The sequence below is a fragment of the Nocardiopsis sp. KDC1DS13DA1 genome, from assembly GCF_055632325.1.
In genome coordinates, this window is sequence record NZ_JBVMUY010000039.1 from 1 (window position 1) to 57,671 (window position 57,671).

Sequence of the window (57,671 nt, forward strand, 5' to 3'; positions counted from 1 at the left end):
AGGGTGGGAGGGGGATGTTCTCGGGTGGTGTCGTGGGGTCGGGTGTGTGGGGTCGCGACGGCGGGAGCGGGACGTCCTCGGGATCAGGCGGGGTGTCGGCGCGGTCGTGGGTGCTCGTGCCGTCGTTCTCCGCCTGGGTGGGGACCGGGGACGGAGTGCGGGGCCGTGACGGCGGGAGCGGGACGTCCTGGGGGAGCGGGCCGGCGGGCGCCTCGTCCGTGTCCGGGGTGTCCGCGGGTCCGTGCGCGGCGGCGGTGTCGTCCCGGTTCGGTTCTCCCCGCTCGGGTTGCGGTCCGGTCCGTGGGGGCGGGTTGGTGGCGCCCTGGCGCTGACCGGAGCCGTCACCGCTCCGGGGGGACGGTGCCGTCTCCCCGGGCACGGGTGTGGCGGGGCGTGAGGGCGGGAGCGGGATGTCCCGCGGGAGCGGATCGGTCCCGACGGAGCCGGAGCTCCCGGTGGGCGCGGGTAGGGACCCGTCCCGGGCCGTGCGACTGTCGGTTCGCGGGGGTGGCGGGGCGCCGTCACCGGGCCCCGCGCCGGTGTCGCCGTCGACGGTCGTGGCGGCGTGGGTGGCCGACGAGGGCGTGTCCTCGGACACGGGCGTGCCGGGACGCGACGTCGGCAGCGGCACGTCCTCGGGGGCTGTGCTGGCGGACGGTTGACTCCTGTCGGCGCCGACGGAGTGTGTGTCCGGCACGTTCACCGCAACCGGCGGAGGGACCGGTGTCGCCGTCGGCGGTGCCGTCCTCGGTACGTCGGCCGTTGCCGGGGAACCGGTCCCCGTCCGCAGTTCGGCGTGGAACAGGTCCGTGAGGCCGCGGACGCCGGTCCCGTTCGGGGCCCTCCCCTCCGCACCGGCGGCACCGCCGCCCCGCACGGGGGGCGGCCCGTCGCCGGTCGAGGCGGGGCGTGGGTCCGGTGCACCGTCAGGTGTCGGCGTTCGCGGGGTGCCGTTTCCGGAAGCGGTCTCCGACGGTGCGGAGCCATCGTCCGGTGCGGGACCGCCCTCGGTGCGGGTGGGACCGCCCTCGGCCGCCGGAGCGGGGCCGGCTGCGGGGGCGTCGGTGTCCGGTGGCGCGATGTCCAGGTCGCGCAGGCCGTCGATCGCGCCGACCAGTCCCATGGTGGACAGCTGCTGCACCACCGATGTCGTCGCGCCGGCGACGGCGGACATTCCCGACGCCTTCCACTCGCCCTCCGGGGAGAACAGGAGGTTGGTGAGCCCTTCGCCGACGTACCCCTCCACGGCTCCCGAGGCGGCGCCCAGGCCGAGGTCGAGGAGGCGGTCGCGCCATCCGGTGCCGAACTCGCGCACGGTTCTGGCCAGGGCGGCGGGCACGTCGTGGGCGAGGTGGTCGCGGGTGGCCCGCGGCAGCGGCAGGGGAGAGAGCAGGTCGTCGAGCGCGGAGTCCAGGCCGGGCGTGTCCCACCTCCTGAGGAGGGTGTCCGCGTAGTCGCGCCCGAGGTCACGTGCGGCCCTCCCACCCAGTACCGAACCGAGGTGCCGCTCGAAGGTCGTGGCCGCCTCGTCGAGGAACCTCAGCCCGGCCCCGGAGGATCTCCACCCGCCCCCGGGGATCTGGGCGGGTGTCAGGAAGGCGGAGGAGTTGCGGCTGAACAGGTGGGACAGGTCCCGGCCGAACCGGGGCGTCATGTCGCCGTCGCCGGGTGGGTCGACACTGCCCGGCCGGTCCGTGGAGGGCGGGTCGTCCGCGCGTGGGGGAGGGGACGCGGGCGGGTCGGGAACGTCGCGCGGCGGCGTCGACGGGTCCGGCGGCGGATCCCGGGTGAGTGACCGCGGAGGCGGTGCGGCGGTGTCGGCGGACGCGTCCCCGATACTGTCTCCGAGGCTTTTGGAGAGCCGACCAGCCAGGAGGAGGTCGGTGCCCAGGGACAGCCCGGCGCTGAGCAGTCCCTCCACGAACGCCCCGGCGGCGGCCATGCGGGTGAGCTCCTTGTCCCACTCGTCCCGGTTCCCCTGGTCCATCTGGATCCGCTGGATGAGCAGGTCCATCGTCACCCCGAACAGCTGGGCGATGAACAGGTGGCTCAGCAGGTTGCGCACCAGCCAGTCGAGGATGTTGCGGATCATCGTCTGGCGGATGAATCTGAAGACGGAGATCCAGGACAGGGAGGCGCCGAACGTCCAGTAGGACATCGCCACGGCCCAGGCGATCTCCAGGGCCAGCTGGATGAGCTGGCCGATGATCATCCACTTGGCGTACTCGACCTGGTTGGCGGCCTGGCGCGCGTACACACGGATCTCCTCCGCGAGCCGTGCGGCCTCGCCCAGGTAGTCGCGCCCGCCCGCGGTGAACTGGGCCAGGGACCTCTCGAAGTAGGCGGTGGTCCGGCTGTCGAAGGTCGAACCGACCTTGCGCCGCAGCACGATCACCAGCTCGGGCAGTTCGGTGTCGAGGATGTGCTGGACGGTCTCGTACATGTCGGACAGGTCGCGCAGCCGGTCCTCGTCCACGTCCGGCCACCGGGTCCCGGTGAGGCCGTGGAAGAGATTGACGAGTTCGTTGGGAATCTGCATCCCCATCGGACGGTCCCACCTCAATCCCACACAGAACCACGGACTCGCAGGCCTGAAACAACATATCCGCAATTTTCGGCGTGTCAGTGAGAGGGGTTCGTGTTCATGGTGTGTTCGGTTTTTCGTCACCGGTGCCTGAGCCATCGATTCCCGTTCCACGGGCTGGTGGGGCTCGATGTTCCGTTTTATTCACCCGGAAAGGGATCATGTGAACGGCGGGGAAATTCTCCGGTGCCGACCCCCGCCCCGGTGGTGCGCGCGGGATGCCCTCACCATGGGTCTTTTCCGTCTGTTCCGCGTCTGTGGAGAAACGGGGGCCGTGCGGTGGTCACGTCAGCGCGTCGGCTTCGGGGCGGGCGGCGCGCACCGGTGCGGTGGCCCACCGGGCCAACACACGACGGCCCCGCCGAGGACTCGGCGGGGCCGTCACGCGTGCCAGGCGGATGCGGCGGTCGCCTCACGGCGCGGGGCACAACGCGGCTCCGGACCGCCCGCGAGGGGCGCGGTGTTCCGCGAAGGCGATGAGTGGAGCCCGGGGGACACTTGCTACCGCATCAGCCTGCGGTGGGTGTAACGGCCCGACCCCTCCGGATATTTCCCGCTCCGCCTCCCCCGTGGCCGGGGTCTCCCGTGGTGCGGCCTCATGAGCCTGACGACCTCTCGAGGATCACGCCCCGGTTCACCGGGGGCCGGGCAGGACGACGATCCGGCAGTGCGGTGCCGGGCACCGGGAGGGGGCTGCTCCGGAGGCGATGCTCTGCGGTCCCGTGCCCCGGGGCGGCCCGTCGGGTGCCATCGCAAAGAGGAGGGGCACCCCAAGCGCACGGTCCGTTCGCCCGCCCGCTCTCAGTCCCGGGACCGGAGGTCCTCCGCACCCGGGCCGCGCAGGCCGTCGAGCGCCGTCCTGCGGCCGGAGAGGGCGAGCAGCAGGTCGAGCGCGCTGCCGGAGACCGCCGGGCCGTCGCCGAGCTCCACACCGTGGTCGGTGGCGTCGAGACGCAGCCCGGCCGCCCGCTCCTTCCCGCCGCCGAAGGCCACCGGCGTGCGCGCCTGGAGCAGGAGCGCGCGGACCACCGCCTCCGACGGGTACGCGCGGACGATCCCCAGGGGGCGCCGGATGTCCTCGCCGTGGACGACCTCCTCCACGAGCCGGGTGTCCAGGGGCGCCGGCGGCCTCGTCGTCCTTGACGCGACCTCCCGCAACCGGTCCAGGGTGTCCGTCGGTCCGTCCCCCTGTTCCCGGGCGATGCCGGCCCCGTTGAGCCGGTGGAAGTCCAGCCGCGCCCGCAGCATGCCGAGGACGAAGCCGAGCCGTGTCGTGCGCGCCGAGTCGACCAGGTGCGCAGCCACGTCGTGCACCGTCCAGCCGTCGCAGAGCGAGGGCGTCGCCCACCGGTCCGGCGGCACGTGGGCCAGGTCGTCGATGAGGGCGCGGCGCTCGGCGTGCACGAGCCTCCAGACCTCGTTCACGGAGCCGTCCGTTCCGGCCGGGACCGGGCGTCGCGGTCCGCGGTCACACGGCCGCCCGCGGTCGTCGCGAGGGCGTTCATGAGGACACCGGCCCGATGCTCACCCGCACGCTGTCCCCCGCCTGCTTGCCGAGCGTCCTGCGGGTGGCGGCCTTCACCGGCCCGATGTGGCCGCCCTTGGTGGGCATGAGCGTGATCTCCACGGGCATCGCGTCGACGGTCCCGTGGACGCGCACCGGCCGCCGGGTACCGAAGAACTCCGCGGAATCGGGCACGTCGAAGACGGTCCAGGCCGCGTCCCCCGGGATGACGCGCAGCTCGGCCTCGAAGACGAGCGGTGTGTCGGCGGACATGACTCCCTCACTTTCTGGACTGAAGAGTCTTACTTCTCTGACACTAGACTGGCAAGTATGATTTCCACAAGGGCAGAGGGGGAGTGAGCGCGTGCGCCCCAGTTCGATCCACAAGCGGGAGGCCGCGCTCGCGGCGGCCGAGCGCCAGTTCCTGGCCACCGGGTACGAGTCGGTGACCATGGACTCGATCGCGAGCGAGTCCGGCGTCGCGAAGCAGACGCTGTACAGCCACTTCGGCAGCAAGCGCGCGCTCTTCCTCGAACTGGTCACCTCCAAGACCGTGGCGGCGAGCGGCCACGTGCTCGCCGAGCCGCCGCGGCTCCGACGCGACTCCGATCCGCGCACCGTCCTCGGCGAGGTCCTGCGCGCCCAGCTCGCGACGGTGCTGGATCCGTCGATCCTCGGCCTGCGGAGGCTGGTCATCGGCGAGGCGGCCCGGTCCCCGGAACTGGCCGCCGCGCTGTACGAGCACGGCCCCCGCAGGGCGATCTCCTCGCTCGCCGCGATCCTGCGCGGCTTCTCCGACCTCGGGATCCTGCGCGTACCCGACGCCGAACTCGCCGCGACCCAGCTGAACTGGATCGTCATGGGCGAACCGGTCAACCGGGCCATGCTGCTGGGGGACGGCGCCGCGCACCTGAGTGAGAGCGAGGCCGAACGGCAGGTCGAGGCGGGACTCGACACGTTCCTCCCGAGCGTGCTCGGCCCCGGCGACACGGTTCGGGGGTCTGCCGGGGGCGGCCCAGGACGGACCGAAAGCGACGGCGGGGGCTCCTCCGCGGCGCCTGGACGCGCGTACTCCTAGCCCCGTGAACGGGCGAACCGGAGGTGTGCCGGTGGTCGGCCCGGCCGGGCGCACGGAGCGTTCCTCGGATGCGCGGGTGCGACGGAGCCCGGGCGAGGTGGACCGACCAGGACGCCGACCCCCAAGCCGTGCGGGAGGCGGCCGGGCGGATCGGGCGAGCGCGGGTTCGCGCAGGACCGGTCAGCGGGCTGCCGGGCCGGTGGAGCCGCGGATGACCAGGTGGGAGGGGAGCATCACCCGCCGGTCGGGCGCACGGGCCGTGGAGCGGGACCTGTTCTCCAGGAGCAGTTCCACGGCGCTGCGGCCCGCCTCGTCCTGGGGCCCCGCCAGGGTCGTGAGCGCGGGCACGCAGAAGTCGGCCCCGAAGATGTCGTCGTAGCCCACCACGCTGATCCGCTCGGGGACCTCCACCCCCCGTTCGGCCAGGCGGCGCAGCACGCCGATGGCCAGCAGGTCGTTGTGCGCGACCACGGCCGTCGCCCCCGTCACCAGGGCGGCGTCGGCCGCCGCTCCGCCGCCGACCACGCGGGGAGGGAACGGCCCCAGGCGCGTCGCCCTCATCCCGAGGTTCCGGGCGCCGTCGAGCAGCCCCCGCCACCGCTCACCGGCCAGCCAGGACTGGTGCGGTCCCGACAGGTAGACCAGCCTCCGGTGGCCGAGCGAGGCCAGGTGCTCCACGATCTGGCGGCTGCCCGCGCGGCTGTCGACCACGGCGCCGGGCAGGCCCCGCACCTCGCGGTTGACCAGGACCAGGTTGTGCTCCTCGGCCAGCTCCAGTATGTCCTCGTCCGACATCCGGCTCGACGCCAGCACGAAGCCGTCCACCGATCGCGCCAGGTGTTCGATCTTCGTGCGCTCGGTGTCGGCCGACTCCTCGGTGTCGCTGAGGATGAAGGTGATCCCGGCCGCGGAGGCGCGGCGCTCGGCGCCTCGGATCGTGCCGAAGAAGTGCGGGTTGGTGATGTCGGGGACCAGCATCGCCACGGTCGCGGTCCGCCCGGACTGCAACGCCGTCGCCAGCGGACTGGGCCGGTAGCCCAGCCGCTCGGCGACGTCGAGGATGTGGTCGCGGGTGGTGGCGTTGACACGGCGGGGGTCGCGCAGGGCCCGGGACACCGTGGAGGCGGCGACGCCCGCCTCCCGGGCCACGTCGTAGATGGTGGTGCGCTTCGGGGAGTTCACAGCGTCCCTTCTACGTGCTTTGACAACTTTTGGCAATCGCTTGCCATGACACGAGCGAGAAACCTAGGGTTCACACCACGTCGCGGGTGATGCCGATCACGCACCCCATGACCTGCACCGACATCGTTCTCGTCCGTTGAGTGGAGTCCGCCCGGATGGCTGACAGACCCCCGCCCCCCGGCAACACACCACGCCCGCCGCGCCCCGCGGCGGTGCGGTGGCTGGAAACCGCAGAACTGGCCACCGGAGTCGCTCTGCTCGCCCTGATCCTCGTGCTCATCCTCACCCAGGCCGTCCAGCGCCACCTGCCCGTCGAGGGTTGGGTCTGGACCGGCGAGCTGGCCCGCCTCGGGCTGGTCTGGCTCACGTTCTCCCTGGTCGCCCACCTGTTGGGCCGGGACGAGCACATCACCCTCAAGGTGCTCGACCTCGTCCTCGGCGACCGCGGGCTGCGGGCGGTGTGGGCGCTGGCCAACCTCGTGGTCGCGGCGGTGGGCGTGCTGCTCACCCTGGAGGCCGTCGAACTCGTCTTCGGCGGCTCCCCGCAGTCCACACCGGCGTTGGGGATCCCCGTGTCCTGGACCTACGCCATCCCGCTGGCGGGCGTCGCGCTCATGTCGCTGCGTGCCCTGGCCAACGCCGTACTGGTGCCGGGACCGCCCCAGCCCGAGCGGCGCGACTCCCAGGAGGCGGCCCGATGAGCGCGCTGCTGGTCGTCCTGGGCATCCTCGTCCTGCTGTCGCTGCGGGTGCCCATCGCCTTCGCGATCCTGGGCCCGTGCCTGACCTACATGGCGGTCGGCGGACAGTCCACGGGGCTGAGCCTGCGCACCGCCGCCCAGGAGGTCAACAGCTTCCCCCTCCTGGCGGTCCCGCTGTTCATCCTCCTCGGCGTCGTCGCCAACCACACCGGGATCGCCGACCGTCTCTTCGACTTCGCCCGCGTCCTGCTCGGCCGTGCGCGCGGCGGCCTCGGCTACGTCAACATCGGTGTGAGCGTCGGCTTCTCCTGGATCAGCGGCACGGCCCTGGCCGACGTCGCCGGCATGGGCAAGATGATGGTTCCGGCCATGACCAAGGCCGGATACCCCAGGCGCTTCACCCTGGGCCTGACCGCCTCCACCAGCCTGATCAGCCCGGTGATGCCGCCCAGCATCCCCGCGATCGTGTACGCGTCGGTCGCGGCGGTCTCCACCGCGGCCCTGTTCGCCGCGGCGGTGGTCCCCGCCCTGCTGATGGCGGGGGGACTGACCCTGGCGGTGTTCCTGTGGGCGCGCACCAAGCCCGAACTCGCCGGAACCCGGGCGTCGCGCGGTGAGCTGGGCGCCGCGGCACGGCGCGCGCTGGGCCCGCTGCTCGCCCCCGTCCTGCTGCTCGGCGGGATCCTCAGCGGACTGTTCACCCCCACCGAGGCCGCGTCGGTCGGTGTCGCCTACGTCCTGCTCCTGGGCCTGGTCTACCGCAGGCTGACCTGGCGGGCCCTGTGGCGCATCGGAGTGGAGACCGCCACCACGGCCGCCTCCATCACGATCATCCTCGCCGCCTCCGGCCTCCTGGGCTGGGTCCTGGCGCGCGAACAGGTCCCCCAGCAGGTCGCGACCTTCCTGCTGGGCCTGACCGACGACCCCACGGTCCTCCTGCTGCTGGTGAGCGCGGTCCTCATCCTCATCGGGACCGTGCTGGAACCCATCGCCGCCCTGGTCATCACCGTGCCGGTCCTGCTGCCCGTCGCCGTCCGGCTCGGCGCCGACCCGGTCCACTTCGGTGTGATCACCATCCTCTGCCTGATGATCGGCCTGCTCACGCCCCCGATCGGCGGTGTGCTCTTCGTCCTGGGCTCGGCCACCCGCACACCCATGCACGAGGTGTTCCGCGGTACCGCGCCCTTCCTGCTCCCCCTGGCGGCGGTCCTGCTGCTCCTGATCCTCATGCCCGACCTGGTCCTGTTCCTGCCCGGACTCCTGGACCTGTGACACCCCTTCCCAAGGAGGAATCCCCCATGCGCACGACGACCCGACTGGCGGCCCTGGTTCCCGCACTGGTACTGGCCGCCACGGCCTGCGGCACCGGCGGCGGATCGGCCGACGGCGAACTCACCCTCACCTTCGCCAACAGCTACACGCCCGACCACCCGCACACCCGCTGCGGGATCGACCTGGTCGCGGAGCGCGTCGCGGAGGCCGACGCCGGGTTCTCCGTCGACACGTTCCCGGGCAGCCAGCTCGGCAACAACACCGAGACCTTCGCCTCGGTCATGTCCGGCGACATCGACCTCGACGTGCAGGGCTCGGCCGCCCTCGGCGCCTCCTACGAGCCGATCGGCGTCCTGGACGCCGCCTACGCCTTCCGGGACGCCGACCACCTGTTCGCCTACTTCGACTCCGAGGCGTCCCAGGGGCTGCGGGACGGCTTCGAGGAGGCCACCGGAGCCAGGATCCTCGACGCCTGGTACTTCGGCGACCGCCACTTCACCGCCAACCAGCCCATCCGCACCCCCGAGGACCTCGAAGGGCTGCGGATGCGCTTCCCCGACTCACCCATCTACCTCGCCAACGCCGAGGCGCTGGGGGCCGAGCCGACCACGGTCGCCTTCGAGGAGGTCTACCTCGCCCTGCAACAGGGGACCGTCGACGGCCAGGAGAACCCCATCCCGACCATCGACGGGGACAACTTCGTCGAGGTCCAGTCGCACATCAGCCTCAGCGGCCACCAGGTCGGCTCGCAGATGATCGTGGTCTCCGGACAGACCTGGGACGCGCTGTCGACCGAGCAGCAGGAGGTGCTCCAGGAGGCGGTCAGCTCGGTCCGCGAGGACAACCGCGCCTGCATCGAGGAGGCCGAGGAACAGATCCTGGAGGAGTGGCGCGCGGACGGCTCCATCGAGGTCGTCGACGACGTGGACGTCGAGGCGTTCCGGACCCGGGTCCGGAACCACTTCGCGGAGAACCTGGAGGGCGAGCAGCGCGAGCTCTACGAGTCCTTCCAGGAGACCGAGTAACCACGGGAAGAGAGAGGAGGGGCACGACGCATGCGGCGTTCCATAGCCACCGTGTCACTCAGCGGAACCCTGGAGGAGAAGCTCGGGGCCGCGGCCCGGGCGGGGTTCGACGGTGTGGAGATCTTCGAGAACGACCTCATCGGCTCGGCGCTCCCGCCCCGCCGGGTCCGGGAGATGGCCGGGTCACTCGGCCTGACCATCGACCTCTACCAGCCCTTCCGTGACTTCGAGGGGGTGGACCAGGCCCAGCTGGAGCGCAACCTCCGGCGCGCCGAGGCCAAGTTCGAGCTCATGGTGGAGCTGGGGACGGACGTGATGCTCGTGTGTTCCAGCGTCGCGCCGGACTCCACGGGCGACGACGCCCGCTCGGCCGCGCAGCTGCACCGACTGGCCGAGGCCGCCGCCCCCTACGGGGTCCGTGTCGCCTACGAGGCGCTGGCGTGGGGACGGTGGGTCGACGACTACCGGCACGCCTGGCGCCTCGTCCGGGAGGCCGACCACCCCGGGCTCGGGGTGTGCCTGGACAGCTTCCACATCCTGTCCCGCGGCCACGACCCCTCCGGGATCCGGGACATCCCCGGGGACAGGATCCTCTACCTCCAACTCGCGGACGCACCCCTCATGCCCATGGACGTCCTGCACTGGAGCCGCCACCACCGCTGCTTCCCCGGACAGGGCGCGTTCGACCTGGCGGAGTTCACCGGACACGTGCTCGCCGCCGGGTACACGGGGCCGCTGTCCCTGGAGGTGTTCAACGACGTCTTCCGGGCCTCCGACCCCGAACGCACGGCCGCCGACGCCCTGCGTTCCCTGGTCGTCCTGGAGGACGAGATCGCCCGGGGCCGGACCCGGGACCGGGAGCCGTCGAACAGCGGTCGCGCGGTCGAACTCACGCGGCTGTCGGCGCCGACCCGGGCCCGCGGATACGCGTTCGTCGAGGTCGCCGCCTCCGACCACGCCATGCCGAAGGTCCGCGGCGCGCTGGCGTCCCTGGGCTTCCGGCACACCCGGGACCACCGCTCCAAACCGGTGCAGCTGTGGGCCAACGGGGACGCGCGCGTGCTGCTCAACGCCACCGACCCCCAGCTCGGACACACCTGGAGCGGCGACGCCGCGGTGACGGCCCTGGGCGTCGACGTCGTGGACGCCGGTGCGGCGATGCGGCGGGCGGAGCGGCTGCTGGCGCCGCCCCTGCCCCGGCGGCGCGACCCCGCCGAGTCGGAACTGAGCGCCGTCGCCGCCCCCGACGGCACCTCGGTCTTCTTCTGCCCGCACGACCCGGAGGCGGGCCAGGACTGGTGCGCCGACTTCACCGTCCCGGCCTCGGACGACGGCCGGGGCAGCACGGGGGCGGGCGGCGACCCAGGTGAGGGCGCCCTCACCGGCATCGACCACGTGGGGCTGTTCCAGCCCTTCGACCACTTCGACGAGGCGTCCCTGTTCTACCGTTCGGTGCTGGGCCTGGAACCCGACGACGGGGTCGAACTGGCCGGACCCGACGGCATGGTGCGCAGCAGGGCGATGAGCCGCGGCGGAGAGGGACCGCGCATCGCCCTGAACGCCTCCCTGCTGGGGCGAGGGCCGTACGGGGACGCACGGGGCGGTCCGCAGCACATCGCCTTCGGGACCGGGGACGTGTTCGCGGTCGCCCGGGCCATGCGGGCCGACGGCGCCGAACCGCTGCGCATACCCGACAACTACTACGCGGACCTGGCCTGCCGCACGGACCTGGAACCGGTGGCCATCGAGCGCATGCGCGAGCACGGCGTCCTCTACGACCGGGTCGGGGACGGCGAGTTCCTCCACTTCTACACGCCGATGCTCGACGGGCGGCTCTTCCTGGAGGTCGTGCAGCGCGCGGGCGGCTACGCGGGCTACGGTTCCGCCAACAGCCCGTTCCGCATGGCCGCGCAGAGAGCGGGGACCGACAGGTGAGCGTGAGGACGCGTGTCGCGACGGCGGACACCACCAGCCGCTCCTACCTCGTGGGACTCATCGGAACGGGGATCGGCCCCTCCCTGACCCCGTCGATGCACGAGCGCGAGGCCGCCGAACACCGCCGTCGCCTCATCTACCGGACCATCGACCTCGCGGAGCTGGGCCTGGAACCGGACTCGGCCGTCGACCTGGTGCGGGCCGCACGCCACCTGGGTTTCGATGGCCTCAACATCACCCACCCCTGCAAGCAGGCGGTCCTGCCCGGACTGGACCGCCTGACGCCCGACGCCGCGGCCCTCGGGGCGGTGAACACGGTGGTGTTCGAATCAGGCCAGGCGATCGGGCACAACACCGACTGGTCGGCGTTCGCCCACTGCCTGGAACGCGGACTGCCCGACGGCGCCCGCGACAGGGTCGTGGTCCTGGGCGCCGGAGGCGCGGGCGCGGCCGTCGCCTACGCGCTGCTCGGATCCGGCGCGGGGCAGGTGACCGTGGTCGACACGTGTGCGGACCGGGCCCGGGCCCTGGCCCAACGCCTCGACGGGCACTTCCCGGGAGCGGACTGCCGGGCGGGCGGGACGGAGGAGGTCGAGGGTCTGCTGTCACGGGCGGACGGCATGGTCAACGCGACACCGATCGGGATGGCGCACCATCCGGGCGTCCCCGTACCCGCCGACCTGCTGCGCCCGCCCATGTGGGTGGCCGACGTCGTCTACCGCCCCCTGCGCACCGAACTGCTGAGCCTGGCGGAGAGCCGGGGATGCCCCACGGTCGCGGGAGGGGAGATGGCCGTGTTCCAGGCCAGTCAGGCGTTCAGCCTCTTCACGGGTCTGGAACCCGACCCCGACCGCATGCTCGCGCACTTTCGCGCACTGATCGCCTGAGGGTTCGGGGCGGTCGCAGGACGGGGCCGCCGCGGGCCCCTCCACCACGGGGGCGGGCAGCCGGGAACTGCCCGCCCCGACCTCCCGCACGGGCCCCCTCAGCCACGCTCGTGGTCCGGCGGTGCGCCCACCACCATCTCCGGGCGCCCGCTGACCAACAGCCACACCGGCAGCACCGCCAGGCACAGCACGGACAACAGGCCCAGGTCGGGTACGACGGTCACTGCGACGAACAGGCTCAGCCAGCCCTGCCGGGTGACCGCGGCGAGGATCCCCAGCACCGCGCACGCCACCGCCAGTGCCACCGGCACGGCCGGGACCAGCTTGGCGACCAGGAGTCCCAGCGCCACCCCGGTGAACAGGGTCGGGAAGATCCGGCCCCCGCGGAACCCGCACGAGGCCGCCGTGAGCAGGGCCGCCATCCGGACCACGATGACCACCGCCAGCGCGGCGACACCGAGGTCGGCGCCGCGGTCGGCCAGCTCCTTCATCTCCTCCAGGCCCTTGAACATGGTCAGCGGCCCGCCCAGCGCCCCCAACAGGCCCAGCACCAGACCGCCCGCGCCGACCATCAGCACCGGGTGGCGCAGCCGCCGGAACCAGCCGTGCACCACAGGGAAGGCGTAGACCAGGACCAGTCCGACCACACCCCCGACCAGGGCGATGACCGAACCGGACAGCACGTCCCCCGGGCTCGGGCCGGGGTAGGCGGGCAGGGCCAGGGACAGCTCGGGTCCGGCGAGCACGTGCGTGGTGACCGCCCCTGCCCCGGCGGCGATGAGCGGAAGCACCAACCGGTCCCACAGCGGCTCCTCCCGTTCGCCCGCTGCCGCCTCGGTCAACAGCAGGGCGGCGGCCACGGGGGTGGAGAACAGCGCCCCGACGGTGGCGGCGGTGGCGAGTCCGACCCAGGCCGCCGCGGGCGCGGCGGGTACCAGCCGGCGGCCCGCCCAGTGGGCGAGGGTGACGGTGGTCGCGATCACGGGGTTCTCCGGTCCCAGGCTGACCCCGCAGGCCAGGGCGAGGACGATGGTGGTCAGCAGGCCGGGCAGGACCCGTGGTTCCAGCGGCTCCTCGACCAGCTCCACGGTGGCCGGGTCGGGTCCGGCGTGGCCGGGCGCCTTCCACACCACCAGTCCCACGGCGAGCCCGGTCAGGGTGAGCACGGCCACCGTCCACGGCCCGCCCCGCCCGTCGACGCCGAACGCGTCGGGCAGCGCGGTCCACACCCACCCCTGGACGAGCGCGGCGACCGCGTCGACGACCAACAGGACCAGGGCCGAGCCGATCCCGACCAGCAGCGCGGGGACCACGAGGGGCGCCAGCCGCCGCGCGACCGGGACCGGAGCGTCCCCCGCTCCTCGTTCAGCGCTCACCCGTGTGCTCCCTCCGCCGCGACGCACGCCGTGGTGCCATCGTGGCGGCCCCCGTCCGGCTCTCCCAGCTGACACGGCGACCGGCTGCCGGAAAGGAGCGGTCCGGGCCGGGTGCGGGGTGGCGCCCAACGCGGGTGCCTGGGCCCAGAGGAGCACGGTGACCTGCTTGAGCAGGGCCTTCCGGTGGTGTTTGACGGTCAGCGCGCAGTCGGCGCACAGGTCTTCGGCCAGGACGGTGACGGTGTCGGTCCGGGTGTGTGGGGTGCGGCGTCGGCCCCCGGCCGATCCCCCGCAGGTGAGGGGTCCAGGCCGCCATCGCGGCAGGCGCGCACGGCAGGAGACGGACCTGGCTGTGGCGACGGCCCCGCCGCGGGCGGGCCTCCACATCGGCGAGCGTGCCGGGAAGGTCGACGGGGGTGGGAGCGGGCATGGCGCACGGGGGTGCGACGGAGCCCCTCGGACGTCAAAGACGCGGAGGTCCCTGATCTTTGGGCGGGCTCCGTCGCTTGTCGGTGCGGGCTTCGACCTGATCGCTGCGAGGCTGTGACCAGCACTGCTGCGTCACGATCGCGACGGTGGAACGGTCCTGCCGTGTCCCGTCCGCGGCCAGGGGCCGATCGAGGGCCTCTTCTCCGATGTTGCGCACTTCGTCCGCCCGCCTAGAGGGCGAACTGAAATACGGTGTCCAGTAAGAGCAGAACAGAAACCGGAACCAGCAGAAGGACACAGCAGCCGGACTGGTTGGCCCTGTTCGAGCGGTCAATGGCCCGTTGGATCCGTGTATTTGTGGCTTGATTCTCGCGATCTCTGTCGCGCGACCAGGATTCGAATTTTCGGTTGGCCCCCACCGAGCAGCTTGCGCACAGAAGGGATTCGCTCGTCCTCGACTGGGTGTACTGGCGCCCACATTTTCCGCAGGTTGGCTTGTATGTCATATGTGCCACTCTCCTGTCTGCGAAGATGCGTTCGGGTCCGGCTGCGACCAGGGAACTCGTTCTGGGCTTCGGGGGTGCTGGTCACGGGTGGCGCCCAGCCCGCATCCGATCCGCGTCTGAGTGGTCGTGTCGGCGGGGGCGGTGTCGCACAGGCGTGGACGCGGGTTGTGTTGCATGTTCCCCCTGGAGGGAGGCTGAATCTCCTCGGGTGTGATGGAGACCCGAATTCTTGGATGGATCGAGTCGGTCGTGTTGAAGTGTTGCCTTCTTGAACTGCGCGAACGCGCCGTGTACCTGGTCTGGTGAGCGCTTTTGGTCCTGTTTCTCGGAGCTGGAGCATGCGGGTGGCGCGGGTGATCCCCCCGGACCTTCGCGGGCAACGGCGCAGCCGACGCGGCACGTCCCGGTTCTCGGGATGGACGACGGCCCGCTCCCGGGCCGCGGTGCTTGGCGTGGTCGGAGTCCTTCTTCTGCTGTGGCCTGCTGTGGCCCCGGAACGGGCGGAAGACCGCCGTCGGCGGGTCCGCCGACCCCCTGCGGCCACAGGGCTGTTCCAAGGTCGGGATCGTGAGGCATCAGTGAGGTTTTCCCACACGGAACCGCTGGAGGGGGCACCGCAGGCGAGGAGGTCGTCTCCGGTCACATGCTTTCCCGGACTCCTTGCCCGGATACCGGGCCCCTGTCATGCGCACCCGCGTCGCCGGAGAGCGGTTACCGAGCGGTAGGGTTCGGGCGTCGGAGACGGACAGGAGATGACTGTGCCCGAGCTCGATCTCAGCGCTTTCACCGAGGACAACGGCGGCTCCCCGAGGTTGCGTGCCTACACGGCCCGACCGGCGGGCCAGGGACCGTGGCCGGGGGTGGTGCTGGCCCACGAGGCCTACGGTGTCGACGCCGAGATGCGTCGCCACGCCGACCACCTCGCCGGACTCGGCTACCTCACCATCGTCCCCGACCTGTACAGCGAGGGCGGCCTCCTGAGGTGCATCGTGCGGGTGATGCGGGCTCTGTCCGCCGGACACGGGCGCGCGTTCGCCGACATCGCCGCCGGGCGCGGGTGGCTGCTGGAACAGCCCGAGTGCACGGGGCGGATCGGGGTCGTCGGCTTCTGCATGGGCGGCGGGTTCGCGATCGCGACGGCTCCCCGGTTCGACGCCGCCGCGCCCCACTACGGCGTCACGCCCTATGACGTGCGCACGGCCGTCCAGGGCGCCTGCCCCACCGTCGCCAGCTACGGGGCCAAGGACAGGATGGTGCCGGGCGGTGCCGTCAAGCTCAAAGCGGCGCTGGACGAGGCGGGTGTGGTCAACGACGTGAAGGAGTACCCGAACGCCGGCCACTCCTTCATGAACGTGGAGCCGAACGGTCCACGGTCGCTGCAACTGGTCCTGCGCGCCTTCGGGGTCAAACGGGATCCCGATTCGGCCGCCGACGCCTGGCGCCGCCTGGACGCCTTCTTCACCGAACACCTGGGCGGCGGGCGCGGCTGACCGGTCGGCCCGGTCCCCGGCACGGGGGACACGCCACCGGCGAGCCGTTCCAGGCAGGGTTCCGCACCGGGCGGGCCCCGCCCCGACCTCCCGCGGCCGTAACGCCGCCCCCGGTTCGGGGCCGGTGGGGGTGGAGCGGGAAGTATGGGGCCATGGCGAACGAACGCGATGCGACCACGACCCAGGCATGGCAGGCGATCGGCGGACCCGCGGACCTGACCGCGCGGGTGTCCTACCGAGGCGCGGGGGAGGTGCTTCCCGCCGTACTGCCGGTGCGGGAGCTCGCACGGGCGACGGTGGGGGCCTGCTCGCTCGCCGCGGCCGAGCTGCTGGCCGCGCGCAACGGGGGAACCGTCCCCCAGGTGGAGGTGGACGAGGCCGCGGTCGCCACCGCGTTCGTCAGTGAACGGCACCTGCTGGTGGACGGCCGCGCGTTGACCCCCTTCGCGCCCCTGTCGGGGTTCTGGCGGACCGCCGACGGGTGGGTGCGCACCCACGCGAACTACCCCCACCACCGTGCCCGCTTGCTGGCCGCTCTGGGGATCGACGGCGGTCAGGTGCACGGCGGCACGGGTGCCGGAGCGGCGGACGACGACGGTGCGGCGCTGGTCGGACGGCTCACCGAGACGCTGGCCGGGCTCACCGCTCGGGAGGTGCAGGAGAGGGTCCACGCGGGCGGTGGCCTGGCGGTGGCCGTGGCACCCGAACCGGGTGGGGGACCGGCCGCGCACGGCCGGCCCCTGGCCGAGGCCGAGGCAGCCGAGGGAACCGGCGGGCGGCGGCTGCCGTCCGCTCCCCTGCCCGCCGCCGGGGTGCGGGTCCTGGACCTGACCCGGGTCATCGCCGGTCCGATCGCCACCCGGACCCTCGCCCTGCTGGGGGCGGACGTGCTGCGCGTGGACCCGCCCGGGATCCCGGAGGACCCCGGCAGTCACATCGACACGGGGTGGGGCAAGCGCTCCACCCTGCTGGACCTGGACTCGGCCGAGGGGCGGAGCGTCTTCCGGGGACTGCTCGACTCGGCCGACGTGGTCGTGACCGGGTACCGGCCCGGTTCCCTGGACCGGCGCGGACTCGCGGCCCGGGAGCTGATGGCCCGCCGTCCCGGCCTGGTCGTCGCCCAGCTGTGCGCCTGGGGGTGGTCGGGCCCGTGGGCCGACCGGCGGGGGTTCGACAGCCTGGTGCAGGCGGCTCTCGGTATCGCGGCGGTCGAGTCGGGCTCCGAGGGCCGTCCGGGCGTACTGCCCGCCCAGGCACTGGACCACGGCACCGGTTATCTGTTGGCCGCGGGGGTGCTGCGGGCGCTGGCCGAACGGCAGGCCGACGGCCGGGGCCGCCTCCTACGGTTCTCCCTGGCGGGGACCGCCGACTGGCTGCTGGACGGTGTCACCCCCGAACCCGTTCGGGAGGGCGGCTACGATGCCGCCGACTGGCTGACGGAGACCGCCTCCCCGTACGGGCCGCTGCGCCACGCGCTCCCTCCGGTCCGCTACGAGGGATCGCCCAGGACCTGGGCCGGTCCGCCCACCCGCTGGGGTACCGACGCTGCCGCCTGGCTGGGGCCCGCGGAACAGGGTGCGTGACGGAAGCCGACGGTGGAGCCGAGCCCCCCGCGCTGCCATACGCGGGGTCGGTGCCCCGCCCGCGCAGGTGCGGGGTGGCCCGGTCGTCCGGCCGGGCTCGGTCGCCCGGCCACGGAACGGCCGCAGAATCGCCCAGGTCGACCGGGGATCCGTCGGAGGGCCCCTGTACATTACGCGGAGCACGCCCCCCGGCTGTCCGCACGAGACGGAGCTGCCTCAGGGGTCGACGGACGTGAGCGACGGAAATGAGGGAGGGCCGGAGATGATTCGCAGGCTTCAGGCGGTCGCGTTGGACTGCCAGGACCCGGTGCGGCTCGCGGAGTTCTACGCGGAACTGCTCGGCGGTCAGGTCGTGGTGGACCCCAAGGACCCGGACTGGGTGGAGGTGCGGGGGTTCGAGGGGACGACACTGGCGTTCCAGGGGGTGCGGGACTACCGCCCGCCGCAGTGGCCCGGGCAGCAGATGCCCCAGCAGGTGCACCTGGACTTCGACGTGGACGACCTCGAAGCGGACGAGAAGCGCGTGCTGGAGCTCGGCGCGACCGTGCTGGAGCGCACCGACCAACTGAACCCGGAGGCCAACTGGCGGGTCTACGCGGATCCGGCGGGTCACCCCTTCTGCCTCTGCCTCCACTGAGACGGCCGTGACCGCTGGGACCACCGTGCCCGTTCGGGAGGCCGTCTCCTCCGTCCGGTGACGCATCGGAACGCGGGCGGCACCGGAACGGGCTCCGCCGCATGTCGGTGCTCCTCGGTCCGCCGAGGACGTGCGCGGAGGCCCGGTCCCAGTGGTCGTGCACCTCTTCGGGCCCCGGCCGGACCGGGGCACCGGTACCGGCGGGAGGGGTGCCCCGGGGACGGGACATCCGAGGGATCGGTCGTCCACCGGCGGGGGCTTCGCCTCGCCCCCGCCACCGGACGGCCCGGGAGGCGCGCGGTCGCGGGTCCCGCTACCAGCCCTGCCCCTGCCCCTGGCCGCTCTGCATCTGGAGCAGGTTCGTGAGGTGGAGGTGCAGTTCGTTGGCGATCGAACGGCCCTCGCCCCAGTCGATGAGGCCGAAGTTCATGGTGGTCGAGACCCGCATGTGCGTCCCCTGCGGGTGGGGATGAAGGTCGACGAACACGCTGAAACCGAAGGTACGCAGGGTCATGCCGGTGGAGAAGGTGTAGCGGTATCCGCCCGGGGCCGGGGCGCCCGTGCCCGAAGCCTTCTTGCTGTGGTGCACGGCGGAGGGCAGCGTGTTCCACACCTGGTCCAGGTGGTAGGGGAGCAGGTAGTCGTGAGTCCCGGTCATGCGCTCCGCTCTCGGTGGGAAAACCGCCCGTGGTGTGCGCTCCGAAACGCAGACTCCACGGCGCTCTTTCGACGCGCCGCATCATACCCGTCTCCGGTTCCACTCCTGGGGGCGGACCTCCCCGGAACTGAGCGGCCTGTGACGCCTCGTACGACACTCCCGGGCACCCCCGTGGTGTCCCCCGGCGCCGTGAACGGCCGGGCGGCCTCGCCGGGACGGCTCCCGTTCGACCCGCCCGACTCCGCCACCGCCGCCCGGGCGCGCTGCGGCCGGGGATCGCCCGCGTAGTATGGGAGCGCTCCCAACCCTGAAGGGCCCACCATGACCGACCCCGTCCTTCCCCCGGAACTGCTCTTCGGCACCGCCACCGCCGCCTACCAGGTCGAGGGCGCCGCCCGCGAGGGCGGGCGCGGCCCCTCCATCTGGGACACCTACTGCCGCACCCCCGGACGCGTCACCCGTGGCGACACCGGCGACGTGGCCTGCGACCACTACCACCGCCACGGCGAGGACGTCGCGCTCATGGCCGACCTGGGGGTGGACCTGTACCGCTTCTCCGTGGCCTGGCCGCGGATCCAGCCCGCCGGAAGGGGGCGCCCCAACCCGGAGGGACTGGCCTTCTACGACCGCCTCGTAGACACCCTCCTGGAGGCCGGGATCGAACCCGCCGTCACCCTCTACCACTGGGACCTGCCCCAGGCGCTGGAGGACGGGGGCGGCTGGCGGGTCCGGGACACCGCCCACCGCTTCGCCGAGTACGCCCGCGTCGTCAGCGACCGCCTGGGCGACCGTGTGCGCCGCTGGATCACCCTCAACGAACCCTTCTGCTCGGCGTTCCTCGGCCACGCCGTCGGCCGCCACGCCCCCGGCACCCGGGAGGGCACGCCCGCCCTGGCCGCGGCCCACCACCTCCTGCTCGCCCACGGCCTGGCCGTCGGCGAACTGCGCGCGGCCGCGTCCGGTCAGGTGGGGATCACCCTCAACCCCGACCACCTGCTGCCCGCCACCGACTCCGAGGCCGACCGGGCGGCGGTGGAGCGGGCCCGCACCCTGCACAACCGGGTCTGGCTCGACCCGATCCTCACCGGCGCCTACCCCGACAACGAGGAGGAGACCTGGGGCCCGCTGGCCGACGGCTCCTACCGGGCCGAGGGCGATCTGGACATCATCGGCCGACCCCTGGACTTCCTGGGGATCAACTACTACCGGCCCATCATGCTGCGCGACGCCCCGCACGCCGAGCCCGACCCCGCGCGGCGCACCGCCGCGGACATCGGCGTCGAGCAGGTCCCCTTCGAGGGCGTGCGGCACACCACCATGGGCTGGCCGGTGCTCCCCGACACCTTCACCGACCTGCTCGTCGACCTCGACCGACGCTATTCGGGACTGCCGCCCGTCCTCATCACCGAGAACGGCTCGGCCGAGGACGACCGGCCCGACGGGAGCGGCCGGGTCCGCGACCGCGACCGCGTCGACTACCTGCGCGCGCACCTGGAAGCCCTGTCCCGGGCCCTGGAGGCGGGCGTGGACGTGCGCGGCTACTTCGTGTGGTCGCTGCTGGACAACTTCGAGTGGGCCCACGGCTACGACCGGCGCTTCGGGCTGGTCCGCGTCGACTACCGGACGCTGGAACGCCGTCCCAAGGACAGCTACCGCTGGTACCGCGACTTCCTGGCCGCGCACCGCGCCCGCCGTGCCGCGGAGCCCACCGCACCGCGGGAGGGATGAACCCCGACATCCGCTGCCGCTCCGGTACCGGAGGCCGGGGTCCGGTACCGGCCGACCCCGCCTCTGGAGAGCGCGGCCAGGCTCGCGACCGGCTCCCGCCGTACGCGGACCGGTGCCCCCTACGAGGGCGACGGGCAGTTCTCCGTCTCCGACGGGGGGAGTGCCCGACCAGAGCTCGCTGGACCAAATCGCCCTCGACTCAGCCGAGCTGACCGGGCATGAGTTTCACGACGCGGTCCCGATAGCGAAGACCGGCGGCACCACGGGTAACACGATGAACAGGCCCCGTATCGCCTCACAGGCGCCCCCGTCCTTCACGTGATGGGCCTTGACGTCCGGTACGTCCATGTCGGCGCGCGGGATCTTGAGTACCTTTCCGGACACCGCGCGGATGGACGCCTCGTGGAGCGCGCGGAAGACCTGTGTCCCACCGCGGGCGGGGCCACGACGCGCTCGCCGAGCCGGACGTTCCGTGCCCGCGCATCGCTACCCCCGTGCCCCGGGCTGTTCCGCGTCTTCTCCTGCTCCACCGCCGCGTCGCTCGTCTGCGTGACACCCTGCCCTGACATGGTCCACGTTGTCGCTCTCGGAGGACGGGTTCGACGGCGGGCATGGACGCGCACTCTCCGACCACCGGGTTGGTGTCCGGGTCCGGGAGCGGTTTCGGCCAGCGCCCGGCCGGTCGTCCGTCCGAGCCTTGGGAGATCATCGTCGCTTCCTGCTCACCACCGCCTGCTTCCGTCATCACGGGGCCGTCGGTCGCATGGTCATCAGGTGAGGGACGTGGTCCACGACTCTCCGTCGGCGGCCACGTAGCAGAAGGCGTTCTGGATTCCGTAGTTCCACGAGTCCTGGTTCGGCGCGATGTAGCCGACGAAGTACGTGTCCGGGGTGAGCGCGGGGTCCAGGGCACGTTCGCTCATCGGATCGCACGTGGCCTCGATGTCGGCGTCGAAGGCCGCCCGTCCGGGCCATTCGCCTCCGGAGGGGGAGTAGGAGCCGATCACCTGGGCGTTGTGCGGCTCGTCGCAGGAGGTGAGTTCGACCTCGTAGAACTCCGTGGTCGGAGGATCGATGAAGCAGTCGCCGGTTCGCAGCGTGCACACCGTGGCGTACCCGGGCGAGGGCTCGCAGAGCTCGGCGGGGGAGGGGGCCCGGCCCTCGCCGGTGGAGACTGAGGGGTCCCCGCCCTGCGGATCGTAGGGGGCGAACGGGTCCGCGCCCTCCGAGGCGTAGGAGTCGGATTCCGCCTGCACGATGATGACGCCCGCGGCCGTCCATCCGAGCCCCCACAAGCAGGCGGCCAGGAGCCCGATCAGGGAGAAGACGATACTGATCGCCTTGGCGGCCGAGAACCCGGTCACGGCGGCCGGCGCGAAGGGGGCCGACGCCCCGGCGGCCGGTGGCGTGACCGGTGGTGTGAACGGCGTACTCGTCGCAGTCGGCCCGGCGACCGGTCTCGGGTACATGCCGGCGGTGGGATCCGCCTGTACCGCGGGTCCGTCCGGTGCGGTCGGCGAGACCGGGTCCGTGCCGAAGATGGAAGGGCCGTCCTGGCCCATGGATCCGTGGGGAGAGGCGGTCGCCGCGTCGGTGGCGGACCCGGTGGGATCGGAGGGTCGGGGCGTGCTGTGCGCCGTGGGTACGGAGTTCGCGCTGGTCGAATCCGCTGGGCCTGCCACCGATCCCCGGGGGCCGGTGGCGGTCGGCGTTCCTCCGGGACCGGCCGCGCCGCCGTCCGCCTGACCGATCCCCGAGGGCTGGGCAGAGGATGGCGCCCGGAGCACGCGGGTGAGGGCGATGAGGCCGAGGACGATGGCGACGGGGATGGGCAGGATGAGGAAGCCCAACAGCCCCAGGACGAGCGCTGCGATGGAAAAGCCGCTGATTCTCCGCTCATGGACGTTGTTGTGCACCGTGTGGTGAACATTGTGGTGCATATTGCTGGTGTTGTCGCCTATGTGGATCGCACCCTGGTGGTTTCCGCCCACACCCACGTTGTGATGGCCCGACACGTTGACCGAGGACATCTGCGTGTTCATGGCGGCCAGACTCCTGGCCAGATCCGGGTCCTCCCGCAGGACCCGCCTGATCTGGTGGCGGAGTTCCTCGGCGGCGTCGGTGTCCTCCGGCGCTCGGCCGAGCCTCCTGACCGCGCTTTCGACCGCCGGTTCGGATTTTCCACGCCTGAGGATGGCGGCCAGCAACCGTTGACCGTGCCGCACGGTGACGCTCGCCGCAGCGTCCTCCGACTTGGACAGCACTGCCTGCCCATAGGTGCTGACCGCGTCTTTCACATATGGAAACACCTCGGAGGTGAGGGTTTCGATATCCGTCAAGGGTGCTCCCGTTCGGCTCTGGGGGAAAGATTCGTGATGCCGTTGGAGTCGCTCTTCAAGAAGGGCTCACTACTATAACGACATGGCGCGCCAGAACAAGGCGGTATTCGATGGCGGCTGTCCGAACTTCGAGGGCGCGGACGGTTTCCGGGTTAGCGGAAGGTTGGGAACATCTCCTGAACTCGAAGAACGCTTCTCTGAGGGTTGGTTTCGCATCCCTGTCCGGAAGCGGCCATGAAGTTTCGAGTTCGCCCGTGCCCTCCCGGGTAACCGTCTTCGCTGCGAAACTGTCGAAGCGTAAGCGTTCATAAGCGTGGGAGTGCGCGTGTGCTGGTCACACCGATGGGGGAACGGGCGGCATCCACAACCGCCCGGTGAACGCCCTGCGCGCCGCTTCGAACGCCGCCGTGCTTGCCTGCCGAGCCGACGCGGGAGCGCATGCGGTCGGGCCTGCGCTTCTCGCTCCGACCGGTGGCCGTAGGGGATCTTCGCCTGGGTCTTGCCCGGCCTGAGCGCCAGGCGCAGCCAGGTTGTTGGTGAACGGCACCGACCGGGACCGGTCAGTGAAGCCCGGCACCTGGTGTACCCGGCTCCGCAACTGCTCCGGCAGGTTCCGGGCCCGGGACACGGCCAGGTTCCTTCCATGCGGTGGTTTTCAGCAGTAAAGGATTATGCATCCTCATATGCGCGTTTTGTTCGTTAGTCGCCCCAGGCGTGGCAGTGCACACCCACCGGCCGAATCCCGGCTCCGTGCACCCGCTGGTGCAGCCCCGACGCGAGGACGGCCCCCGGTGCGCGAACGGTGCTCGCAGGTCAGGGGCCGTCTTCGATGCGGAGCGGATGACGGGAGTCGAACTGGGTTCGGTAAGTGTCCTGACCTGCGAAGATGCGAGAAATCGCGGGTAGGGGTGTCGTGGTTCCCCTGGTTGTCCCCGGTTGCCCCGTGTTCCGCTGGATCCCGTCCACCCTCCGGAGGCACGGGAAATCGCCAACCTGGTGCACCCGCGCGGGTGTATGGGGCCCTGTTGCTGCGAACGGATTAAAAGTCCACGTGAACGAGGGCGACTGGCGGCGATTTGCCCCGGTTTGCTTTGGCCTGTCAGGGCACCGTCGTGCCACCGGAGACCGTGCGATACCACCCCGCACCGTCGTCGCGAGAACGCCGGTTCACGCTCGAAGCGGAACAGCTACGTCCACACCGGAGGCTCCGTCACGCCCGGCACGAAACAACGCCCCGGGACCGATGCCGACCACGGGCGGTAAGGCCGATCCGACGCGTCCGGGGCGAGGACCTTCACCGCCGGACCACCGGACACCGGGTCGGTGGAGCGCGAGCGCCCTCCGTCGACGCGGCTTCCCCCGGCCAGTAGGATTCCCGCGTGATGATCCCCCCTGCCTCCCCGCCCGCGAACGGTTCCGGCAGGATCCTCATCGGGGTGCTGGTCTGCGTCCTCCTGCTGCTGTCCTCCCTCCCCGGGCTCTTCCAGGTCGCGGAGGGCCTCTCCGGCCGGGAGACCCTGGTGAGCGGTCCGGTAGGCACGTTCACCCCCGTGGACAGGTCGTGCAACAACGGCGGCTGCGCCCTGGTGGGGACGTTCACCAGTGGTGACGGCAGCATCACCCGGCAGGACGTGGTCCTCAGCAGGGACGCCGTGCGGCTCAGCCGCAGCGACCCGATGCCGACCGCCATCGGTGACGTGCGCCTTGGTCCCAGCGGGTTCTTCAGGACGTTCGCCTACACGACCGACTACTCATGGCAGTGGGCCGTGGCCAAGGGGAGCCTGATCGCCGTCCTCGTACCGGTGGTGCTGCTCGGTGTGATCATGGGGATACGGCGTCGCCGGGCCCGGCGACGCCTGTGACGATCGCGCTCATCGTGATGGGGGTGACCCCGTTGGCGGGGGCGTGGCCCGCCACCTCGTACCCGCCGAAGCGGTGGCGGGCACCCGGCACGGTGAGCGCGGCCGTCGGGACTGCCAGCAGCCCGTTCTGCGGGTAGACCCGCTTCAGGGCTTGGGAGACCTCGTCGTCCTCTGCGCTCATGTCGAGGACCGCCTCGATGTCACCTTCGGTGCTGTCCATCAGCATGCGCATGACGTAGAACATCTTGCCGGCCAAACTCGCTGCGGTGATGCGCGTCCGCCCGTTCAGTCCGACCACGAGAACCTTGATCAAGGCATGGGTCTCGTCGGGGGGAGCGCCCCGGTGGTGCCGCGTTGCCCCGCGTTCCGCTGCGAGGTGTGCACCCTCCGGGGGCACATCCCTGGTCGGTTCGGTGCGCCCCCAGGAGGCACCGGGATCCTGTCGTTGCCATCGGATGAGAAGTCCGGTTAATGCGTGCCGCCACGTGTCGCTTCGTACCGTTTCATGTCACCCCATCCGATCCGCCGTGTCGTCTGAGACCGTGTGGTGCTGCCCGGTGTCGTGTCAGTACGGAACTGCGGAGCATAAACGGAGCACACACCGCTGGCTGGCGGCGTCCGATGGCACCTCCAAAGATCCCTGCTTTGGGCTCCAAGGTGTGGATGAGGACTCAGTCCGCACTCTCGACGTGAAAGATTCCCGGCATTGCGAGAAAGTCCTTGGCTGTGCCGAACGGGTGACCATGGGGCGGGCGCCTGCCCAGGAGGCGGGAGGCGCGGGTTCCAGCGAGTGGCGCCGTGGCTTGCACTTCTGATGTTTTCGTCATAAGTGACGATACTATTGTTTGCGGAAGAGTATGCAGAGAAGTGGAGCCGACACCATGCCCCAGGACAGGCAAGACCAGAGCAGCCGCTCGGAGCGTCGCAAGGCCCGGACGCGGGCGGCGCTCATCCGCGCGGCCGGCACCTTCATCGCCCAGAACAGGGTGCACGCCCCGGTCCTGGAGATCACCCAGGCGGCGGACGTCGGCATGGGATCGTTCTACAACCACTTCCAAAGCAAGGAGGAGCTCTTCCTGGCCGCCTTCCAGGAGACGCTGGAGATCCACGGCGCGTTCCTCGACGGCCTCACCGACCACCTCGACGATCCGGCCGAGGTTTTCGCCCGGAGTTTCCGGCTCACCGGACGCCTGCACCGCAAGGAACCCGAAATCAGCAGAGTGCTGCTCAGCGACGGGCTCGCCTTGGCGGCGGACCGCTTCGGACTGGCGCCGCGTGCCCGGCGCGACATCACCGCGGCCAAGGAGCGCGGGCGTTTCTCGATCGCAGACCCGGAGCTGGCGATGGTCGTGGTCGCGGGTGCGGCCCTGATCCTGGGTCGTTTCCTGCACGAGAGGCCTGACCGGGACGATGCCGAGGCCACCGATCAGGTCACCGAGGACCTGCTGCGCATGCTGGGCCTGGAGGCGGAGGAGGCCCGGGAACTCGCTCGGAGCCCGCTGCCCGAGCTGGACACGAGCGGCCTCTACCGCCTCGATGAGTGACCCGGACCGGCTCACTCCGAGAGAGTTGTGGGGGTGGTCTCCGCACGGAGACCACCCCCACACCGTCCTCCCGGTCACGGCGCTCCGCGGTCGGCGGCGTGCCGGGGGCCGGGATCGTACTTCATTCGGTGCCCCGCGCCGTCGTTCCGTCGGCGCGCAGTTTCTCGCCCTCGATGTCCACGTTGGGCAGAACCCGGTCCAACCACCGGGGCAGCCACCATGCGGCCTTGCCGAAGAGGGACATCACGGCGGGGACCAGGGTCATCCTGACCAGGAAGGCGTCCACCAGCACACCCACCGCCAGGGCGAAGGCCATGGGCTGGATGGTGGTGTTGTCGCTGAAGACGAACGACGCAAACACCGCGATCATGATGACGGCCGCGCTCACCACCACCCGGGCGCTGGAACGGAAACCGGTGACGATCGCATGACGGGCCCGGCCGCTGTGGACGAAGTCCTCCCGCATCCGGCTGACCAGGAACACCTCGTAGTCCATGGCCAGGCCGAAGAGCGTGCCGATGAGGACGACCGGCAGGAACGACAGGATGGTCTGGCTCGGGGTCACCCCCAGAAGGTCGGCCCCGTACCCCCACTGGAATACCGCCACCGTGGCACCCAGCGCGGCTCCCATACTGAGGACGAACCCCAGCGCCGCCTTGACGGGTACCAGGATCGAGCGGAAGACCAGAGTCAACAGGACCAGCGCCAGGCCCACCACGACCACGAGGAACAGGGGCATGGCGTCGGCGAGGCGGTCGGAGGTGTCGATGCTCATCGCGGTCGCGCCGGTGACGGAGATCGTCGCGCCGGTGTCGCCCTCCCAGCCCGAACGGGCCTCGCGGATGTCATGCAGCAGTTCCTCGGTCGATTCGTCGGAGGGACCGCTCCGGGGCACCGTGAGGACGATGGCCGTGTCCTCGGCGTCGTTGTACACCGGCGGTTGGACGTCCTCGATGCCTTCGAGGCCCTCCAGTTCCGCACGGACCTGTTCGGCGGCGTCGCCGTCCTCGGACTCGACCGTCACCAGCAGGTAGGCGTTGTAGCCCTCTCCGAACTTGTCGGTGATGATGTCGTACGCCTGGTGCTGGGTGCTGTCGGGCGCGCTGGTCTGGGCATTGGGCAGACCCAGACGCATGTCCTGGATCGGCAGCATCGCCGCACCGAGGATCGCCAGGACACCGATCACGGGCAGCAGCGGTCGGCGGGTGATGATCGCGGCCCAGCGCGACCCCATCGTGGTCTCGGAGGTCAGCGCCTTCTCCGCGCGGGCGCCCAGACCGGGTACCCGCCCGGTGCGGATGCGCTCGCCCAGCAGGCCGAGGACCGCGGGCAGCAGTGTGATGGCGATCAGGACGGCGAAGGCCACGGTGACGGACGCGGCCACACCCATGACGGTCAGGAAGGGGATCTGCACGATGGCCAGCCCGAGCAGGGCGATGACCACGGTGGTTCCGGCGAAGACGACCGCGCTTCCGGCGGTGCCGATGGCGCGGCCGGTGGACTCTTGTGGGTCTATCCCCTCCAGGAGTTGTTGGCGGTGGCGGGCCAGGATGAACAGGCTGTAGTCGATGCCCACGGCCAGGCCCAGCATGAGTGCCAGCAGCGGTGCGGTGCTGGACAGTTCCATGACCTGTGAGAGCGCGTAGATCAGGGCCATCCCCGCTCCGGCGCCGACCAGTGCCATGAGGATCGGCATGCCGGCCGCAACCACGGCACCGAAGTTCAGGACCAGGACCGCCAGGGCGATCAGGAGGCCGACACTCTCGCTGCCGTGCAGACCGGAGATCTCGGCCACGGAGATCGACTGGCCGCTGAATCGGACGGTGAGCCCGGCCTGCTCCGCTTCGCCCCCGCTGTCCAGGAGCGCGTCCACGGTCTCGGGGGGAACACTCCCGTCGGGGTCGGTGAACTGGACCTGGAGCAGCGCGGTGGTGCCGTCCTCGGAGAAGAGGGGGATCTGCTCGCGGACCTGCGCGTCGATCTCCTCGCGCGCCTCCTGGGGGAGGTCGTCCTCCTCGATCATCCGATCCACCTCGGCCTCGACCTGGGAGGCCGCCTGGTCCTCGTCGAAGGCCGGGGCCTGGAGGCGCACCTGTTCGCGGGCCTGCTCCTCGGCCTGCTCCAGGGCCTCCTCGCGCCCCGGGGCACCCTCGGACAGCCGGGCCTCGACCAGGGCACGGGCCTGCTCCACCGCCTCGTCCTCGGCTGCCGCGAGCTCGGAGTCGTACTGCTCCCGGGCCTGGACCATGCCCTCCTCGATCAGGGCGGAACGGACCTCGTCGCTGTGCAGCGCGGTCTCGTAGCCCTCCTGCCGGAGTGCGAAGGGATCGGTGACCGACTCGACACCGTTGATGCCCCCAACGAGCTCGGCGGTGTCACGGATCGCGTCCTCGTACTCCGGGGACGCGACGTCGTCCCCGTCCGGTGCCTCCAGGACGACGGTGGCCTGGCCTCCGCTGCGTTCGGGGAAGTCTTCCTGGAGCATGTCGACGGTGTCCTGCGCCTCGGTCCCGGGGACCGAGAAGGAGTCGCTGACCGGTACGCGGAAGACGGAGGCGGCCGTGCCCAGGACCGCGATCAGGGCGATCCAGGCGAGGATGACCGGCCATCGGTGCCTGTAGGAGAACTTTCCCAGGCGGTACAGGAGTGTTGCCATGGTGTCGGCCCCGTGCTCTGTCGTCTCAGGCTGGAAGCACCCGAGAGAATATTTCTGACGATTCCATCAAACATGATGATTTCATCATATTTTTCGCTCCTGTTGTGCGCGCATCGGCGTCCATCTGCGCTTTTGTGTCCAAGATCACCAGACGGGCTCTTTCCGGCGTCGTGAATCCGAGGTAATGCGGGCATGCCGATGGGCGCCCCGGCGGTCTGGTCGGGACGCCCGTCGCGAGGGTTCGGTTACCGTCTCTCGGTACGGGGGGAGCGGTGCCCGCCGTGGTGCGGTCCGGGCGGCTGCATGAGCCGGAAGACCCACTGCGCGGCCTTGCGCTGCGCGCCGTCCCGCACCCGTGAGAGGAGGGCCGCCGGGGCGGGCGGAGCGGGGAGGCGGGACAGCAGGGCCTTGGCGTTGCCGCGGCCGATCGCCACCGCGAGATCCGGGCGTACCGCGCTGTCCAGGGCCGCGGTGAAGTAGCGCCCGGCGGCCAGGGGCGCGAAGGGCCAGTCGCTGCCGAAGAGGACGTGCCCGGGGCGGGCGAAGGCCAGCAGGGTCGGCAGGGTGGCGGGGCTGGAGGACAGCGCGGTGTCGAAGTAGAAGCCGCGGAAGTCCTCCAGGACCTCCAGCGGGGTGCGGCCGGTGTCGTTGGCCAGGGCCACCGCCATGCGGTGCGAGGCGTAGGGCAGGAACCCTCCGGCGTGGCTGAGGATGAAGCGGATGTCGGGGTAGCGGTGCACGACCCCGCTGCGTACCAGCAGGTAGGCGGCGCGGGTGGTGTCCAGCAGGAAGTCGGCCGCGAACGCGGGGATGCCCTCCACCGACGGCCCGGGCAGGTCGGCGGGGTGGACGAACACGGTCGCGCCGCGCTCGTTCAGCCGTTCCCACAGCGGCTCCTGCCCCGGGCTGCCGAGGTAGGTGCCGCAGGAGTTCGCCAGCAGCGTCACACCCTCGGCCCCGAGTTCGTCCAGGGCCCGGACCGCTTCCGCCGCCGCGGCCGCCACATCGGGCATGGGCAGGGTCGCGAAGAACCCGAACCGCTTCTCATGCCCGGCGTGCAGGTCGGCGCAGAAGTCGTTCAGGCGGGACGCCATGGTCCGCGCTTCGCCGGGGTCGGCGATGAAGCCCGTTCCCGGGGTGGAGACCGACAGGATCGCCGTGGCCGTTCCCAGGGTCTTCATGGCCTCCAGAGCGGCCTCGGGACTCCACTCGGGCAGCTCCCGGCCTCCGGCACTGTCGATACCGGTCTTCTCCAGCGCTTCGCGATAGAAGGGCGGGATGACGTGCTGGTGCACGTCCACACGCAGATCGATCATGACCGTCCCCCGTCCGATGCCGCTCGCGCCGGGAGGAGGTCCAGTGCGATGTCGGTGATCATGTCCTCCTGGCCGCCGACCAGCCCCCGTCGGCCGACCTCGACGAGCAGGCTGCGGGCGTCCACCCCGTGGCGTTCGGAGGCCGCCTCGGCATGGCGCAGGAAACTGGAGTACACGCCCGCATAGCCCAGGGTGAGGGTCTCCCGGTCGACCCGGACGGGCCGGTCCTGCAAGGGGCGGACCAGGTCGTCGGCCGCGTCCTGGAGGGCGAACAGGTCGCAGCCGTGCTTCCAGCCGAGCCGGTCGGCGGCGGCGACGAACACCTCCAGGGGCGCGTTCCCGGCACCGGCCCCCATCCCGGCCAGTGAGGCGTCGACGCGCAGGCACCCCGCTTCCACGGCCGCGATGGAGTTGGCCACGCCCAGGGAGAGGTTGTGGTGGGCGTGGACGCCGATTCCGGTGACCGGATCCAGCTCACGGCGCAGGGCGGCGACCCGCCGTGTGACGCCGTCCATGGTCAGGGCCCCGCCCGAGTCGACGACGTAGACGCAGGTGGCGCCGTAGCCCTCCATGAGCTTGGCCTGGTGGGCCAGTTCGTCGGGCTCGGCCATGTGGCTCATCATGAGGAAGCCGACGGTGTCCATCCCCAGTCCACGGGCGGCGTCGATGTGCTGGGCGGAGATGTCGGCCTCGGTGCAGTGGGTGGCCACCCGTACGACGGAGGCACCCGCGGCGTGGGCCCGGCGCAGGTCGTGGACGGTGCCGATCCCGGGAAGGAGCAGGGTGGCGACCCTGGCCCGGGTGACGGTGGCGGCGACGGCCTCGATCCATTCCAGGTCGGTGTGGGCGCCGAACCCGTAGACGCAGGAGGACCCGGCCAGGCCGTCGCCGTGGGCGACCTCGATGGAGTCCACCCCGGCGGCGTCCAGCGCGGCGGCGATGGCGGTGACCTGGGCGATGGTGTACCGGTGCCGGACGGCGTGCATGCCGTCGCGCAGGGTGACGTCGCTGATGTAGAGGTCGGTCATCGTTCCGCTCCCGCGATGGTGGGCGTGGTGAGTGCGATGCGCTCGGCGGTGGCCACCGCCGCCGAGGTCATGATGTCGAGGTTCCCGGCATAGGCGGGCAGGTAGTGCGCGGCGCCGGTGACCTCCAGCAGGACGGTGACCCGTGTCCCGGTGAACACCGGGTTCCACGGGGTGTGCAGCGGGTTCCCACGGCCGAAGGTCTCGAACTGGACGTCCTGTTTGAGCCGGTAGCCGGGTACGTAGGCGCGTACCCGCTCGGCCATGGCCAGGACGGAGGAGGCGATGGCGTCGTGGTCGCAGTCCCCCTCCACCAGGCAGTAGACGGTGTTGCGCATGAGCATGGGCGGCTCGGCCGGGTTGAGGACGATGACGGCCTTGCTGCGTCGCGCGCCCGCGACCGTGCGCAGGGCGGCGGAGGTGGTCTCGGTGAACTCGTCGATGTTGGCGCGAGTTCCCGGCCCGGCCGAGCGCGAGGCGATCGAGGACACGATCTCGGCGTAGGCCACCGGCGCGGCCCGCCCGACGGCGGCGGCGATCGGGACAGTGGCCTGGCCGCCGCAGGTGACCATGTTGAGGTTGGGCTCGGCCAGATGGGTATCCAGGTTGACCACCGGGACGCAGTAAGGGCCCATGGCCGCCGGCGTCAGGTCCAGCATCCGCACCCCGGTCGGGGCCAGCGCCGCCCAGTTGGCGCGGTGGGCGGTCGCCGATGTCGCATCCATGACCAGGCGCACGTCGGAGAACTCCGGCAGGGCCAGGAGCCCGTCCACCCCCTGGGTGGTCGTGGCGACGCCGAACCGCCGGGCACGCGCCAGGCCGTCAGATGCGGGGTCGATGCCGACCAAGGCCGCGACAGTCAGCGGGCCCGGGGAGCGGTGGATCTTGATCATCAGGTCGGTGCCGATGTTGCCCGATCCGATGATGGCGACCGGCATCGGAGAAGGGGGAGTGGTCATCGCGGACTCCTCAGAGGAAGGACACCGAAACCGCGCCCAGGATGTCGAAGCGCGCCTCGACCCTGTGCCCGGCGGTGACGAAGGGTGCGGTGGTCATCGCGCCGGGCAGGACCACCTGTCCGGGGCGCAGGTCGGCTCCGAAGCGCCAGAGGGTGTTGGCCAGCCAGGCGACCGCGTCGGCGGGGTGCCCCAGGACCGCGGCCCCAGATCCCGTGGCGGCGGACGCACCGTCCACGATCAGCTCCACCGACACCTCCGCCAGATCGGGCACCTTCTCCAGGGGGACCCAGGGTCCGTGGACCACCGCGGCCGAGCTGGCGTTGTCGGCCACGGTGTCGGCCAGGGTGATCTTCCAGTCCCGGATGCGGCTGTCCACGATCTCCAGGGCGGGGGCCACCGCCTCGGTCGCCTCCAACACCTTCTCGCGGGTCACGTCCGGGCCGCGGAGCCCACGGGAGAGCAGGAAGCAGATCTCCGGCTCCACCCGGGGGGCGCAGTACCGGGAGGCCCGCACCGCACCGCCGTCCTGGACCACCATGTCGTCGAGCAGGTGGCCGAAGTCGGGTTCGTCGACGCCCAGCAGCTCTTGCATGGCGGCGGAGGTCAGCCCCACCTTGTGGCCGACCAGGCCCGCACCGTCCCCCAGACGGCGGGTCACGTTGCGCAGCTGGATGTCGTAGGCGTCGGCCACCTCCAGCCCCGGGTAGGTGCGGCTCAGGGGTTCCACCGGGCGTACTTCGGCCTCCGCCTGCCACAGTGTGCGAGCCGCTGCGCTCCATGCCGCATCGTCCAGGGTCACTTCGTCTCCTCCTCGGTCATCGCCATGAGTCCTTCGGCCCGGTCCATCACCATGTGGGCGTAGTCCTCGAACACCTCGACGAGGTCCAGTTCGACATCGCTGATCTGGTAATGCACGAACAACCCGTCCGCGCCTGCCAGGGCCAGGATGACGAGGCGCTCGATCCGCTCCTGCTCCAGCGCCGGGTAGAGGGTGCGGGCCATCTCGGCGATCCGGGTGCGGGCGATCCCGCGGACCCGGAGGAACATCTCTCTGGCCCGGGGCTCCTGGGGGCGGCGCTCCATGGCCAGCATCAGTCCCAGCCGCAGGAAGTCCGGCTCGTTGACCAGGGACTTGGCCACGGCTCGCACCATGGCCACGACGCGTTCGCGCGGTGTGCCGGTCTCCTCTCCGGGGAGCCGTACCTGGCCCAGCCAGGCGTCGAAACTGCGCTCGATCACCGCGGCGATCAGGTCGTCCTTGTTCTCGAAGTGCCAGTAGATCGAGCTGGCGGGCAGACCGCACTTGGCGCTGACCGCGGCGATGGACGTCCCCTCGTACCCGCGCTCTCCGGCGATCTCGACGGCGGCGTCGAGGATGCGCTTGCGCGATTCCACGCCGTCGGCACGCCGACGGCGTCCACGTGTGGTTTCACCCACCGGGTCACCTCCTCTTCGTCTGGTCGTCCGTCTGGTCGCTCTTGACCGACCAGGTCATGTCACCTTAACGTATCGATCACTCCAATTGGAATGGTCACTACAACTAGAGTGATCGATACAGCAAGGTGGACCAGTGAGCAGTGAAGAGCCCTATGACGTGGCGGTGATCGGCTACGGCCCCACCGGGGTGACCGCGGCCAACCTGCTGGGCGCGCTCGGGGTGCGCACGGTGGTGATCGAACGCGACGCCTCGGTGTTCTCCCGTGCCCGCGCCATCTCCACCGACGAGGAGGCCATGCGCATCTGGCAGGGCGTCGGCCTGGCCGAACGCCTGAAGGAGGACATGTTGGCGGATCGGCCCATCGACTTCGTCGATGAACGCGGCCGTTCCTTCATCCGCGCCGACCTGGCCCCGCGCGGCCACGGCCACCCGCCGCAGATGTTCATCTACCAGCCCGCCCTGGAGGAGGTGCTCCGCCGGGGTGTGGACCGCTACCCCCACGTGGAGGTCCTGCTCGAACACGAGTGCCTGCGCCTGTCCCAGGACACCGACGGCGTCACCCTGACCCTCGCCGACCTGCGGAAGCAGACCCTGAACCGGCTGCGCGCCCGGTACGTGATCGCCGCCGACGGCGGATCCAGCCTCAGCCGCGCCCAGCTCAACATCGGCTACGAGGGCCGCACCTACGAGGACCGCTGGGTGGTCATCGACACCGAGATGATCCGCCCCTGGGAGGGCCACGACCGCCTGCGGTTCCACTGCGCCCCCGACCGGCCCGCGGTCGACTGCCCCACACCCCTGGGCCACCATCGCTGGGAGTTCCCCGTCCTGCCCGGAGAGGACGAGGCCCGCCTGACTCAGGACGAGACGATCTGGGAACTCCTGGAGGGCTACGGCATCGGTGAGGAGCATGTCAAGATCCTGCGCGCCACCGTCTACAGCCACCACGTCCGCTTCGCCGACCGCTGGCGTTCCGGCCGGATCTTCCTCGCCGGGGACTCCGCCCACGCCATGCCGCCCTGGATCGGCCAGGGTATGGCCGCCGGCGTGCGCGATGCGGCCAACCTGTGCTGGAAGCTCGCCGCGGTCCTGCACGGAGAGCTTCCCGAGACCCTGCTCGACACCTACCAGGACGAACGCAAGCCCCACGTCAAGGGGGTGACCGACCGGGCCGTCTTCGTCGGGCGGATCATCACCGAGCGCTCCCGCGCCCTGGCCCGCGTGCGCAACCCGCTGCTGCGCGGGCTAAGCCGTGTGGACCGCCTCAACCGCACGGCCCAGCGGGCCTGCTGGATCCCCGAGGCCCGCTACCCCAAGGGCTGGAGCTCACCGGTGCGCACCTCGGCCGACCGGCGCCGCATCCCCCAGCCCCGGGTGACCTCCCACGACGGGCAGGGCATCCTGCTCGACGAACTCCTCGGGAACGGCTGGTCCCTGGTGCACGCGGGCGTCCGACGGCCCCAGCCCGCCTGGGACCCCCTGGGCGTCCCGTCGATCACCGTGACCCCCGCCGGCCGCGCACCGGCACCCGGACCCGGCACCGTGGTCGACGAGCAGAACGTGCTGTGGGACTGGATGGCCCGCCACCGCGTCACGACGGTGGCCCTGCGCCCTGACGGCTTCGTCTACGCCGCGGCCCGCGCGGGCGGCCCGCTGCCCGTGCCCCCACCGGGATTCGCCCCGCCCCCCGCCCCCCGCCCCGTACCCGCCGTCAACGAATGAGGAACACCATGACGACCACAACACCGGCCATGCAGGAGCGGCTGCTCGACGTCGCCGGAAAGAAGATCTTCGTGGCCGAGACCGGGGAGGGGGACCCGGTCGTACTTCTGCACGGCGGCGGCCCCGGGGCCTCGGGGCTGTCCAACTACGCGCGCAACATAGCACCCCTGGCCGAACACCACCGGGTCATCATCCCGGACCTGCCCGGCTACGGACGCAGCACCAAGGGAATCGACGGCCGGGACCCCTTCGGGTACCTCGCCGACCACATCCGCGGCACGCTCGACGCCCTGGGCATTGAGAAGGCCCACCTGGTCGGCAACTCCTACGGCGGCGCCTGCGCCCTGCGCCTGGCCCTGGACACCCCCGAACGCGTCGACCGCATGGTCCTCATGGGGCCCGGCGGTGTCGGCACCACCCGCACCCTGCCCACCGCCGGCCTCAAAACACTGCTGGGCTACTACACCGGCACCGGCCCCTCCCGGCGCAAGCTGGAGAAGTTCATCCGCGAGTACCTGGTCTTCAACGCGGCCCTGGTCCCCGACGAGGCCGTTGAAGAGCGCTACCGGGCGAGCATCGACCCCGAGGTCGTCGCCTCGCCACCGTTGCAGCGCCCCTCCGGCCCGGGCGCCCTGCGCACCCTGGTCCGGATGGACTTCACCCGCGACCCGCGCCTGCGTCGGCTCCCGGTCCCCACCCTCGTGCTCTGGGGAGCCGCAGACAAGGTGAACCGGCCCGGCGGGGGCCGCATGCTCGCCGAGCGCATGCCCAACTGCGACCTCTACCTCATCGCCAACACCGGCCACTGGGTGCAGTGGGAACGGCCGCGGCTGTTCAACCGCATCTGCGCCGACTTCCTGGGAGGACACCGATGAACATCCCGGCCGACCTGAGGGGCCCCTCCATTTTCGGGGCCGTCCACCTCGGATACATCGTCATCGAGACGCAGAGGTTCGCCGACTGGCACCGCTTCGGGACCGACGCCATCGGTATGCACGCCGACCGCCTCGACTCCGACCACCTGCGGTTCCGCATGGACGACCAGGAATGCCGCTTCCTGCTCAGGCGCGGCCCAGCCGAGGACGTGGTCGCTGTGGGCTGGCACATCGACGATCACACCGCCTTCGAGCGCATCGAAGCCCGCATCCGGGCCCACGGCGTGCCCCTGGTCCAGGGCACCGAACACGAGGCCGCCCTGCGCGGAGTCGAACGCCTGCTGCGCTTCCGCGGACCCAAGGGCATCACCCAGGAGATCTACACCACCCCGACGCTGTCCTCCGAACCGCTGGACATGCGCTCCGCCGGGTTCGTCACCGGCGAGAGCGGGATGGGCCACATCGCGCTGACCTCTACCAAGCCCGCGCAGATCCGCGGGTACTTCAACAACGTCTTCGACGCCCGGCTCACCGACTACATCGACGAGACCATCAGCGGCGCCAAGCTCAAGATCCGCTTCCTGCGCGTCAACGAGCGCCACCACTCCATCGCCGTCGCCGCCACACAGGGCCTGGCCCTGGACCCCATCCGCACCCGTGTCCAGCACCTCAACATCCAGGTGGCCGAACTCGACGACCTGGCGCACAGCTACGAGCGGGTGTGCGAACTCGGCTTCGACATGGCCCTGGCCGTGGGCCAGCACACCAACGACAAGGAACTCTCCTACTACGCCCAGACCCCCTCGGGGTTCGAGTGGGAGGTGGGCTGGGCCCCCATCGTGATCGACGAGGACACCTGGGAGCCCACCACCCACCAGGGGATCAGCATCTGGGGGCACAAGCCGGTCGGCCAGACCATCACCGACAAGCTCGAACAGTTCCGCCGGGGCGCCCTCTCCCTGGCCCACCGCGAGGACACCGTTCCGCAGCTCAGCGGGACGGGCCTCCCCGACGACTGATCCGGTTCCCTGGGCCCCGGAGCACACATCCGCCCAGGGCCGCCACCGCCCGCCTCCCCTCTGCCATGCCCGTGGGAGGGGGCTTGACGGTGTCCCCCAGCGGTGTGGCTTTTCCCGCCCTCTCCTCATGGATGAGCGTCGTTGGCGTCCGCCGGATGGGCGTCCCGCCGCCACCTTCGGTGGCTTTGGTGCCGGACGCGATAGAGGCCGTTGGCATGTGCTGGGATCGCCTCCCGTCACACCAGTGCCTTCATCACACCCGGCACGAAGGATGTCTCGTAGCGAGTGAGACCGAGACAGTGGTGTGTGCCAGGATCGCCCCCCTCTGTGCCCGGTCTCCCGCCGCCGCCAGGTGTCGGGCGACCGGGCGCCAGGTCGAGGGGCCCGCGGACGGACTGTGCACGAGGGCGAAGGTCGGTCGCATGGTGGCCATCCTGTCGCCCGCGCCCCCGCGGGCGCGACCGTCTCGGCCGACAGTAGAACACCCGGCCTCGCACACGCCCGCGCGCCGTCGCGCTACCGGCGTTCGACCTTTCGCGCGGGAGAGGGCCGCGCCTCGGCACGCCGTGTCCGTGTCAGCCGCGGGTCCGGACGTAGCGTTGGGCGACCTGGCACCGGAACGGGTCACCGTCGAGATAGATCTCGCGCGGCGATCCGGACGGGCGGCGCGCGTGGCGCGTCGCGGCGTCGCGGACCGCGTCGAACGCGCGCAGGATGGTGGGGAACTGGACCTCGCCGTAGGCCACGTCGACGAACAGCTCGGATCCGGCGGGTTCGACGCCGTCCGCGCCCGATCGGTCGGTGACGGGCACGCGCACCTCCACGGGCCCGTCCGACTCCCAGCTCACCTCGCCGTGGTAGACCACGACCAGGGGCCGCGGCCGGTCCGGCGCCGCACCGGCCCGCTGCGAGAGCGCGGCCGCGGCGCGCTCGATGTGCAGGGGCAGGTCCGCGGCGGTCGTACGCACCGTCCGCGAGACGAACGGCTGCTCCGGAACGTCGCGACTCGACACCTCCGGAGTGTCCTGCGCGGATGCCGACCCGTCCTGGAGGAGACCGACGGCGAGGCTGTCGAGCAGCGCGACCGCGCGCTCGTGCGCACGGACCGCGTCGGTGCGGTACGCGTCCAGGAGCTCGCGCCGCTCGTCGGCGGTGGCGTCCAGGATCGCGCCGATGCGCTCCAGCGGCATGCCCACGCGGCGCAGCAACGCGATCGTGCGGGCGCGCTCCGCCTGCGACGGGCGGTAGTGCCGGTATCCCGTGTACGCGTCGACGGCGTCGGGCAGGAGCAGCCCGCGCCGCTCGTACAGGCGCAGCGCCTTGGGGGAGAGCCACGTGAGTCGGCTGAACTCCCCGATCGACAGCCTCGCGTCGGTGTCGCTCATTTCAGCAAGTATGCGACCTCGACGGCCCACCTGCTCCGATCCGGTTCGGACTGCGGGTCGGTGAGGAACTGCTCGGTGCGCGCGTGCCAGTGGATGCTGTCGGCCCGCTCGTCGATCGCCAGTTCCAGACCCTGCACCTGCGCCCACTCCCACATGTCCTGGTGGGTCCGGGCGAGCACGTCCGGGCCGCCCTGCGGGCGCGCGAGAAGGTAGCGGCCGGCCGGGATCGTTCCGGTGGTGAACCCGTCGCCGATCTCCAGGCACGCCGGTACGGGGACGCAGACCGTGATGTCCATCGGGTCCGCGGCCGTCTTCAGGCGGTGGTACTGGTAGATCGGCCCGCCCCGCGGAATCCCGCCCGCCTCGGCCAGGGCGCCGTAGATCCGCGGGACGTGGGCGTTCACCAGGTCCCAGTGCGCGAGTTCGGCGGTCATCGAGACGCCGACCCAGGGGCGCTCGGCCCGCTGCTCGACGGTGAATGCGCTCATCGTCTTCCTCGTGGTCGCCACCCGTGGTTCGGGTGGGTCAGGACCAGCCGACACCTTCCCCCAGGGGCAGGGTCAAGCCGGACCGCCGGGAGACGATCTCGCCGGTCATCACGCCTGGCGCGGGGCGTAGCGGTCCAGCAGCTCCAGGGCGGTGCGCAGCTCCGCGGCCCTGGCGGTCCGACCGGCCGCCTCGTAGCCCTCCAGCGCGCCGCGGAGCTCGTCGCTCTCGGCCCGGACGATCAGGGTGATGTCGGCCTCGGACAGTTCGCGGCGGGGCACGTCCCGGGCGAGGCCGGTGGCGGGCTGTGCCGGGCCGTGGTCGTCGGCCGGGACGGCCTCGGCGTTGTCGATGGCGGCCAGTACGGCCCGCAGGGTCGAGGCGCTGGCCCGGTCCCGGTCCCGCATGGCCTGTCGGAGGTCTCGTCTGAGCATGGCGCGAACTGACATGGCCCCGATGCTAGGGGCGGGTGACACCCGCCTCAACCGATTAATCCGGTGGCCCCGGACCGCCCGCGCCGACGGCCGTGCGGGGTGATCGCTGAGGGCGAACACGTGGATGGGAAGATAATCGGACTCCTTTTTATTGAGTCTGTTTAACTCAACTAGGAGGATTCATGAGTGAGACTCCCGCCAGCGTGACCTTCCCGGTGCTTCCCCTCGACGACGACGTCGTCCTGCCGGGCATGGTCGTACCTGTCGACATGACCGAACCCGAGGTGCGCGCGGCCGTCGACGCCGCGCAGGCCGTCGCGCGGTCGGGCGGTCACCGTGACTCCGCGAAGGGGCCCGAGGTCCTGATCGTGCCGCGGGTGGACGGCTCCTACGCGGCCGTGGGCACCGTCGGCATCGTCGAACAGGTCGGACGCACCCCCGAGGGAACCCCCGCGGCCGTGCTCCGAGGCACGGCCCGGGCCCGCGTCGGCAGCGGAACGACCGGCCCCGGCGCGGCGCTGTGGGTGCTGGCCACCGTGCACACCGAGCCGCAGGGCGAGTACCCGGGCAGGGTGCTGGAGGCGGCCCGCGAGTACAAGTCGCTGCTCACCACCTACCTGCACAAGCGCGGATCCTGGCAGGTCCTGGACGGCGTGCAGCAGATCACCGACCCCAGCTGGCTCGCGGACCGGGGCGGCTACTCGCCGTTCCTGAACGCCGGGCGCAAGCTCGAACTGCTGGAGACCTACGACGTCCTCGACCGCCTGCACCTGCTCACCGAGTGGACCCGTGAGTACCTCGCGGAGCTGGACGTCACCGAGAGCATCGACCGCGACGTCCAGGAGGGCGTCGACAAGCAGCAGCGCGAGTTCCTGCTGCGGCGGCAGCTGGAGGCCATCCGCAAGGAGCTCAACGAGCTCGACGGCCGCCCCGGCAGCGAGGAGGACGACTACCGGGCGCGGGTGGAGGAGGCCGACCTGCCCGACCACGTCCGCAGGGCCGCGCTGGACGAGGTCGACAAGCTGGAGCGGGCCGGAGACTCCTCGCCGGAGTCCGGGTGGATCCGCACCTGGCTGGACACCGTCCTGGACATGCCGTGGAACGAGCGCACCGAGGACGCCTACGACATCGCCGGGGCCCGCGAGGTCCTGGACGCCGACCACACGGGCCTGACGGACGTCAAGGAGCGGATCACCGAGTACCTGGCCGTGCGCAAGCGCCGCGCGGACCGGGGACTGGGCGTCATCGGCGGGCGCCGCAGCGGCGCCGTGCTCGCCCTGGTCGGCCCGCCTGGGGTCGGAAAGACCTCGTTGGGTGAGTCGGTCGCGCGCGCCATGGGACGGAAGTTCACCCGCGTGGCGCTCGGCGGCGTGCGGGACGAGGCCGAGATCCGCGGCCACCGCCGCACCTACGTGGGCGCCCTGCCCGGGCGGATCGTCCGGGCGATCCGGGAGTCCGGTTCGATGAACCCGGTGGTGCTCCTGGACGAGATCGACAAGGTCGGCTCCGACTTCCGCGGCGACCCCACGGCGGCGCTGCTGGAGGTGCTGGACCCGGCGCAGAACCACACGTTCCGCGACCACTACCTGGAGGTCGACCTCGACCTCTCGGACGTGGTGTTCCTGGCCACCGCCAACGCCCTGGACACGATCCCCGGCCCGCTGCTGGACCGGATGGAGCTGGTGGAGCTGGACGGCTACACCGAGGACGAGAAGGTCGCGATCGCCCGCGACCACCTGCTGCGCAGGCAGGTCGAACGCGCCGGGCTGGTCTCCGACGACGGTGTGCCGGAGGTGGAGGTCACCGAGGACGCGCTGCGGTCGCTGGCCGCGGAGTACACCCGCGAGGCCGGTGTGCGCGGCCTGGAACGCACCATCTCCCGCATCCTGCGCAAGGTGGCCTCGGCCGCGGCCCTGGGAGAGCGGGAGGTGCCGGTCCGGGTGGAGGCCGAGGACCTGCGCGGTTACCTGGGACGGCCGAGGCACACGCCGGAGTCGGCGAGCCGGACCTCGGTTCCGGGCGTGGCCACCGGTCTGGCGGTGACCGGGGCCGGGGGAGACGTCCTGTTCGTGGAGGCGTCGCTGGCCGACCCCGAGTCCGGGGCGGGCGGGCTGACGCTGACCGGCCAGCTCGGCGACGTGATGAGCGAGTCGGCGCAGATCGCCCTGTCCTACCTGCGCGCCCGGGGCGCCGAACTGGAGCTGCCGGTGGGCGACCTCAAGGACCGCGGTGTCCACCTGCACGTTCCGGCGGGCGCGGTTCCCAAGGACGGGCCCAGCGCGGGCGTCACCATGACGACCGCCCTGGCCTCGCTGCTGTCGGGGCGGCCCGCGCGCGCGGACGTGGCGATGACCGGTGAGGTCTCGCTGACCGGCCGGGTGCTGCCGATCGGCGGCGTCAAGCAGAAGCTGCTGGCGGCGCACCGGGCGGGGATCACCACGGTCCTGATCCCCGAGCGCAACGAGCCCGACCTGGACGACGTTCCGGAGGAGGTGCTGGAGCAGCTGACCGTGCACGCGGTCGGCGACGTGCGCCGGGTGCTGGAGCTGGCGCTGGAACCCGCTCACCCCTCGCCCGCCGCCACCGGCGGGGACGCGTCGCGTTCGGTCCGGGTCTGACCGGGAGCCGCCGCGGCCCGACCCGTGATCCCGCCGCCCCGCGGGCCCCGAAGCCGGGACCCGCGGGGCGGCTCCTTCCGTGGACGCGCCCGCCGTCCGCGTCACGGTGCCGCCCGCGGCCCGGCGCGGCGGCCGGTGCGCCGGACCGGACCCCTCACCCGGCCGGTGACCGCCCCGGCAGGTCGGGGACGAGTGCGGCCAGGGCCGCCCGGGTGGACCCGGCGCCGGTGTGCGCAACGGCCCGCATGCCGACCGCCCGGGCGCCCAGCACGTTGGGTTCGGCGTCGTCGACGAACACCACGCGGTCGGCGGGCAGACCGAGCCGGTCGAGGGTCAGCTCGTAGATCGGGGCGTGCGGCTTGCGCAGGCCGACCTCCCCGGAGATCACGACCGGGTCGAGGAGCGCGTCGATGCGCTCCCGGGGGTAGGTGTTGCCCCAGCTGTTGGACAGCAGCGCCACCCGGACGCCCAGGTCGCGCAGCTCCTCGGCGAGGGCGTACATCGCCGGGTCGGGGCGCATGCCGGCGAACAGCCGCCCGAGCAGGCCGTTCGGGTCGACCGGCCGCCCGTCGACGGTGCCGAGTCGGGCGGCCAGGAGCGCGTCGAACTCCGCCACGGACAGCTCCCCGGTCTCCAACCGGTGGATCGGGGTGCCCTCCGGGGCGTCGCGCGAGAGCCAGGCCCTCAGGGCGCGGGTGAACGACTCCGGGTCGATCCCGTCGGATGCCATCCAGGCGCCGATCGTGTCCCGGACCGGTCCGGTGAGGACGCCGCCGTAGTCGAACACGACGGCGTCGACTTGGCGCTCGCCGGTCATCGGATCACTCCTCGCCGGGTGTGCGGGCCGGTCGGGTACTCCTCGATGTCCACGTTCTTCCTCTCCTCACCAGGTGTCCACGAACCGGCGTGCGGCGCCGGGGTCCCGTCGCGGTGCGGGCGGTGCGGGCGGCAGCGCCGCCGTGATCCAGCGGCGCGTGTCCGCGGGGTCGATCACGTCGTCGAGCTCGAAGACGGCGGCGGCGTTGACCGCCCTGCCGCGGTCGTGGTGCTCGGCGAGCAGCTCGTCGAAGGCCCGCCGCCGGGCCGCCGGGTCCCCGATCGCCTCCAGCTCGCGCCGGTACCCCAGGCGCACCGCTCCCTCCAGTCCCATGGCGCCGACCTCGCCGGTCGGCCAGGCCACGGTGGCGGCGGGTGTCCGGAAACCGCCGCCGACCATGCCCTGCGCGCCGAGCCCGTAGGCCTTGCGCAGCACGACCGCCAGGACGGGCACCCGGAGGTGGGAGCCGACGACGAACAGCCGCCCGAAGTGCCGGACGGTGGCGGTGCGCTCGGCGTCCGGGCCGACCATGAACCCTGGGGTGTCGCACAGCGAGACCACGGGCAGCCCGTGCGCGTCGCACAGCTGGAGGAACCGCGCCAGCTTGTCCGCCGAGGGCGCGTCGACGGCCCCGCCCAGGTGCGCGGGGTCGTTCGCGACCAGCCCCACCGGGCGGCCCTCGACGCGGACCAGAGCCGTGACCACGCTCCGGCCGAACTCCGGGCGCAGTTCGAGCACCGAGTCGTCGTCGGCCAGCAGCCGGACCGCCTCGCGCACGTCGTAGGCCCGGACCCGGTTCTCCGGGACCACGTGCCGCAGCCGCCGCTGGTCCGCGCAGGTCCAGGTCTCCACCGGCCCCTGGAAGTAGGACAGGTAGCGGCGGGCCGCGTCGACCGCGGCCGCCTCGTCCTCCACCAGGACGTCAACCACGCCGTTGGGGACCTGGACCGAGGTGGGGCCGACCTCCTCGGGCCGGTACCGCCCCAGGCCGCCGCCCTCGATCATCGCCGGGCCGCCCATACCGATCGTCGCGTCCCGGGTGGCGATGATGACGTCGCAGCAGCCGAGCAGCGCCGCGTTGCCCGCGAAGCAGCGGCCCGACGCGATACCGACGGTGGGGACGGCGCCGCTGAGCCGCCCCATGGTGGAGAAGGTGGTGACGTCCAGGCCCGACGCGGTGGTGGTGTCGGTGTCGCCGGGGCGTCCGCCGCCGCCCTCGGCGAACAGCACCACCGGCATCCCCTGCCGTTCGGCGAGGGCGAGCATCCGGTCGGTCTTGCGGTGGTTGGTGTAGCCCTGGGTTCCGGCCAGCACGGTGTAGTCGTAGGACATCACCACGCACCGGGCGGACTCCCCGAACAGGGCCCCGTTGACCCGGCCGACCCCGGTGACCATGCCGTCGGCGGGGGTGTTGGCGACGAGGTCGTCCAGTGCGCGGCGCCGTCGCTGGGCGGCCACGGCCAGCGCGCCGTACTCGGTGAACGAGCCGTCGTCGCACAGGTCGGCGACGTTCTCCCGGGCGGTCCGACGGCCGATACGGCGGCGCCGGGCCACCGCGTCGGGGCGGTTCTGGTCGAGGCCGAACGCGTGCCGCTGCACGACGGCGGCCAGGTCGGGCCGGATCAGGCCGGGGTCGGTCTCCTCCTCGGCCCCGGCGCGCCCGACCGGCGCCCCGTCGGGGTCCAGCCGCACGAGCAGCCGGGCCTCGCCCACCGTGTCGCCGACCTCGGCGCGCACCTCGCGCACGGTGCCGGAACGGCCGGAGGTGACGACGTGCTCCATCTTCATCGACTCCAGCACGACCAGCGGCGTGCCCGCGGCGACCGTGTCACCGGCCCCGACCGGCACGGCCACGACCGTACCGGCCAGGGGGGCGAGCACGTCGGCCGCGTCCGCGGGCCGCGCCGCGGACGCCTCCTCCCCGGAGAGGTCGGGCAGCAGCTCCGCCAGGTGGTCGTCGACGAATCGGGTGGTGGCCGCGCCGGCGCGGAACACCGGGTGGCCCAGGATCGCGCGCAGCAGGGGGATGTTCGTGTCGGGGCCCTCGACGCGGAACTCCGCGAGCGCGGCGCCGACCCGGTCGGCCGCCCGGTCGAGTCCGCCCCGGGGCGCCGACACGACGACCTTGGCCAGCAGCGGGTCGTACCCGCCGTCCGCGACGAGGCCCGCGTGCCCGTGGGTGTCGACCCGCACGCCGGGCCCCGTGGGCACCTCGAAGACCTCCACCGTTCCCGTCGCGGCCCGGGCCGTGCCGTCGCGGTCCGGGCGTTCGAGGTTCACCCGGGCCTGCACGGCCACGCCGCGCGGCTCGGGAACCTCCGGCTGGGTGAGGCCGAGGTCGGCGAGCGTGCGGCCCATGGCCGTCTCCAACTGGGCCACCACGAGGTCGACCCCGGTGACCTCCTCGGTCACGGTGTGCTCGACCTGCACCCGGGGGTTGGCCTCCAGGAAGAACCAGCGCGCGGGGTCGGCGGCGTCGACGAGGAACTCGAACGTGCCCAGACCGCGGTAGCCGACCGCGGACGCCATCCGACAGGCGGCGTCGAGCAGCGGCGCGCGCTCCCGCGGTCGCAGAGAGGTGCACGGCGCCACCTCGACCAGCTTCTGGTGCCGCCGCTGGACGGAGCACTCCCGGTCCCACAGGTGGCTGACCGCGTCGGTGCCGTCGCCGAGCACCTGCACCTCGACGTGCCGCGCGGGGTCGAGCAGCTGTTCCACGTACAGGTCGCCGTCGCCGAACGCCCGCGCGGCCTCGGAGCGGCACCGCTCGAACGCCTCGGCCAGATCCTCCGCACGGCGGACCACGCGCATGCCGCGCCCGCCGCCGCCGGAGGCCGCCTTCACCATGACCGCGGCGCCGGGGCCGAGGCCGTGCAGGAACGTCCCGGCCTCCTCCGGGGTCGTCCCCGCGTCGGTGGCCCGCAGGACCGGCACGTCCTGTGACCGCGCCAGCGAGCGGGCTCGGGCCTTGTCGCCGAGCCGGGCGAGCACCTCGGCGGAGGGGCCGACGAACGTCAGCCCGGCCTCGTGGCACAGTCGCGCGAACCCGGCGTTCTCGCTGAGGAACCCGTAGCCGGGGTGCACCAGCGCGCAGCCGGTGCGTCGGGCGATCGCGACCAGCTGGTCGGCGTCGAGGTAACCGTGTTCGCCGGTCAGCTCGTGCGCGTCGTCGGCCAACCGCGTGTGGAGGGCGGCACGGTCGCTCCGCGGGTGGACTGCGACGGTGCGCAGCCCGAGGGCCCGTGCGGCACGGATGACGCGGACGGCGATCTCGCCGCGGTTGGCGATGAGGACGGCGGTCACGATGGCGACCTTTCGTGTGGTGGACCGGAGGCCGTGAGCGTGTGCTGGGAGGCGGCGCTGACCCCTATGGCATACCGTCTGGTCGGTATGATGATGGGGGTCGCCCGGGGCCGTGTCAAGGGGTGTGACCGTCCCGGGCGGCTCACCCCGTCCCGGCCGCGCCCCGGGAGGACGTGCGCGCGCGCTCCGACCGCCGGCCGTACACGCCGACCGCCCTGCTCACGACCATGAGCACGGCCAGCAGCGCGACGCAGGCGAGGAAGGCCGGGGACAGCGGGTCGGCGGCGTTCTCACCGAGGACCACGAGAGCAGCGGTCGCGGGCAGGCCGCCCAGCGCGGTCCCCACGGCGAACGGGACGGCGCGCAGCCCCGTGACGCCCAGACCGTAGTTGACCGCGGAGAAGGGGACGAGCGGGAACAGGCGCAGCTGGATGACCGCCAGGAGGCCGTACCGGTCGATCGCGCGGTCGAGGCGGGCCCGGAGCACGGGCGGCAGCCGCGCCTCCACGAAGTCGCGGGCGAGGAGGCGGGCGATGCCGAACTGGACCAGAGCGCTGAGGACCCCGCCGGTGAGCGCGGCCGCGATACCCAGCCAGGTGGTGAACACCAGGCCCGCGACGGCGTTCAACAGCGGACGCGGGACCAGCAGGAGCATGGCGACGACGTAGCCGAGGAGGTAGACGGCGGGTCCGGCCGCCCCCGCCGCGTCGATCCAGTCCCTGAGCACGGCGAGGTCGGCGGCGTGGCGACCGGCCACGGCGACGACCGCCAGCCACACGGCGAAGACCGCCACCCGGGTCCACCGCCGCGGTGCCGCCGCCGACCCGCCGCCCGGACCTGCCTCGTCGGGCATCCGCGGCCCAGTCGTCTCCACCGCTTCCAGACCCCTCCCCGGTACCCGGGCCCGGCACGACGGGCGCGCACCGGCGTCCAACCTACGCCACCGTGCGCGGCCCCCGGGGCCGCCGACGGGAGTCCGCGGAGCCGCCCCGCCCGTCACCCTCCCGCCAGGACGACCCCACCAGTCCCAGTTCCGGGGGAGCGGTATCCCCACGGATTCTCGTCGGTGTGTCGGAACCGAGGGTGTCCTCAGGCCCCGACCGGAGCCGGTTCCCCCGCCACGCCGCGGGAGCGACGGGGGAACCGGACGGACCGCAACCGCGACGCCGGCGGCGGGTGGTCGGTCCCAGCGGTCATGATCGTCTCCCGTCCAGGCCATGCGCCCCGAGGGAGAGGACCACCGTTGCTCCGACATCGCCACCTCGCGCCCCTGACCGGCCCGCACACCCCTGGGAGGACCGCCTAGTGCCAACGCCCCCCGAGACCGCCGACCCGCGGGACCCGGCCGACGCCGTCCCCGGCACCTCCCCCGACGGCACCGGCGCGGCGGACGCCGAACTCACCCCCACCCGCTACCTCGCCTACACCCAGGAGGCCGCGAAGGCCACCTGGGTGACGGTGGGCCGCCGGATGCCGACCCTCGTCGCGCACGCCCTCCGACTGGGATGGCGGGCCAACCGCGCCGACCTGCTGGCCACGGTGGCCTGGAACGTCGGGTCCGGGGCGGCCACCGCCTGGGCCCTGGTCATGACCACCCGCGTGCTGGAGCGGCTGTTCACGGCCGCGCCCACCCCCGACCGGATCATGGGCGCCCTGCCGGTGCTCGCCCTCCTGGCGGCGGCGATGGTCGCGCGAGGCCTCTGCTCCACCCTGGCGGGACGCTCCCAGGCCCGGTTGGAGCCCCAGGTGGTCCTGGCCGCCGAGCGCACGTTCAACGAGGCCACCACCAGCGTGTCCCGCGCGGCCTTCGACTCCAGCGCCTTCAACGACCAGGTGTTCCGCTGCTACGCCCGCGGCACCGACGAGTCCGGAGCCCTCGTGCGCTGCACCGTCGACGTGCTCACCGGCCTGGTCAGCATCGTCGCCGCCGCGGGAGTGCTGGCGTCCCTGCACCCGCTCCTGGTGCCTCTGCTGCTGCTGGCGCTGGTGCCCCAGTGGTGGGGGTCGGCGGCCGCGGCCCGGCTGCGGTACCGGGCCATGCTCGCCATGACCGACATGCGCCGCCGCAAGTGGCTGCTGCAACGGATGATGATGGACGACGACAACGCCTCCGAGGTGCGCTCCTACACCATGGAGCACGTGCTGCGCACCGAGTTCGACCGGCTCGGCGAGCGCGAACTGGACGTCCACATGGGCCTGGCCACCCGCACCTCCCTGATCCGGTTGGGCGGGGCCGCCTTCGGCGGGCTGGTCACCCTGGCGGCGTTCGCCGTCCTCGGGGCGCTGATGGTGCGGGGCGTGGTGCCGATCGCGGCCGGCGGCGCCGCGGTGGTCGCGATCCGCGTCGCCCAGGGCTCGCTCAACTCCGCCCTGGGCGCCGTCAGCAGGGTGTACGAGTCGGGGCTGTACTTCGCCGACTTCCTCGACATGGTCGAGACCGCCCGGAGACTGACCCCGCCCGCCTCCCTGCCCCCGGCTCCGGAGGGGTTCGCGCAGATCCAGGTGGAGGGGGTGACGTTCACCTATCCGGGAGACGACGGCTCCGACGACGACGCGCCGCGGCCCCCGGCGCTGGCCGACGTCACCCTCACCCTGGAGCGGGGCAGGACCTACGCGCTGGTGGGGGAGAACGGGTCGGGCAAGTCCACCCTGGCCAAGCTGCTCGCGGGGCTCTACGAACCGGACCGGGGCCGGATCCGGTGGGACGGGGTCGACCTGGCCGACGTGGACGGCGCCAGCCTGCGCCGACGCATCGCGGTCATGGCCCAGGACCACACCCACTGGCCGATGACCGCACGTGAGAACGTCGTCATGGGCACCCCCTTCGGAGCCGGCCGACTGGCCCGCGCCGCGCGTGCCACCCACGCCGACGCCGTGGTGGCCGACCTGCCCCACGGGTGGGAGACGCTGATGGACAAGTCGTTCGCCCAGGGCGTGCAGCCCTCCGGGGGCCAGTGGCAGCGGCTGGCGGCGGCGCGCGCCTTCTACCGCGCCGACGGCGACGACGTCCCGCTGCTCATCGTGGACGAGCCCACCTCGGCCCTGGACGCGCGGGCCGAGTACCGGTTCTTCTCGTCGGTGCACGAGCACGCCGCGCGGACCTCGGCCACGGTCGTGCTGATCACGCACCGGCTGGCGTCGGTGCGCCCGGCCGACGAGATCGTCGTCCTGGACCGGGGGCGGGTGCTGGCTCGGGGGAGCCACGAGCGGCTGCTGGCCACCTGCGACCACTACCGGGAGCTGTGGGAGATGCAGGCCAGCGCCTACCAGGACGTGTGACCGGGTGCCGCTGCGCGCCGCCCACCGGGGCGGGCCGGTCGCGCGTGGCGACCGGCCCGCACCCCGACGCGGCTCCCCTGGCTTCCCACCGCATCCGTGATCCGGCTCCCGCGTCCGGAGAAGGAGGCAACGCCGGATCCGCCGCGGTCGCCAGGACCACAGTGCGTGCGATCGCCGGGTGTAGCTGTGACCGGGGTCGGACACGGCAGGGGGCGAAGACCACAGGCTGCGGCCGGAGGCGTCAGCCGGTGAACGGCGTCATCTCGTCGCCGTGCACGTCGATCGCGCGCACCGTCACGGGCTCGGCGGGCGGCCCGTCTCCGCGCCGCGGTCCGGCCACCGCGAGCACCGGCCCGTCGCCCTCCCCGGCCGCTCCGCCCGACACCGAGAGCTCGGCGACCTCGCGCGAGGCCGCAGCCAGGTAGTGCCACCGTCCTCCGGGGGCGCGCCACCATGTGCCCGCCACCACCTGGCGGTCGAGGTTGCTGCACCCCCACCCGCCGGAGCGCCGCCCGACCGTGGTCGTCTCGGTGCCCTCGTCGGTGCGCACCACCAGGACCGCGCGGGCCAGACCGCCTCCGTCGTGCGTGCCGTAGCGCACGCACACCCACCGCCCCGAGGCCCCGCCGGGCAGCTCCTGCGTGGCGAACTCCCACGCCGTCGCGGTGACCACCGGCTCGCGCGGCGGGCCGCCCGCGCAGCTCACCCGGCCCCAGAGGGAGAACCCGTGCTCGTCGTCCAGCACCTCGTGCGGCCCCAACCGGCGGATCTGCGCCGGTGGCGGCGGCATGTACCCGAGGTGCGCCGTGGCGGGACCGCCGAGGTCCGCCACCGTGTACGGCTGCCCGTGCGCGACGTCCGGGGCCCGCAGGCGCAGCACCGGTCCGGCCCCGCAGTGACCGTCGGCGGACAGCGGCTCGGTCACGCCGTGCTCGTCCAGACCCACCTCGGACCATCCCTCCTCCGGCGCGCCCAGCGAGGCCGACGCCGCCTCGGTCACCCACGGCGGCAGGAGGTAGCGCACGCCGTCGGCGGCCTCCGACAGGCGCAGCGCGGGCCAGTTCGCCACCCCGTTGCCGGGGTCGGGGAACACGTCCAACTCCGTGCCGTCGGCGCCCCGGGCGTACCGGGCGGTCCACGGGGTGTCGTGCAGCACCACCACGCGCCGGCCGTCCACCCGTCCGGCGAACAGCAGCCGCGGGTCCCGCGGCCGCTGTCCCGCGTGCGCGGTCCAGGCGGTCAGCGCCTCGCCCACCAGGTCCGTGTCCTTGATGGAGTCGCCCCGGGCGTGCCAGGCGGTCAGGTCCAGCCGGAAACTCCTCCGCCAGGAGCCCTCGTCGGTGACGACCGTCGCCGCGGGCGGCGGGGAGGGCTCCGATCGCACCGGGCGCGGCGTGGCGGTCGTCAGACCCACCGCTCCCAGGCAGAGGGCGAGCAGGATCGCCGAGGCCAGGACCGCCGAGGCCAGGACGGGCCGTCCGGGGACGGTGCCGCGTCCGCTGACCCGCACCACCGTGGGGTCGGGCGGCCGGAACCCGCCGGGGACGGCCGCCGCTCGGTCGAGCGCGTCCTCGGGGGCGGTCGCCCCGGCGGACCGCAGCAGGCCGGCGGCCTCCGCCCGGGGCAGCGCCTCCACCCGCAGCAGGGCGAAGGCCGCACGGGCGGCCGGGTCGAGCTCCTCCAGGGGCGCCAGGGCCCGGTCGAGGTGGCCGGCGCCGCCCGCGGGGGAGACCCGCAGCCCGGCCGGGCCGCGCGGTCGGCGCGCACGCAGCGCCCGGCGCAGGACCCGGCGGCGCACACGGGGGTACTCGTGTGCGCGCGGGTTGCGCCGTCCCCACGGCAGGGCGTCGGACACCAACCGGTGCGACCAGGCCAGGAGGTCGTGGGCGTGGGATCGTCCGGACAGGGTGAGGAGGGCGAGCAGGACCAGGTTCCGGTAGGGGTCGCGGGGCAGGGGTCGGCCCGCCGGTTCGGTCACGGACATCAGCGCTCCTCGGGATCGTTCCGAACGACCCTAGGGACACCGGTCCGCCGGCATCCGGAGAACGCCGATATCCGTCACCTATGCCCCGAAAGTCCTGTACACAGGTGTTCCGGGGCTCCCGGACCTGCCCGCCACGGACCCGGAGAGAGCCGGTGCCCCCGCACGGGGAGGACTACCGCGACCGGCTTGCGCTCCACCTCCTCCCGCGGGTGGGAGGTTCCACCGAGAGCGCCTCGGAGCGGTCCTGGAAGGTTTCCGTTCGTGCGAAGGTCGTCCGCCGGGGGTGTGGGCGAGAGCCCCGCCGTGCGTCGAACAGCCTCGAACCACCCCGAGCTTCCGCTCCCATCGCGGGAACGGAGCCACCGGTACGAAACACTCCCGGTGGTCATGGACGGTGACCGTCGCGGCCGTTCCGGTGCTCGGGGCATCGCCGCAGTGGTGTCCTGCCGCCACATGTACGAACTCGCCCCGCGCCACGGCGAACCGGGATGGCGCGCCGCCCTCTTCCCGCTGCCGGCGGACGGCATGACCGTCGGCGCCTCCCATGAATCCGCGGGGCGATGCCGGCCACGGCCGTTGGAACGGCCTGGTGTCCTGGCCCCTGCCCCGTCCTCACCGCGGCCGTAGCCGCCAGCGTGGTGGCGGCGGGGGTCCCACGGTGTGGTCGCGGACCGTCCATACCTGGCCGTGCTTGGCGCCGATCGGTACGTACGAGTTGCTCATGTCCGGTTTCCCGCCACGTAAGCAAGTGGCCAGAAGGTTCACCAGGGACCGGAGTCGGACACGTGAGCATCCTCGAGACGCTTACGGAGCAGACAGGGTGCGCTCCGAATCGTGTCGTCTGGAAGCCTCAAGGAGGCTCTGAGCGATTGCCGCCCTTCCAAACCGGAGCATGGCAGTGGGCCGAAGAACAGCAGAGAGCGACAGGGAAGCAGCCGAGCGGGAGGGAGACCGCCGATCGACTCGGCCGTAGGGAGAGCCGGAGAAGGCTGGGCAAGGATCGGGTCCCAAGGACGACGTGCAGTGAGCCTTTTTCATCGTGCTTCGCGGAGTCGAAGCACGAGCTCGGCGCGGGTGATCCTCCCGGTCCGGTGCGGGCAGCACCGCAACCGGCGCAGGACGTCCCAGTTCTTGAGCTGGGCGATGGCCCGCCCACCAGGTGAGCGGAGCTTGGCGTGCTCGGAGTCGGCGTCCTTCTTCCACCGCGGCTTTCCTCGGCCCTTGAACGGGCAGAACACCACCTGCGACAGGCCCACGTACCCCTTGTCACCCAGTCCCAGCAGGCCCGAGGCTTTGACGCGCTCGGCGATCCTCCACACCCGTGCGGCTCTGGCATCGTGCACCGATCCCAGCAGCGACCACGAGGTCCACAGGGGTTCACCGTCCGGGGCCGCGACGACCTGGATGTTCATACCGTGCCGTTGGTGCTTGTCGGAGTAGAACGGGCGGTCGGCCGCGACACGGTCGCAGGCGATCAGGGCGGGAGTCCACGATGACGTAGGTCCACCCTTTCCGGCGTGCGCGGCGCAGCCCCAGTTCCTGGGTGGGCGCCTGCTGTGCGAGCAGGGCCGTGGTCTCGCGCACGCATGCGCCAGGCGGTCGTGGCGTCCACCCCGACCCCTGCCGCGACCCGGGCGAACGGCTCGCCCTTGTGTAGGTGAACCAGCAGGAGCAGGGCCTGCTGCCGGGTCCAGGCGCCGCCATCGGGAGCGGGTGTTCTGGCGGTGGGCGCGGATGGTGCGGGCTGTCAGGTTCAGGGTCCGGCGCGACAACGGCGGCGCGGCAGGACAGAACAGCATCAGAGCCCTCGGTACGGCAGGTTTTCTTGGTCGTTAACCCACCTACCAGGGGCTTCTTACTGTCAGGGACGGTTCCGCACGGTCGGCACACGGCTGTGACCAGCAGCTTCAGGATGAAAAGGGATCAGTGGTCGCGGTGGTGGGCGGGCCGAGCGCGGGTCCCTGACCGGGGCGGTGCCGCGACGACCGGTTGAATCCATCCAGTACGGCTCGGCCGCGTTCGCCGCGGTGTGTGACAGGTTCGGCGTGGTGCGCTCGATGGGCGCGGTGGGAGCGAGCGGGGACAACGCGGCGGGAGTCGTTCAACGCCACGTTGAAGCGGGAGGCGCTGGCTGGGCGGGGTTGAAGGGTGGCCGACCCTTCGCGGCCAGGTCGGCGGTGTTCTCCTGGATCGGCCGGTACAACACCCGGCGGCGGCATTGGGCGAACGGGCGGCCCAGCTCGCTCGTCTGCGAGCAGTGGGCGGTTGGCCTGGGGCTCGCTGCCTGATCAGAGTGTGTCCACCCTTCGGGGGAAGACTCGAACTCAGTCAACAGTGGCGATGGTTTCGGGGTTTGGACGGTGGGGGAGCGGTTCCAGTCGTGGTCGGACACCCGGCCTCGGCTGCGTCGGTGAACCCAAGGCAGCTCTCAGGAGCGCATCGGCCTCTGCCTCAACCCGTATCCGGGTGGTGTGTGGTTGAACGAGTCGACTCCGGGGCGAGCGCTGGAGGCGCTGAACACCGCGGTGCGCGAACGGCCGCTCTCCTCGAATTCCGTGCGGGGCCGCGGTTGGAGTCCGGGGCGGGTGCACGGCCGGTGGTGTGAACCGAGCGGGTCGTGGCCGAGTGGTGCCATAGCGGGACTCGCCCTGCGGTAGCGGTACGGACGGTCGAGCGGGCCCGCCCGTTTCTCGGGCGAGGCCTTCGTCGCCGTCCATGGGAATGACCGGGTCGACACCCGCCTCCGAGAGACCGTTCATCGTGGAGAGGCCGATGTTCCCGGCGCACCCGGATCGGAACGGTTCGGATGGCTTCACGGCCACGGAGCCCCGTCACGCGCGAAATCCACCATCGATCTGTGACGGTGGCGGTCCGGTGTACCGCGTGACTCCTGGCCGCCTCGTCCACATGGCGATGGGGGGCGGTGACCGAGGGGGGCACACCGGCTCGCCGGGGTCCCGTCTCGTTCCTGTCACCTCCTGTTCGGAGCTTGGCTACTACCTATGTGACGTGTTATATATTACACATCACGCCTCAGAGTGGAAGTCTTTGCGTACCGGGTGTCATGTGGAGGGAAGAGCGAGTCCGGGAGCGGGACCGTCGGGCGTGGTAGTCCCCCGAACTGCCAAAATGGGAGTGAGTCTCACATGGCGCTCGACAAGTCCAGAGTGAAGCGAGAGGTTTTCTCCAGTCGCTTCGCGTTCATTGCCGCCGCGATCGGGATGGCGGTGGGTACCGGCAACATCTGGCGGTTCCCGCGCGACGTCGGAGCAGGTGGCGGCGGCACGTTCATCATCGCCCTCGTGCTCGCCAACCTGGTCTGGGCGATCCCGCTGCTGATGTCGGAGTCGCTGCTCGGATCCCGCAGCCGACTCGGAACGATCGGTGCCTTCCGTGACTTCATGGGCCGCAAGTTCGCCTGGATGGGCGGATTCATGGGTGTCGTCACCTTGGGAATCCTGTTCTACTACACCGTGATATGCGGATGGGCGATCCGCTACTTCGTGTACGCGGTGGGCGGCGGGTTCTCCTCTGGCATCGACACGCAGGAGACGCAGGCGCTGTGGGACGGCTTCATCGCCAGTCCGGCCCAGACCATCGGGTTCCACGTGATCGCCGCCCTCCTCGTCGGCTTCGTGGTCATCCGCGGTCTGAGGGGTGGCCTGGAAGCGGTCCTCAAGGTCACCGTCCCGGCGCTGTTCGTGATCCTGGTGCTGCTCGCGATCCGCGCCATGACCCTGCCGGGGGCGGGAGAGGGGTTGCGCTACCTCTTCGTGCCCGAATGGAGCGGGTTCCTCGACGGTCGGATGTGGCTCGGCGCGTTCGTGCAGATGGCCTTCTCCACCGGCGCCGGATGGGGCCTGTACCTGACCTACTCGGTGTACATGCGCAAGAAGGAGGACTTCGCGCTCAACTCGGTGATCGTCGTCACCGGCAACCACCTGGCCTCACTGCTCGCCGGGATCGCGGTCATCTGCACGGTGTTCGCGGTGCAGTCCTCGCAGTACGCGGAGGAGGCGGTCTCCGCCGGCGACCAGGGGCTGATGTTCGTCTACCTCGCCGCGCTGTTCGGCCAGCTGCCGGGCGGCACCTGGTTCTTGGCGCCACTGTTCTTCCTCGTGCTGGTGCTCGCCGGACTGTCCAGCCTGATCTCCATGATGGAGCTGGCCGTGCGCAACGTGATCGACCTCGGGATCGAGCGCGGCAAGGCCGTTGTCGTGATCGTCCTCGTCACCCTCGTCGGCGGCGTGCCCTCCGCGCTCAACATCGATGTGCTGAGCAATCAGGACAACGTCTGGGGCGTCGGGCTGTTGATCAGCGGACTCTTCGCGGCCATCGCCATGATGCGCTACGGCCTGGAGCGTGCGCGCCGCGAACTCGACCTGGCCAGTGACCTCAGGGTCGGCGCGTGGTGGAAGGTCCTGATCGGGCTGTTCCCGCTGATGTTCGCCGTGGTGTTCGGCTGGTTCATGTTCCTGTCCGTCACCGACCCGTCGCAGACCTGGTACGACCCCTTCCAGACGTTCAGCATCGGCACCATGGCGCTCCAGTGGGGACTGCTGTTCGTGGTGATGCTCCTGCTCAACAACCTGTTCGCCCGCAAGATCAAGCGCGGGGCGATGTTCGTCGACGGCGGCGAGACGTCGCTGTCAGACCAGCGGAAGAAGGGCTGACCCGTGGACGCCGAAACCCTGATCTGGACACTGATTCTCTTCGGCGGAACCGTGCTGGCGGTGGTCCTCCTGAGCTACGTCGCGTGGCGCAAGGAACAGGACGGCCGTGCCGACGGCGAGACCAGCACCGAACAGTAGCCGACCGCCGCAACCGAACGCACCCTCGGGTGCGTACCGAGAAGAGGAAGACATGACCACACAGGTTCTGACCGCGGACGAGGTCCGTGCCCTGGTCCCGATGCGAGAGGCCATCGACGCCGTGGGAGAGGCGTTCGTGTCCCTGGCCGCCGGCGAGTTCGAGCAGCCCGTCCGCACCGCCCTGAGGGACGGTGGTTTCCTGGTCATGCCCGTGCACCACCGGCCGACGGCCACCGCGATGGTCAAGACGCTGAGTGTGAACTTCGACCGCCGCCCGGCGATCACCGGCACGGTCATGTGGTCCGACGCCGCACACACGGACCACGTGGTCGCCGACGCGGCCAGCGTGACCGCGCTGCGCACCGGCGCCATCAGCGGGGTGGCCACGGAGGCCCTCGCCCCGGCCGGGGCGAGCCGCCTCGCCCTGATCGGTGCGGGGGCCCAGGCCGCCGACCAGTTCCGCGCGGTGCACGCTGTGCGGCCGCTGACCCGCCTGGTCGTCGTGGACGTCGACCGGGCCCGCGCCGAGAACCTGGTGGAGGCCCTGCGGCCAGAGCTGGACGGAGTGGAGGTGTCGGTGTCCGCCGACCCGGCCGCCGCGGTGGGCGGCGCCGACATCGTGTGCTGCGCGACCTCCTCGAGGACGCCGCTGTTCCCGTTGTCGGCACTGCCCGAGCGGGTGCACGTCAACGCCATCGGTGCCTTCCGCCCGACGATGCGCGAGCTGCCCGACGAACTTATGGGCGAGGCCACCGTCGTCGTCGACGAACTCGACGCCGTCCTGGAGGAGTCGGGCGAGGTCGTGCACGCCCTCGACGCCGGGACCATCTCCAAGGAGGACCTCGTCGAGCTGGCTCACGCCCTGGTCGATCCGCCCCGGCCGAGCGGGCGGACCGTGTTCAAGACGGTCGGCGTCGCCGTCCAGGACTACGCGATCGCCCGCCTGTTGGCGTCGAAGGCGCTGTCCACCAAGGGTTGATCCCCTTCGAGCCGGGCGTGTCGGCCGGTCCCGTGTACGCCACGGGACCGGCCGACACGCAGACGGCCCGCCTGTGGCGCTGCCTCCGCTCCTGATCATGGTGCGCCAACAACAACGAGACCCGACGCCGGTGACAAAGGACGAGGGCTCCGAACTCACGTAAGCCGGGCCTTCGCAGGCGGGGGAGCCCGAGCCCCCGACACGCGAGCCCCCGTTCCGATCGCTGGAACGGGGGCTCGCTCGGGC

At 71.9% G+C, this 57,671-nt stretch carries 41 protein-coding genes and 1 pseudogene; 20 read left to right on the top strand and 22 right to left on the bottom strand.

What is annotated here, in order from left to right:
- From ACTVAJ_RS25215 to ACTVAJ_RS25225, 3 genes are all read right to left on the bottom strand, one after another.
- Positions 1–2,545: WXG100-like domain-containing protein (locus tag ACTVAJ_RS25215; RefSeq protein WP_470390750.1), on the bottom strand; the 2,545-nt coding region annotated here is incomplete at its 3' end.
- Between the two features lie 840 nt (positions 2,546–3,385).
- On the bottom strand, positions 3,386–4,009 hold the full coding sequence (locus ACTVAJ_RS25220; protein ID WP_470390751.1) for a maleylpyruvate isomerase family mycothiol-dependent enzyme: 624 nt from the start codon (positions 4,007–4,009) through the stop codon (positions 3,386–3,388).
- Between the two features lie 76 nt (positions 4,010–4,085).
- A complete protein-coding gene (locus tag ACTVAJ_RS25225) occupies positions 4,086–4,361 on the bottom strand; it encodes a DUF1905 domain-containing protein (protein WP_470390752.1) in 276 nt (91 codons plus the stop codon).
- Positions 4,362–4,452: 91 nt separating this feature from the next.
- On the opposite strand from ACTVAJ_RS25225, the gene ACTVAJ_RS25230 reads away from it, so the two are divergent.
- Positions 4,453–5,166, top strand: coding sequence for a TetR/AcrR family transcriptional regulator (locus tag ACTVAJ_RS25230; RefSeq protein WP_470390753.1), 714 nt, complete (start codon positions 4,453–4,455; stop codon positions 5,164–5,166).
- A 180-nt stretch (positions 5,167–5,346) separates the two neighbouring features.
- Here ACTVAJ_RS25230 and ACTVAJ_RS25235 read toward each other — a convergent pair whose 3' ends face one another.
- Complete coding sequence (locus ACTVAJ_RS25235) at positions 5,347–6,348, bottom strand: LacI family DNA-binding transcriptional regulator (RefSeq protein ID WP_470390754.1); 1,002 nt, start codon at positions 6,346–6,348, stop codon at positions 5,347–5,349.
- Between the two features lie 155 nt (positions 6,349–6,503).
- Here ACTVAJ_RS25235 and ACTVAJ_RS25240 point away from each other — a divergent pair, with 155 nt between their 5' ends.
- Genes ACTVAJ_RS25240 through ACTVAJ_RS25260 form a run of 5 tightly spaced genes read left to right on the top strand, consistent with a single transcriptional unit; the run spans position 6,504 to position 12,167 of the window.
- Positions 6,504–7,049 (top strand): TRAP transporter small permease, encoded by a 546-nt coding sequence (locus tag ACTVAJ_RS25240; RefSeq protein ID WP_470390755.1) that lies wholly within the window; start codon positions 6,504–6,506, stop codon positions 7,047–7,049.
- Positions 7,046–8,320, top strand: coding sequence for a TRAP transporter large permease (locus ACTVAJ_RS25245; protein WP_470390756.1), 1,275 nt, complete (start codon positions 7,046–7,048; stop codon positions 8,318–8,320). Before ACTVAJ_RS25240 ends, ACTVAJ_RS25245 begins: the two co-directional genes overlap by 4 nt.
- Positions 8,321–8,346: 26 nt before the next feature.
- A complete protein-coding gene (locus ACTVAJ_RS25250) occupies positions 8,347–9,345 on the top strand; it encodes a DctP family TRAP transporter solute-binding subunit (RefSeq protein WP_470390757.1) in 999 nt (332 codons plus the stop codon).
- Between the two features lie 30 nt (positions 9,346–9,375).
- Entirely contained in the window at positions 9,376–11,280 is a 1,905-nt protein-coding gene (locus ACTVAJ_RS25255; protein WP_470390758.1) for a bifunctional sugar phosphate isomerase/epimerase/4-hydroxyphenylpyruvate dioxygenase family protein, read from the top strand.
- A 2-nt stretch (positions 11,281–11,282) separates the two neighbouring features.
- Positions 11,283–12,167: a shikimate dehydrogenase gene (locus ACTVAJ_RS25260; RefSeq protein WP_470390759.1), complete on the top strand. Its 885-nt coding sequence runs from the start codon at positions 11,283–11,285 to the stop codon at positions 12,165–12,167.
- A 98-nt stretch (positions 12,168–12,265) separates the two neighbouring features.
- On the opposite strand, the gene ACTVAJ_RS25265 is transcribed toward ACTVAJ_RS25260, so the two are convergent.
- Positions 12,266–13,543 carry an ion channel protein gene (locus tag ACTVAJ_RS25265; protein WP_470390760.1) on the bottom strand — a complete coding sequence of 426 codons (1,278 nt, stop codon included), beginning with the start codon at positions 13,541–13,543 and terminating at the stop codon, positions 12,266–12,268.
- 1,687 nt (positions 13,544–15,230) lie between these two features.
- On the opposite strand from ACTVAJ_RS25265, the gene ACTVAJ_RS25270 reads away from it, so the two are divergent.
- The 3 genes from ACTVAJ_RS25270 to ACTVAJ_RS25280 all read left to right on the top strand — a co-directional run bounded on the left by ACTVAJ_RS25270 (position 15,231) and on the right by ACTVAJ_RS25280 (position 18,188).
- Positions 15,231–15,968, top strand: coding sequence for a dienelactone hydrolase family protein (locus tag ACTVAJ_RS25270; protein ID WP_470390761.1), 738 nt, complete (start codon positions 15,231–15,233; stop codon positions 15,966–15,968).
- 152 nt (positions 15,969–16,120) lie between these two features.
- On the top strand, positions 16,121–17,551 hold the full coding sequence (locus tag ACTVAJ_RS25275; protein ID WP_470390762.1) for a CoA transferase: 1,431 nt from the start codon (positions 16,121–16,123) through the stop codon (positions 17,549–17,551).
- A gap of 262 nt (positions 17,552–17,813) precedes the next feature.
- Positions 17,814–18,188 carry a VOC family protein gene (locus ACTVAJ_RS25280; protein ID WP_470390763.1) on the top strand — a complete coding sequence of 125 codons (375 nt, stop codon included), beginning with the start codon at positions 17,814–17,816 and terminating at the stop codon, positions 18,186–18,188.
- A gap of 313 nt (positions 18,189–18,501) precedes the next feature.
- On the opposite strand, the gene ACTVAJ_RS25285 is transcribed toward ACTVAJ_RS25280, so the two are convergent.
- Positions 18,502–18,846, bottom strand: a complete 345-nt coding sequence (locus ACTVAJ_RS25285) for a hypothetical protein (RefSeq protein ID WP_470390764.1) — start codon at positions 18,844–18,846, stop codon at positions 18,502–18,504.
- 321 nt (positions 18,847–19,167) lie between these two features.
- Between ACTVAJ_RS25285 and ACTVAJ_RS25290 the strand changes: the two genes are divergently transcribed.
- Complete coding sequence (locus ACTVAJ_RS25290; protein WP_470390765.1) at positions 19,168–20,574, top strand: GH1 family beta-glucosidase; 1,407 nt, start codon at positions 19,168–19,170, stop codon at positions 20,572–20,574.
- Between the two features lie 770 nt (positions 20,575–21,344).
- Here the strand turns inward: ACTVAJ_RS25290 and ACTVAJ_RS25295 are convergent.
- Positions 21,345–22,913, bottom strand: coding sequence for a DUF4190 domain-containing protein (locus ACTVAJ_RS25295; protein ID WP_470390766.1), 1,569 nt, complete (start codon positions 22,911–22,913; stop codon positions 21,345–21,347).
- A gap of 1,379 nt (positions 22,914–24,292) precedes the next feature.
- On the opposite strand from ACTVAJ_RS25295, the gene ACTVAJ_RS25300 reads away from it, so the two are divergent.
- Positions 24,293–24,775, top strand: a complete 483-nt coding sequence (locus tag ACTVAJ_RS25300; RefSeq protein ID WP_470390767.1) for a hypothetical protein — start codon at positions 24,293–24,295, stop codon at positions 24,773–24,775.
- Here the strand turns inward: ACTVAJ_RS25300 and ACTVAJ_RS25305 are convergent.
- The gene (locus ACTVAJ_RS25305) at positions 24,735–25,088 is read right to left on the bottom strand and encodes a hypothetical protein (protein WP_470390768.1); all 354 of its coding nucleotides are present in this window, start codon (positions 25,086–25,088) and stop codon (positions 24,735–24,737) included. The two genes, ACTVAJ_RS25300 and ACTVAJ_RS25305, sit on opposite strands and share 41 nt — an antisense overlap.
- 568 nt (positions 25,089–25,656) lie before the next feature.
- Between ACTVAJ_RS25305 and ACTVAJ_RS25310 the strand changes: the two genes are divergently transcribed.
- Positions 25,657–26,319, top strand: coding sequence for a TetR/AcrR family transcriptional regulator (locus ACTVAJ_RS25310; RefSeq protein ID WP_470390769.1), 663 nt, complete (start codon positions 25,657–25,659; stop codon positions 26,317–26,319).
- Between the two features lie 121 nt (positions 26,320–26,440).
- Here the strand turns inward: ACTVAJ_RS25310 and ACTVAJ_RS25315 are convergent, their stop codons facing one another.
- The 6 genes from ACTVAJ_RS25315 to ACTVAJ_RS25340 form a co-directional block, all read right to left on the bottom strand.
- Positions 26,441–28,975 (bottom strand): MMPL family transporter, encoded by a 2,535-nt coding sequence (locus ACTVAJ_RS25315; protein ID WP_470390770.1) that lies wholly within the window; start codon positions 28,973–28,975, stop codon positions 26,441–26,443.
- Positions 28,976–29,220: 245 nt separating this feature from the next.
- On the bottom strand, positions 29,221–30,291 hold the full coding sequence (locus ACTVAJ_RS25320; RefSeq protein ID WP_470390771.1) for an amidohydrolase family protein: 1,071 nt from the start codon (positions 30,289–30,291) through the stop codon (positions 29,221–29,223).
- A complete protein-coding gene (gene dmpG, locus ACTVAJ_RS25325; RefSeq protein ID WP_470390772.1) occupies positions 30,288–31,319 on the bottom strand; it encodes a 4-hydroxy-2-oxovalerate aldolase in 1,032 nt (343 codons plus the stop codon). The genes ACTVAJ_RS25320 and dmpG overlap by 4 nt, the downstream gene beginning before the upstream one ends.
- Positions 31,316–32,275 carry an acetaldehyde dehydrogenase (acetylating) gene (locus tag ACTVAJ_RS25330; RefSeq protein ID WP_470390773.1) on the bottom strand — a complete coding sequence of 320 codons (960 nt, stop codon included), beginning with the start codon at positions 32,273–32,275 and terminating at the stop codon, positions 31,316–31,318. Before ACTVAJ_RS25330 ends, dmpG begins: the two co-directional genes overlap by 4 nt.
- A 10-nt stretch (positions 32,276–32,285) precedes the next feature.
- Complete coding sequence (locus ACTVAJ_RS25335) at positions 32,286–33,074, bottom strand: 2-keto-4-pentenoate hydratase (protein ID WP_470390774.1); 789 nt, start codon at positions 33,072–33,074, stop codon at positions 32,286–32,288.
- Positions 33,071–33,712 carry a TetR/AcrR family transcriptional regulator gene (locus tag ACTVAJ_RS25340; RefSeq protein ID WP_470390775.1) on the bottom strand — a complete coding sequence of 214 codons (642 nt, stop codon included), beginning with the start codon at positions 33,710–33,712 and terminating at the stop codon, positions 33,071–33,073. The genes ACTVAJ_RS25335 and ACTVAJ_RS25340 overlap by 4 nt, the downstream gene beginning before the upstream one ends.
- A gap of 133 nt (positions 33,713–33,845) precedes the next feature.
- On the opposite strand from ACTVAJ_RS25340, the gene mhpA reads away from it, so the two are divergent.
- Genes mhpA through ACTVAJ_RS25355 form a run of 3 tightly spaced genes read left to right on the top strand, consistent with a single transcriptional unit; the run spans position 33,846 to position 37,329 of the window.
- A complete protein-coding gene (gene mhpA / locus ACTVAJ_RS25345; RefSeq protein ID WP_470390776.1) occupies positions 33,846–35,435 on the top strand; it encodes a bifunctional 3-(3-hydroxy-phenyl)propionate/3-hydroxycinnamic acid hydroxylase MhpA in 1,590 nt (529 codons plus the stop codon).
- A gap of 8 nt (positions 35,436–35,443) precedes the next feature.
- Positions 35,444–36,310, top strand: a complete 867-nt coding sequence (locus ACTVAJ_RS25350) for an alpha/beta fold hydrolase (RefSeq protein ID WP_470390777.1) — start codon at positions 35,444–35,446, stop codon at positions 36,308–36,310.
- Positions 36,307–37,329, top strand: coding sequence for a VOC family protein (locus ACTVAJ_RS25355; protein ID WP_470390778.1), 1,023 nt, complete (start codon positions 36,307–36,309; stop codon positions 37,327–37,329). Before ACTVAJ_RS25350 ends, ACTVAJ_RS25355 begins: the two co-directional genes overlap by 4 nt.
- A 575-nt stretch (positions 37,330–37,904) precedes the next feature.
- Here the strand turns inward: ACTVAJ_RS25355 and ACTVAJ_RS25360 are convergent.
- From ACTVAJ_RS25360 to ACTVAJ_RS25370, 3 genes are all read right to left on the bottom strand, one after another.
- Positions 37,905–38,714, bottom strand: a complete 810-nt coding sequence (locus ACTVAJ_RS25360) for a MerR family transcriptional regulator (RefSeq protein WP_470390779.1) — start codon at positions 38,712–38,714, stop codon at positions 37,905–37,907.
- On the bottom strand, positions 38,711–39,202 hold the full coding sequence (locus ACTVAJ_RS25365; RefSeq protein WP_470390780.1) for a GyrI-like domain-containing protein: 492 nt from the start codon (positions 39,200–39,202) through the stop codon (positions 38,711–38,713). The genes ACTVAJ_RS25360 and ACTVAJ_RS25365 overlap by 4 nt, the downstream gene beginning before the upstream one ends.
- A gap of 108 nt (positions 39,203–39,310) precedes the next feature.
- Positions 39,311–39,649: a GatB/YqeY domain-containing protein gene (locus ACTVAJ_RS25370; protein ID WP_470390781.1), complete on the bottom strand. Its 339-nt coding sequence runs from the start codon at positions 39,647–39,649 to the stop codon at positions 39,311–39,313.
- A 167-nt stretch (positions 39,650–39,816) separates the two neighbouring features.
- Between ACTVAJ_RS25370 and lon the strand changes: the two genes are divergently transcribed.
- On the top strand, positions 39,817–42,252 hold the full coding sequence (gene lon, locus ACTVAJ_RS25375; protein WP_470390782.1) for an endopeptidase La: 2,436 nt from the start codon (positions 39,817–39,819) through the stop codon (positions 42,250–42,252).
- A gap of 154 nt (positions 42,253–42,406) precedes the next feature.
- Here lon and ACTVAJ_RS25380 read toward each other — a convergent pair whose 3' ends face one another.
- From ACTVAJ_RS25380 to ACTVAJ_RS25390, 3 genes are all read right to left on the bottom strand, one after another.
- On the bottom strand, positions 42,407–43,069 hold the full coding sequence (locus ACTVAJ_RS25380; protein WP_470390783.1) for an HAD family hydrolase: 663 nt from the start codon (positions 43,067–43,069) through the stop codon (positions 42,407–42,409).
- Positions 43,070–43,135: 66 nt separating this feature from the next.
- The gene (locus ACTVAJ_RS25385; RefSeq protein WP_470390784.1) at positions 43,136–46,372 is read right to left on the bottom strand and encodes an acetyl-CoA carboxylase family protein; all 3,237 of its coding nucleotides are present in this window, start codon (positions 46,370–46,372) and stop codon (positions 43,136–43,138) included.
- Positions 46,373–46,514: 142 nt separating this feature from the next.
- Positions 46,515–47,225: a TVP38/TMEM64 family protein gene (locus ACTVAJ_RS25390; protein WP_470390785.1), complete on the bottom strand. Its 711-nt coding sequence runs from the start codon at positions 47,223–47,225 to the stop codon at positions 46,515–46,517.
- Between the two features lie 452 nt (positions 47,226–47,677).
- On the opposite strand from ACTVAJ_RS25390, the gene ACTVAJ_RS25395 reads away from it, so the two are divergent.
- Positions 47,678–49,651, top strand: a complete 1,974-nt coding sequence (locus ACTVAJ_RS25395; protein WP_470390786.1) for an ATP-binding cassette domain-containing protein — start codon at positions 47,678–47,680, stop codon at positions 49,649–49,651.
- Positions 49,652–49,892: 241 nt separating this feature from the next.
- On the opposite strand, the gene ACTVAJ_RS25400 is transcribed toward ACTVAJ_RS25395, so the two are convergent.
- Both ACTVAJ_RS25400 and ACTVAJ_RS25405 read right to left on the bottom strand, forming a co-directional pair.
- The gene (locus ACTVAJ_RS25400; protein ID WP_470390787.1) at positions 49,893–51,635 is read right to left on the bottom strand and encodes a hypothetical protein; all 1,743 of its coding nucleotides are present in this window, start codon (positions 51,633–51,635) and stop codon (positions 49,893–49,895) included.
- 1,034 nt (positions 51,636–52,669) lie between these two features.
- Positions 52,670–53,434: pseudogene (locus ACTVAJ_RS25405) on the bottom strand (transposase family protein).
- 1,368 nt (positions 53,435–54,802) lie between these two features.
- Here ACTVAJ_RS25405 and ACTVAJ_RS25410 point away from each other — a divergent pair.
- Genes ACTVAJ_RS25410 through ACTVAJ_RS25420 form a run of 3 tightly spaced genes read left to right on the top strand, consistent with a single transcriptional unit; the run spans position 54,803 to position 57,425 of the window.
- Entirely contained in the window at positions 54,803–56,308 is a 1,506-nt protein-coding gene (locus tag ACTVAJ_RS25410; protein ID WP_470390788.1) for a sodium-dependent transporter, read from the top strand.
- A gap of 3 nt (positions 56,309–56,311) precedes the next feature.
- A complete protein-coding gene (locus tag ACTVAJ_RS25415) occupies positions 56,312–56,446 on the top strand; it encodes a hypothetical protein (RefSeq protein ID WP_470390789.1) in 135 nt (44 codons plus the stop codon).
- Positions 56,447–56,498: 52 nt separating this feature from the next.
- Entirely contained in the window at positions 56,499–57,425 is a 927-nt protein-coding gene (locus ACTVAJ_RS25420; protein WP_470390790.1) for an ornithine cyclodeaminase family protein, read from the top strand.
- Positions 57,426–57,671: the final 246 nt, after the last annotated feature.

Excerpts from the sequence above, each read along its gene's own strand:
- ACTVAJ_RS25225 (WP_470390752.1), bottom strand. The coding sequence starts at position 4,361 with ATGTCCGCCGACACACCGCTCGTCTTCGAGGCCGAGCTGCGCGTCATC.
- ACTVAJ_RS25240 (WP_470390755.1), top strand. The coding sequence starts at position 6,504 with ATGGCTGACAGACCCCCGCCCCCCGGCAACACACCACGCCCGCCGCGC.
- ACTVAJ_RS25245 (WP_470390756.1), top strand. The coding sequence starts at position 7,046 with ATGAGCGCGCTGCTGGTCGTCCTGGGCATCCTCGTCCTGCTGTCGCTG.
- ACTVAJ_RS25250 (WP_470390757.1), top strand. The coding sequence starts at position 8,347 with ATGCGCACGACGACCCGACTGGCGGCCCTGGTTCCCGCACTGGTACTG.
- ACTVAJ_RS25255 (WP_470390758.1), top strand. The coding sequence starts at position 9,376 with ATGCGGCGTTCCATAGCCACCGTGTCACTCAGCGGAACCCTGGAGGAG.
- ACTVAJ_RS25270 (WP_470390761.1), top strand. The coding sequence starts at position 15,231 with ATGACTGTGCCCGAGCTCGATCTCAGCGCTTTCACCGAGGACAACGGC.
- ACTVAJ_RS25275 (WP_470390762.1), top strand. The coding sequence starts at position 16,121 with ATGGCGAACGAACGCGATGCGACCACGACCCAGGCATGGCAGGCGATC.
- ACTVAJ_RS25280 (WP_470390763.1), top strand. The coding sequence starts at position 17,814 with ATGATTCGCAGGCTTCAGGCGGTCGCGTTGGACTGCCAGGACCCGGTG.
- ACTVAJ_RS25285 (WP_470390764.1), bottom strand. The coding sequence starts at position 18,846 with ATGACCGGGACTCACGACTACCTGCTCCCCTACCACCTGGACCAGGTG.
- ACTVAJ_RS25290 (WP_470390765.1), top strand. The coding sequence starts at position 19,168 with ATGACCGACCCCGTCCTTCCCCCGGAACTGCTCTTCGGCACCGCCACC.
- ACTVAJ_RS25310 (WP_470390769.1), top strand. The coding sequence starts at position 25,657 with ATGCCCCAGGACAGGCAAGACCAGAGCAGCCGCTCGGAGCGTCGCAAG.
- ACTVAJ_RS25315 (WP_470390770.1), bottom strand. The coding sequence starts at position 28,975 with ATGGCAACACTCCTGTACCGCCTGGGAAAGTTCTCCTACAGGCACCGA.
- ACTVAJ_RS25320 (WP_470390771.1), bottom strand. The coding sequence starts at position 30,291 with ATGATCGATCTGCGTGTGGACGTGCACCAGCACGTCATCCCGCCCTTC.
- dmpG (WP_470390772.1), bottom strand. The coding sequence starts at position 31,319 with ATGACCGACCTCTACATCAGCGACGTCACCCTGCGCGACGGCATGCAC.
- ACTVAJ_RS25330 (WP_470390773.1), bottom strand. The coding sequence starts at position 32,275 with ATGACCACTCCCCCTTCTCCGATGCCGGTCGCCATCATCGGATCGGGC.
- ACTVAJ_RS25350 (WP_470390777.1), top strand. The coding sequence starts at position 35,444 with ATGACGACCACAACACCGGCCATGCAGGAGCGGCTGCTCGACGTCGCC.
- ACTVAJ_RS25355 (WP_470390778.1), top strand. The coding sequence starts at position 36,307 with ATGAACATCCCGGCCGACCTGAGGGGCCCCTCCATTTTCGGGGCCGTC.
- ACTVAJ_RS25360 (WP_470390779.1), bottom strand. The coding sequence starts at position 38,714 with ATGAGCGACACCGACGCGAGGCTGTCGATCGGGGAGTTCAGCCGACTC.
- ACTVAJ_RS25365 (WP_470390780.1), bottom strand. The coding sequence starts at position 39,202 with ATGAGCGCATTCACCGTCGAGCAGCGGGCCGAGCGCCCCTGGGTCGGC.
- ACTVAJ_RS25370 (WP_470390781.1), bottom strand. The coding sequence starts at position 39,649 with ATGTCAGTTCGCGCCATGCTCAGACGAGACCTCCGACAGGCCATGCGG.
- lon (WP_470390782.1), top strand. The coding sequence starts at position 39,817 with ATGAGTGAGACTCCCGCCAGCGTGACCTTCCCGGTGCTTCCCCTCGAC.
- ACTVAJ_RS25380 (WP_470390783.1), bottom strand. The coding sequence starts at position 43,069 with ATGACCGGCGAGCGCCAAGTCGACGCCGTCGTGTTCGACTACGGCGGC.
- ACTVAJ_RS25390 (WP_470390785.1), bottom strand. The coding sequence starts at position 47,225 with ATGCCCGACGAGGCAGGTCCGGGCGGCGGGTCGGCGGCGGCACCGCGG.
- ACTVAJ_RS25400 (WP_470390787.1), bottom strand. The coding sequence starts at position 51,635 with ATGTCCGTGACCGAACCGGCGGGCCGACCCCTGCCCCGCGACCCCTAC.
- ACTVAJ_RS25420 (WP_470390790.1), top strand. The coding sequence starts at position 56,499 with ATGACCACACAGGTTCTGACCGCGGACGAGGTCCGTGCCCTGGTCCCG.